The organism is Pseudomonas atacamensis, assembly GCF_017167965.1.
Classification (GTDB): domain Bacteria; phylum Pseudomonadota; class Gammaproteobacteria; order Pseudomonadales; family Pseudomonadaceae; genus Aquipseudomonas; species Aquipseudomonas atacamensis.
This window is the reverse complement of the sequence record NZ_CP070503.1, coordinates 1,332,206-1,388,805: the sequence shown is the minus strand read 5'-3', so window position 1 is coordinate 1,388,805 and position 56,600 is coordinate 1,332,206. Positions and strand designations below refer to the sequence as shown.

Below are 56,600 nucleotides of genomic sequence, written 5' to 3'. Positions count from 1 at the left end.
GCCAGCTCGACGTAATGGGCAATGGCCTTGGCGTGATCGCTGTTCATGTGCTCGACCATGCTGATTTCCGCCTTGCCGGCGAACGGGTTGGCCAAGGTCAGATCGTCGATCCAGTGGATCGCGCCAAAGCCGCCGATGTAGCGATGGCGCACCGGATCGAGCACCCAGAAATCGAAATCGTGGGCTTGGTGATAATTCTGCGAGTCGGGGAAATAGCGGTAATAGCGCTCGGCGGCAGCCTCGATCGCTGCCGGTTCTGCGAGCTTCTGCGCTTCGGCCAGATAAGTCAGCCGCCCGACCGCCTGCACATCGTCGGCCTCGCGCTCGCCCACCAGCATCGAACACTTCGGATCTTTCTGCAGGTTATGCGTGTGCTGCGCGATGCGGCTGATCAGGATCAGCGGCCGGCCCTGCTCGTCCAGGCAATACGGCACAACCGAGCCAAAGGGAAAACCCGGCATCGATTTGGAGTGGGTCGACAGCACTCCACGGTATTCCTTGAGAAGCAATTCTCGGGCATTCTTCGCCACTTCAGCGCTCAATTTGTGACTCCTTAAATGGGTTCCGTCTAGAAAACGGACAGGCGCGCAGCGAAAAGTAACCGGCGCGCATCGGGCAAATGTTCGTGTGCAACCAGGCCTGACCGGTGCCGATCGAGCGTTGCCGACAACAAAAACAACTCAGACCTGCCAGCGGGACATGCGAATGCAACTCAACGACAAAGTAATCATTATCACCGGCGGTTGCCAGGGTTTGGGCCGTTCCATGGCCGAGTATTTCGCCGGCAAGGGCGCGAAACTGGCCCTGGTCGATCTGAATCAGGAAAAACTCGACGACGCCGTGGCCGCCTGTAAAGCCAAGGGTTTCGAAGCGCGCAGCTACCTGTGCAACGTCGCCAATGAAGAACAGGTCGAGCACATGGTTGCGCAAGTGGCGGAAGACTTCGGCGCCATCCACGGCCTGATCAACAACGCTGGCATTTTGCGCGATGGTCTGCTGCTGAAGGTCAAGGACGGTGAGATGACCAAGATGAGCCTGGCGCAGTGGCAGGCGGTGATCGACGTCAACCTGACCGGCGTGTTCCTCTGCACCCGTGAAGTCGCAGCGAAGATGGTCGAGCTGAAGAACAGCGGTGCGATCATCAACATTTCGTCGATCTCCCGTGCGGGCAACGTCGGCCAGACCAACTATTCCGCAGCCAAGGCTGGCGTCGCGGCGGCGACCGTGACCTGGGCGAAGGAGCTGGCGCGTTACGGCATTCGCGTCGCGGGCATTGCGCCGGGCTTCATCGAAACCGAAATGACTTTGGGCATGAAGCCGGAAGCGCTGGAGAAGATGACGTCGGGGATTCCGCTCAAGCGCATGGGCAAGCCCGAAGAGATCGCCCATTCGGCGGCGTATATCTTCGAGAACGACTACTACACCGGGCGGATTCTGGAGATGGATGGCGGCTTGCGGATCTGACTGTCACCCTGAAACAAATGTGGGAGCGAGCCTGCTCGCGAATGCGGTGTGTCATTCAACCCATTGGTTGTCTGATCTACCGCTTTCGCGAGCAGGCTCGCTCCCACAGTTTTTTCAGCGCTGCCGATGGATCAATCGTCGCTGATGGTGATATTCGGTATCGCCGGCGTGGCCGCTTCCTGCAACACGATCCGCGCACCGACGTGGCGGGCCAGTTCCTGATAGACCATGGCAATCTGGCTGTCCGGCTCGGCGATCACGGTTGGCTTGCCGCCATCGGCCTGTTCGCGGATCAGCATCGACAGCGGCAGCGAGGCCAGCAGTTCGACGCCGTACTGGGTGGCCAGCTTCTCGCCGCCGCCTTCACCGAACAGATGTTCGGCATGCCCGCAGTTCGAGCAGATGTGCACCGCCATGTTTTCCACCACGCCCAGCACCGGAATGTTGACCTTGCGGAACATTTCCACGCCTTTGCGTGCGTCGAGCAGCGCCAGGTCCTGCGGCGTAGTGACGATCACCGCACCGGCCACCGGGACTTTCTGCGCCAGAGTCAGTTGAATGTCGCCGGTGCCTGGCGGCATGTCGATGACCAGATAATCCAGATCGCCCCACGCGGTTTGCGTAACCAACTGCAGCAGCGCCCCGGAAACCATCGGCCCGCGCCAGACCATCGGCGTGTTGTCGTCGGTCAGGAACGCCATCGACATGACTTCCACACCGTGGGCCTTGAGCGGCACGAACCACTTCTGATCCTTGACCTCAGGACGGGTGCGCTCGGGGATGCCGAACATGATGCCCTGACTCGGGCCGTAGATATCGGCGTCGAGGATGCCGACTTTGGCGCCTTCACGGGCCAGCGCCAGCGCGAGGTTGGCAGCGGTGGTGGATTTGCCCACGCCGCCCTTGCCGGACGCGACGGCGACGACGTTCTTGACGTTGGCCAGTCCCGGAATCTGCGCCTGGGCCTTGTGCGCGGCGATCACGCTGGTGACCTCGACGCGGGCGATGACCACGCCGTCGAGGTTTTCGATGGCCAGTTGCAGCAATTGCGCCCAGCCGCTCTTGAACAGTCCGGCGGCGTAGCCGATTTCCAGCTGCACATTGACGCGGTCACCGATGATCTCGATGTTTTTCACGCACCCGGCGCTGACCGGATCCTGGTTCAGGTAGGGGTCGGTGTATTGGCTGAGGACGGCTTCCACCGCTGCGCGAGTGACGGCGCTCATGGGCAACTCCGATAACAAGACTGGAAAGAATGGCGGCTATCGTACGCTGGACACCGATTTGAGGCGAACAGATTACTTGCGCTGAAAAGCCACTGTGGTGAGGGGATTTATCCCCGTTGGACTGCGCAGCCGCCCCAAAACTTCCGCCCCCGGTACGTCAGGAGCTGCGTGTGTAACGATATCCACGACTGCTGCGCAGCCGAACGGGGATAAATCCCCTCACCACACGAGCTCTCAAAGTACCCAGTGGCGCAGGGGTGAAAAATATGCGCCGGCGCTTTATAGTGGCCGACCTCCGTTTCATCAAGTAGCGAAGCCCCATGTCCGAGCCACGCAAGATCCTCGTCACCAGCGCCCTGCCCTACGCCAACGGTTCGATCCACCTTGGCCACATGCTGGAATACATCCAGACCGATATGTGGGTGCGCTTCCAGAAGCATCGCGGCAACCAATGCATCTATGTCTGCGCCGACGACGCCCACGGTTCGGCGATCATGCTGCGCGCGGAAAAGGAAGGCATCACCCCGGAACAACTGATCGCCAACGTGCAGGCTGAACACAGCGCCGACTTTGCCGACTTCCTCGTCGATTTCGACAATTTTCACTCCACTCACGCCGAAGAAAACCGTGAGCTGTCGAGCCAGATCTACCTCAAGCTGCGTGACGCCGGGCACATCGCCCAGCGCTCGATCACCCAGTATTTCGACCCGGAAAAGAAAATGTTCCTGGCCGACCGCTTCATCAAGGGCACCTGCCCGAAATGCGGCACCGAAGACCAGTACGGCGACAACTGCGAAAAATGCGGCGCGACCTACGCACCGACCGACCTGAAGGATCCGAAGTCAGCGATCTCCGGCGCCACCCCGGTGCTCAAGGATTCCCAGCACTTCTTCTTCAAACTGCCAGACTTCCAGCAAATGCTGCAGACCTGGACCCGCAGCGGCACCCTGCAGGACGCCGTGGCCAACAAGATCGCCGAATGGCTGGATGCCGGCCTGCAGCAGTGGGACATTTCCCGCGATGCGCCGTATTTCGGCTTCGAGATTCCGGGCGAACCGGGCAAGTATTTCTACGTGTGGCTGGATGCGCCGATCGGTTACATGGCCAGCTTCAAGAACCTCTGCAACCGCACGCCGGAGCTGGACTTCGACGCGTTCTGGGGCAAGGATTCGACTGCCGAGCTGTACCACTTCATCGGCAAGGACATCGTCAATTTCCACGCGCTGTTCTGGCCAGCCATGCTCGAAGGCGCCGGCTACCGCAAGCCGACCGGCATCAACGTGCACGGCTACCTGACCGTCAATGGTCAGAAAATGTCCAAGTCGCGCGGCACCTTCATCAAGGCCCGCACTTATCTGGATCATCTGTCGCCGGAATACCTGCGCTATTACTACGCAGCCAAGCTGGGCCGTGGCGTCGATGACCTCGATCTGAACCTCGAAGACTTCGTGCAGAAGGTCAACTCCGACCTGGTCGGCAAAGTGGTCAACATCGCCAGCCGTTGCGCCGGATTTATCCACAAAGGCAACGGCGGACTGCTGGTCGACAACAATGCCGCGCCGGAGCTGACCGAGGCCTTCCTCGCCGCCGCGCCGAGCATTGCCGACGCTTACGAGGCCCGCGATTTTGCCCGCGCGATGCGTGAAATCATGGCCCTGGCTGACCGCGCCAACGCGTGGATCGCCGACAAGGCGCCGTGGTCGTTGAACAAGCAGGAAGGCAAGCAGGATGAAGTCCAGGCGATCTGCGCCACCGGCATCAACCTGTTCCGTCAGTTGGTGATCTTCCTCAAACCGGTACTGCCGCTGCTGGCCGCTGATGCCGAGGCGTTCCTCAACGTCGCGCCGCTGACCTGGAATGACCACACCACCCTGCTGGCCAACCACCAGCTCAACGAATTCAAACCGTTGATGACCCGCATCGACCCGGTAAAAGTGCAAGCCATGACCGACGCCTCCAAGGAAGACCTGACCGCCAGCCAGACCGACACTGGTGCAGCCGCCCCTGCGGGCAACGGCGAACTGGCCAAGGATCCGCTGTCGCCGGAAATCGATTTCGACGCCTTTGCCGCCATCGATTTGCGCGTCGCTTTGATCGTAAAGGCCGAACACGTCGAAGGCGCGGACAAGCTGCTGCGCCTGACCCTCGACATCGGTGACGAGCAACGCAACGTGTTCTCCGGGATCAAGAGCGCGTATCCGGACCCGTCCAAACTTGACGGTCGCCTGACCATGATGATCGCCAACCTCAAGCCACGGAAAATGAAGTTCGGTATTTCCGAAGGCATGGTGATGGCAGCCGGCCCCGGCGGTGAAGAGATCTACCTGCTGAGCCCGGACAGCGGCGCCAAGCCAGGTCAGCGCATCAAGTAAGACGTTGCCGCAAAACGATCCCACCGACGTGCTCTGCATGCCGGTGGGATTTTTCATATCTGGCCCGATAGTGCCTACCCTTAAGAGACACCCGCCCGTTTCGCTGGCAGAACCATGACCGAACTCGTGTTAACGCTGATCAGTGCTGCGCTGCTCAACAATTTCGTGTTGCACTGGCCGCTGGGCGTCGCTCCGCTGCTGGCGGGCAGCCGACGCCAGGTACATGCGCTGGGATTGGCGACGTTGTGCCTGATGCTGGTAGTCAGCGTTATTGGTCAGGCGATCTGGCAGTGGATACTGCTGCCGTTGCAGCTTGAAGCGCTGCGCCTGTTCGTGTTTCTGCCGTTGAGTGTGTTGTTGATCGCGCCGCTGCTGAAACTGCTGGCGCGCGGGCTGCCGGATTGGCCGTTCGACGGATTGTGGCCGCTGCTGCTGGGCAATGCCGGCGTACTCGGGCTCGCGTTGATCAATGCGCAAAATGATCAAGGCCTGCTGCACGCGACAGCATTGAGTCTCGGCGCCGGGCTGGGTTTCTGGCTGGTGTTGAGCGTGTTCTGCGACCTGCGCGAGCGCACGGCCGACAACGATATTCCCCTGCCCTTTCGCGGCCTGCCGATCGACCTGATCAGCGCCGGACTGATCGCAGTGATTTTTCTCGGATTCAGTGGATTGATCAAAACATGAGTCTGCTTCAACGCATCGATGCCCTGCTGCCGCAGACCCAATGCGGCAAGTGCGGCCATCCCGGATGCAAACCCTATGCGCAAGGCATTATTGACGGCGAGCCGATCAACAAGTGCCCGCCGGGCGGCGGAGAAACCATCGCTGCCCTGGCCGAGCTGTTGAAAATACCGGTCCTGGAACTGGACATCAGCCGTGGCCCGGCACCGCCGCAAGTCGCCTTCATCCGCGAGGCCGAATGCATCGGCTGCACCAAGTGCATTCAGGCCTGCCCGGTCGACGCCATCGTCGGCGCGGCAAAACTCATGCACACGGTGCTGATCGACGAGTGCACCGGTTGTGATCTGTGCGTTGCGCCGTGCCCGGTCGACTGCATCGAAATGCATCCTTTGCCTGCGAATACGATCCCAGTGGTTGGCGGTCTCGCATTTGATCTCGAAGAACAGCGCGCCCGCGCGATCAAACGTGACCACGCGCGCCAGCGTTTCGAGCGCCGCAATCAGCGCCTGCTGCGTGAAGAACAGCAAAAGCAGGCCGAACGTGAAGCGCGAGCCGCGCGTGCGGCACAACCGCAAGTCTCGACCGCCGATCCGGTGCAGGCTGCACTTGAGCGGGTGCGCGCACAAAAAGCCGCGAACGCCGATGCGGCGCTGAAGAAGGCCAAGGTCGATATGGCGATGAGTCGGGCTCAGTTGCATAAATCGCTGAAAGCTTTCGGCCATCCGCCGACGTTCGAACAGCAGTCGCAACTGATCGTCCTGCAGCAACAATTCGAAGCCGCCGAGCACGCGCTGGCGAATCTGGAAAGCAGCCAACCGGTGATTCCCGCCGTCCCTGCTCCGAGCAACGACGCGGAGTTGAAACGGGCGAAGATTCAACTGGCCATGCGCCGCGCCGAGTTGAAAAAAGCCCAGGCAGCGGAGGCTGCGCCGGAGCAGATCGCAGCACTGGAGCAAGCCGTGACTGACGCCGAGCGCCAGGTGCAAGACCATGCCACCCCTTGAGGCAGCGGACGATCGCCTGCAACAGGCGATGAATACCGTGCTGCTCGCAGCGCTACCGGGGCTGCTCGCTTTGTTCTGGCTGTATGGCTGGGGCGTGTTGATCAATCTGCTGTTGGCGGTTGCCAGTGCCTTGCTCGTCGAAGCCGGGGTCGCCCACCTGCGTCGGCAAGCGGTGCAAGCGGCACTGCGTGATGGCAGCGCGCTGGTCAGTGCAATGTTGCTGGCCGTTGCGCTGCCGGCTTATTGCCCTTGGTGGCTGACCGTCACGGCGACCGTTTCAGGCTTGTTGTTCGGCAAGCACTTGTACGGCGGGGTTGGTAAAAACCCGTTCAACCCGGCAATGCTTGGCTTTGCCCTGAGCATGGTGCTGTTTCCGCAAGCGATGACGCATTGGCCCGGTCATGGCCTCGATTTCCCCTCGGCGTTGCAACAGGTTTTCAACCCGGCTCCAGCACCGGACGCCTGGGCGCAGGCCACGGCACTGGACAGTCTGCGCATCAATAAAAGCCTGACCATCGATGAGCTGTTCGCCAGCAACCCGGCCTTCGGCCGCTTCGGCGGGCGCGGTGTGGAATGGGTGAATCTGGCGTTTCTGCTCGGCGGCCTGCTGCTGTTGCAGCGGCGGATCTTCTCCTGGCACGCACCGGTGGGGATGCTCGCCAGTCTGTTAGTCATCAGCCTGTTGTGCTGGAACGGATCGGGGTCCGATTCCCATGGTTCGCCGCTGTTTCATCTGCTCAGCGGCGCGACCATGCTCGGTGCATTTTTTATCGTGACCGAACCTGTGTCCGGCGCGAAAAGCGCCCTCGCCCGCCTGCTGTTCGGCATTGGCGTCGGCTTGCTCACCTATCTGATTCGCACTTGGGGTGGTTACCCGGACGGCGTCGCGTTTGCGGTGTTGCTGATGAATCTGCTGGTGCCGACGCTGGAGCGCTTCGCCGCCAGCCGCCATCTGCCGGTGAGCACATGAACCGCTCAGCAAGTGTCGCGACCCTGGTGCTGCTGGCACTCATTGGCGCGAGCGCGACATACGTGCTGCAGCGCAGCAGTGCACCGCAGATTGCCAGCGAACAGCGCTTGCTCGAAAGCCGCCAACTGCTCGATGTCATTCCTGACGCGCTCTACGACAATCAGCCGCTGGAGCAACCGCTGACGCTCGCCGAGCCTGCTTTGCGCCATAGCACGCTGTCGGGCGGCTATCGAGCGACCCGCTCCGGTCAGACAGTCGCGGTGCTGTTGCGCAGTCGCAGCGAAGGTTACGCAGGTACTCTGGAACTGCTGATTGCCATCGATGCAAACGGCAGAGTTCTAGGCGTGAAAACCCTTGAGCAGCGCGAAACGCCAGGATTGGGTGGTCACATCGGTGAATGGCCGAATGCCTGGCTTCAGACCTTCCTCGGCAAATCTCGTACCGAGCCGACTGACGCCGGTTGGGCGCTGAAAAAGAATCAGGGGCAGTTCGATCAAATCGCTGGCGCGACCATTACCTCCCGTGCCGCCATCAACGCGATTCATGACGCACTGCGTTATTTCGATGAGCATCGGGCGTTGCTGTTAGGAACTGGCTCATGAAACGCACGGTAGGTTTATTGATGCTGGTGCCGCTATTGGGCGCCACACAAACACTCAGCGCTGCACTGGGGATAACCTTGATGCTCGGCGCGGTGCTCGGCGTTTTTGCCGTTTGCATGTCGCCGCTGCGCGAACGCCTGACGGGCACCCGTGCGTTGCTCGCCAGCCTGACGCTTGCTGCGACGCTGAACAGTTGCGCGGATATTGTGGCGCAACGCTGGTTTTTGCCATGGCAGCAAACATCTGGGCTCTACATAGGGCTGATCGCCTTGCACTGCGTCGTGCTTGAATACCACGGTGCCTTCCGCGAGCCCGTCGCTGTCAGCTTCAAACGCTGCGCCTTGTTCGGCGCGCTCATGCTGGTGGTGGGCGGGCTGCGCGAGATCATCGGTTATGGCAGCCTTGGCCGAGGTCTTTCGGAGCATTGGCAAGGTCTGGTTTTGTTCCCCGAGGGGCTGCATCTGTTTACGCTGGTTCCCGGCGCTTTCGTTTTACTGGGCCTGCTTCTCGCCGCCCGTCAGGCGTGGACACGCCGCAACTCTGTCATCAAGGAAACGCATCGCCCATGAATGCTGCAAAACGTCTTGAGATATTTCGCCGACTGCACGAAGACAATCCCGAGCCGAAAACCGAACTGGCCTACTCTTCGCCGTTCGAGCTGCTGATTGCGGTGATTCTTTCGGCGCAGTCCACCGATGTCGGCGTCAACAAGGCGACTGCCAAACTCTTTCCCGTCGCCAATACACCCGCCGCTATTCATGCGCTGGGTGTCGAGGGGCTGTCCGAGTACATTAAGACCATCGGCCTCTACAACAGCAAGGCGAAAAACGTCATCGAAACCTGCCGTCTGCTGGTTGAGCGTCATGGCGGTGAAGTCCCGCAAACCCGGGAAGAACTGGAAGCCCTGCCGGGCGTCGGACGCAAGACCGCCAACGTGGTGCTCAACACCGCTTTCCGTCAATTGACCATGGCGGTCGACACGCACATTTTCCGCGTCAGCAATCGCACCGGCATCGCGCCGGGGAAAAATGTGGTGGAAGTTGAAATGAAGTTGATGAAGTTTGTACCGAAAGAATTCCTGCTCGACTCTCATCACTGGCTGATTTTGCACGGTCGTTATGTGTGCCTGGCGCGTAAACCGCGCTGCGGCAGCTGCCGCATCGAAGACTTGTGCGAATACAAACACAAAACTTCCGACGATTGAGCGGTCATCGGTTTTTCGCATCCATCGATTGAAAAAATCTTTTTTACCCGCCGCAGTAATGTCGATATAAGGAGCGCCAAAGGCAGTCTTAGCCGGGAGTTGACTTCATGAGTACCGACACAGAGCAACTGGATGTAGAAGAAGATCTTATTGCCACCGACGCCGATGAGGTCGAACCGGTGGTTGAAGTGGCCAAGACCAACCTTAGCAAGCGTCGCACAATCGACAACCTGCTTGAGGAGCGCCGACTGCAAAGGCAATTGGCCGACTACGATTATGATCTGTGATATCTGAAGGCCTCCCGAGACGGAGGCTTTTCATTTTCTGCGACAACCGAGCTTGATCGGCCCATGACGTTCTCAGCTGTCGAATAGTTCAAACCAGGCCGTTACGCTGCGCCAGCTCGATCAGATCAACCAGAGAACGCGCATTGAGTTTCAGCAACAGACGAGTCTTGTATGTGCTCACAGTCTTGTTGCTCAAGAACATGCCATCAGCAATTTCCTTGTTGGTCTTGCCGCGCGCCAATTGCTGCAACACCATCATTTCCCGGCCGGACAGACGATCCACCATGTCTGCTTCGCTCGCATTGCCCAGACTGGTACGCACAGTGTGCAGCGCCTGATTGGGGAAATAACTGTAGCCGGACAGAACTGCCTTGATCGCACTGAGCAATTCAGTCAGATCCTGCTGTTTGCACACGTAACCCGCTGCGCCCGATTGCATGCAACGCATTGAAAAATGCCCGGGAGCCTGGGAAGTCAGCACCAGCACTTTCACCGGCATGGCAGTGGAGGTCAGGCGCGCAATAACTTCCAGTCCGTCGAGTTTGGGTATTCCAATATCCAGAATGACAAGATCCGGTATTTGTTCACGAGCAATTTGTAGTGCATCAACGCCATTATCCGTTTCTGCAATGACTTCGTAGCCATGCCGTTCCATCAGCATACGTACCGCAAGTCGAATGACGGGGTGGTCATCCACGATCAGCACTTTATTCATGGGCAAGTCCAGTTTTCGCTGTTCGAATTTTTAGAACACGCACGATATCCCAGTCACTTGCTTCAAGGGATGGCAACTTTTACACGCATTTGCATCGAGAGACATTCCCTACAGGCATTGAGGATAATTCCCACAAATAGGTCCCGTCGCATCCATCGCAATTGCTTCCCGTCCTTCAAGGCCGCAACGAATTTCCGTTTACTGCGCACACGTCCTACGCAGCTCCGAATTCCAACCGAGCCATTTGAAATTTCCTGGACCACTTCTGCCGGCTGCCGATTCGGCATATGACGTAACGAACCGCCGCTACTGCATATTCGACGCACCGGCAGCCCTTCTATAAAACTTGAAACAACAGCCTGAAACTTCAATGAAGGCTTTTGCTATATATAGAAATATTCAACCTCAAACAAACAGCATAGAACTTGAATCATGCTCAAGATAACGAACAAGATCACTAACCCAATGACAGTCATCGCGATATTCGCCATTATTTCGGAAACTTCAGCGGCGGTATCGCTGCCATTTCTCGACAACAAGGACCGGGAGATTTATGTCTGGTTTCTGATCAGCTTTCCGTTTTACTTGTTATTTCTTTTTTTTATCACGCTCAACTTCAACCACCGCTCGCTCTACTCGCCCTCGGATTTCGGCAAGGACAAAAATTTCCTGAAGGCGGCTGAACATTCGGAACGCGACAGCGAACGAAAAGTACCGTTGCGAAAAACCGATGGATCGTGCGCTTTCGAGATAACCAGCTGCGTGGTGTCCAGCAACACTGGGAGCGGCGGATTCCAGCGTCCATGCAGGATTCACAACGCGCCTGACCCACCAACCGATATTGATGGCCAAGCGAACCCCGTGGTGCAGACGATCAAACTGTCACCGCTGATAAGCGAACTGAACATCATCGACGCCCGGGACGTTGATGCGTCCAGGGAGTTCGATGCGATTCTCGACACTCTTCGGAGCGCCGGTAAAAAAAATCCGCGAGTGCTGGTTTTTCTAACGAATCATGTTTCGGACTCTCTGGCGCATACTTCGCTGCAACAGATCAAACAGGCGAAGAAAAGCTCAGGTGCAACACTGTGTGTCGTTTACAACCTGTGCACACAGACAGTTAGCCTGCTGGGGCGAACCAGCTGACAGGCGTGGCACATCCCGCAAGCGGGCAGACAAGAGAAACGGCTTGATGAACCCGATGAAAATTCCGAAAAAAAAGGCGGCCCTGAACTGGCCGCCTTTTTTATTGCGCGTGGGTCTGAGCCACTCAGAACAACTTGCGGCCCTTGTTGGCAGCAATGCGCATGCGCAGCGCGTTGAGCTTGATGAAGCCCGCCGCATCGGCCTGATTGTAAGCGCCGCCGTCTTCTTCGAAGGTGGCGATGTTGGCGTCGAACAGCGAATCATCGGACTTGCGACCGGTGACGATGACGTTGCCCTTGTACAGCTTCAGGCGCACTACGCCGTTCACGTTGACCTGCGAAGCATCGATCATCTGTTGCAGCATCAGACGCTCAGGGCTCCACCAGTAACCGGTGTAGATCAGGCTGGCGTACTTGGGCATCAGCTCGTCTTTGAGGTGAGCGACTTCGCGGTCCAGAGTGATCGATTCGATGGCGCGGTGAGCGCGCAGCATGATGGTGCCGCCCGGGGTTTCGTAGCAGCCACGGGACTTCATGCCGACATAACGGTTTTCGACGATGTCGAGACGACCGATGCCGTGCTCGCCGCCGATCTTGTTCAGCGTCGCCAGTACGGTGGCCGGGGTCATTTCGACGCCGTCCAGCGCGACGATGTCGCCGTTGCGGTAGGTCAGTTCCAGGTACTGCGGGGTGTCGGGAGCCTTCTCCGGGGAGACGGTCCAGCGCCACATGTCTTCTTCGTGCTCGGTCCAGGTGTCTTCCAGCACGCCGCCTTCATAAGAGATGTGCAGCAGGTTGGCGTCCATCGAGTATGGAGATTTTTTCTTGCCATGGCGTTCGATCGGGATCGCGTGCTTCTCGGCGTAGTCCATCAGCTTCTCGCGGGACAGCAGGTCCCACTCGCGCCAAGGGGCAATAACTTTTACGCCTGGCTTGAGCGCGTAGGCGCCCAGTTCGAAACGCACCTGGTCGTTGCCCTTGCCGGTGGCGCCATGGGAAATGGCGTCGGCGCCGGTTTCGTTGGCAATTTCGATCAGGCGCTTGGCGATCAGCGGACGGGCGATGGAAGTACCCAGCAGGTACTCGCCTTCGTAAACGGTGTTGGCGCGGAACATCGGGAACACGAAATCACGCACGAATTCTTCGCGCAGGTCATCGATGTAGATTTCTTTGACGCCCATGGCCTGAGCCTTGGCGCGGGCCGGCTCGACCTCTTCGCCTTGACCGAGATCAGCGGTGAAGGTCACCACTTCACAGTTATAAGTATCCTGCAGCCACTTGAGGATCACCGAAGTGTCCAGGCCGCCGGAATACGCCAGAACGACCTTGTTTACGTCCGCCATGCCATCACTCCACGGGGTTCTACGGAAAGCGGGGGAGTCTACCGCTCAAACGCGATAATTTACAGAGGCGCGACAGCTTAAGACGACAAAGCGACAGAATCTGTCGAGAGCGCGACGATGACCGGCGAGTCAGGAAGTCGTTGCGGCGGTGGCTGGCGTACCCGCTTGCGGCGCCGGAGCCGGGGCGGTAGTCGGTGCGACGCGCGACAATTTCACGTTGACCCGACGGTTCTTCGCACGATTGGCCTTGCTGGTGTTGGGCACGATCGGATACTGCTCGCCGTGGAAACGCACGGTGATCTGCGATTCCTGAATGCCGTTGGCCTTGAAGAAATCCACCACCGCCAGCGCGCGGCGGCGCGACAATTCGCGGTTGGTCAGACGATTGCCGCTGTTGTCGGAATGGCCGTCGAGGTCAATGTGGTTCACCGTCGGGTCGGCCTTCATGTATTCGAGCATCACTTGCAGCTTGGCCTTGGCAGCCGGGTCCAGCTCAACGCCTTCGCCGGGGAAGCCGATCTGCGACTGCTTGATCTGGTCGAAATTCTGCGGCAGCAATTTCGCCACACAGCCTTGATAGTCGTTGAACGCCTTGCTGAATTTCACCGGCAACAAACGCACTTCGGAGACGCGGCCATCGCCAGACGCACGACGTACCACCGGGCTGCGACCGTCCAGCAGACCGCTGATCAATCCCCCGGCCTGGGATTGCGAGCTGTTGAACAACACATTGCCGCTGCCCAGACGCACAGAGCCCAGATTGATGTCGCCACGCCCTGGCTGCCAAGGTGCAGCGGCAGCGAGCAAAGTCGCCGAACCGCCGCCAAGCATGGCGTTGTAGGCATTCAGGCGAAAGATCGCCTGTTCACCGGCCTTGCGCACGAACTCGCCCGAGCCGAAATCGGTAATCGGCTGGGTCAGGCGGCATTCGAACTGGTCGCCGGCGACCGTCCACTCAATGTTCTCCAGACGGGTCTGGTAAGTCAGCGCCATCGCGGGAAGGCTGGCAAACACACTGAGCAGGGCTAAATAACGCTGGCGCACGGGAGGCTCCATTGGCTTGTGAAACACAAACACCGATTCACACAATGTTTACGGCATACCTCCGGGATATCGGACGCTCGTGGCAAAACTTGATAGCGGGTGCCTGCAAGAGTCTTTTCCGGTAGCATTCGCCTCAGTTTGACCCGCCTGGAATCCCCTCATGTCCGACCGCCTGACCCTGCTGCGTCCCGACGACTGGCACATTCATCTTCGCGATGGTGCCGTGTTGACCAATACCGTTGCCGATGTGGCCCGCACCTTCGGGCGCGCGATCATCATGCCGAACCTGGTACCGCCGGTGCGCAACGCCGCTGAAGCCGACGGCTATCGTCAGCGCATTCTCGCTGCCCGCCCGGCCGGCAGTCAGTTCGAGCCGTTGATGGTGCTGTACCTCACCGACCGCACCCAACCGGAAGAAATTCGTCAGGCCAAGGCCAGCGGTTTCGTCTACGCCGCCAAGCTGTACCCGGCCGGCGCGACCACCAACTCCGATTCCGGCGTGACCAGCATCGACAAGATCTTCCCGGCGCTGGAAGCCATGGCCGAAGTCGGCATGCCGCTGTTGATCCACGGTGAGGTCACCCGTGGCGACGTCGATGTATTCGACCGCGAAAAGATTTTCATCGACGAGCACATGCGCCGCGTGGTCGAGCGTTTCCCGACGCTGAAAGTGGTGTTCGAACACATCACCACCGGCGACGCCGTGCAGTTCGTCAACGAGGCTTCGGCCAACGTTGGCGCGACCATCACCGCGCATCACCTGCTGTACAACCGCAACCACATGCTGGTCGGCGGGATTCGGCCGCACTTCTACTGCTTGCCGATTCTCAAGCGCAACACCCATCAGGAAGCCTTGCTCGACGCCGCCACCAGCGGCAGCGCCAAGTTCTTCCTCGGCACCGACTCGGCGCCCCACGCCCAGCACGCCAAGGAAGCCGCCTGCGGTTGCGCCGGTTGCTACACCGCTTACGCCGCCATCGAGATGTATGCCGAAGCGTTCGAACAGCGTAACGCGCTGGACAAGCTCGAAGCCTTCGCCAGCCTCAACGGCCCGCGTTTCTACGGCCTGCCGGCAAATACCGATCGCATCACCCTGGTCCGTGAAGAATGGACCGCCCCGACCAGTCTGCCATTTGGCGAGCTGACCGTTATCCCGCTGCGCGCCGGTGAAAAACTGCGCTGGCGCCTGCTGGAGGAACACGCGTGAGTGAAGACAATTTCGACGATGAACTGGACGGTCAAGGTGGCGGCGGCGGTTCCCGTCATCCGATGGCAGCGCGTTTTCGCGGCTACCTGCCGGTTGTCGTCGACGTAGAAACCGGTGGCTTCAACGCAGCCACCGATGCCTTGCTGGAGATTGCCGCGACCACCATCGCCATGGATGAAAAGGGTTTCGTCTACCCGGATCACACCTACTTCTTCCGCGTCGAGCCATTCGAAGGCGCCAACGTTGAAGCGGCAGCGCTGGAGTTCACCGGGATCAAGCTCGATCATCCGCTGCGCATGGCCGTCAGCGAAGAAACCGCGCTGACCGACATCTTCCGTGGGATCCGCAAGGCGTTGAAAGCCAACGGCTGCAAGCGGGCAATTCTGGTCGGGCACAACAGCAGTTTCGACCTGGGCTTCCTCAACGCCGCAGTTGCGCGCCTGGACATGAAGCGCAACCCGTTCCACCCGTTCTCCAGTTTCGACACCGCGACCCTGGCGGGTCTGGCGTATGGTCAGACCGTGCTGGCGAAAGCCTGTCAGGCGGCCGGCATCGATTTCGACGGTCGTGAAGCGCACTCGGCGCGTTACGACACCGAAAAGACCGCTGAGCTGTTCTGCGGCATCGTCAATCGCTGGAAGCAGATGGGCGGCTGGGAAGACTTCGACGACTGATCGTCGGCGAGCAAATCCCGCGCATGAAAAAACCGGCCACGTGGGCCGGTTTTTTTGTACCTCGACGTTGCGCCTTACAGGGCCGCAGCGTTCTCGGTCAGGTAAGCCGCAACGCCTTCCGGCGAAGCGTTCATGCCTTTGTCGCCTTTCTTCCAGTTGGCCGGGCAGACTTCGCCGTGCTCTTCGTGGAATTGCAGCGCGTCGACCAGACGGATCAGCTCTTCCATGTTACGGCCCAGCGGCAGGTCGTTGATGATCTGCGAGCGAACCACGCCTTTGTCGTCGATCAGGAACGCGCCACGGAAAGCCACGCCGCCTTCGGATTCAACGTCGTATGCCTTGGCGATGTCGTGCTTCATGTCGGCAGCCATGGTGTATTTCACCTGACCGATGCCGCCATTGTTCACTGGAGTGTTGCGCCAGGCGTTGTGAGTGAAGTGCGAGTCGATCGACACAGCGATCACTTCAACGTTGCGCGCCTTGAAGTCAGCCATGCGGTTGTCCAAAGCGATCAGCTCGGACGGGCAGACGAAGGTGAAGTCCAGCGGGTAGAAGAACACCAGGCCGTATTTGCCTTTGATGGCCGAGGACAGGGTGAAGCTGTCAACGATCTCGCCATTGCCGAGTACGGCCGGGACGGTGAAGTCTGGGGCTTGTTTGCCTACGAGTACGCTCATTGATATCTCCTGGTGTAGAAACTTGAAGTTCAGGGTCCGGGCCAGCCTGTCCCCCTCAGGCGACAGCCCTGTGACACGAACCCTCTTCGCAAGGGACGACCATCATACACTGCGTGTTTGGCCTGTCCGTAACGGATTTTCCCTGTTCGGTTATCCACTGCGTATTCATGGGGTCAGACGCGCATTTGGAAAATACCGTTCGTCAGTCGCCGGGAAATTGGCTGCGAAGCGTTCCGAAAGCACTTTGACAATCATTCTCGTTAACATTAAGATCCATCGCAATTGAGTCACAACCAGCGACGGTTCTTACTTATGTATGTTTGCCTCTGCACTGGCGTCACCGACGGACAGATCCGCGAAGCGATCTATGAAGGTTGCTGCAGCTACAAAGAAGTTCGCCAGGCCACCGGCGTCGCCAGCCAGTGTGGCAAATGCGCCTGCCTTGCCAAGGAAGTGGTGCGCGAAACCCTGACCAAGCTGCAAACCGCCCAGGCCGCGATCCCTTACCCGGTAGAATTTACTGCTGCGTAAATGCCCCATTTCAAAGAACCGGACTAGATGTCCGGTTTTTTTATGCCTGAAAATCAATTGCTTAGCGTCCAGACGCGGAACACAAACATTCTTATTCCGATTAATTTTCATTTATTATTCAATAACTTAGGTTTGACACTTATAACTGCCAAGCTCAAACTCCGCCTTATATACGGTTAATACAGGGCAGGACTCCGATCATGAAAGGCGACATTACAGTCATCCAGCATCTCAACAAGATCCTCGCCAATGAGCTGGTCGCGATCAATCAGTACTTCCTGCATGCGCGCATGTATGAAGATTGGGGTCTGAATAAGCTCGGCAAGCACGAATACCACGAATCCATCGACGAGATGAAACACGCGGACAAGCTGATCAAGCGCATCCTGTTCCTTGAAGGCCTGCCGAACGTTCAGGACTTGGGTAAGCTGCACATCGGCGAGCACACCCGCGAGATGCTCGAATGCGACCTGCGCATCGAAAAGACCGGCCACGCCGATCTGAAAGCCGCCATCGCCCATTGCGAAACCGTTGGCGACTTCGGCAGCCGTGAACTGCTCGAAGACATTCTCGAGTCGGAAGAAGAACACATCGACTGGCTGGAAACCCAGCTCGGCCTGATCGACAAGATCGGCCTGGAAAACTATCTGCAGTCGCAGATGGGCGAAGAGTAGGAGCTGTCGAGTGAAACGAGGCTGCGATCTTTATCGATTTCAGCCTTGATACTCAGTCAACTCGTATAACCAACAAAAAGCCCCGCCCTCTTTCGAGGTGCGGGGCTTTTTGTTGGCCGAAGATCAAAAGATCGCAGCCTCGTTTCACTCGACAGCTCCTACAGGAGACGCGTCGTCGGGCGAAACTATATGAAAGTAGAATCAGGCTTCGGACTTGTTCGCCGCTGCCGCTTCCACAGCCGCCTTGATGGTGCTTTGCAGCGAACCGTCTGCAGCCATCTCGGTCATGATGTCACTGCCGCCGACCAGCTCACCGCCGACCCACAGTTGCGGGAAAGTCGGCCAGTTGGCGTATTTTGGCAGGTTGGCGCGGATTTCCGGGTTCTGCAGGATGTCCACGTACGCGAACTTTTCACCACAGGCCATCACGGCTTGCGCAGCTTTTGCGGAGAAGCCGCACTGCGGGGCATTCGGCGAGCCTTTCATGTAAAGCAGAATGGTGTTGTTGGCAATCTGCTCTTTAATCGTTTCGATGATATCCATGGAGCACCTCGGCTGAACTTTCCGACTCAGAGGTCGGCACGGTGGCGCATTGTAACGGAATCCCGAGCGCCATGCTCGGTCTCCCCGACAGACCCACTCAGGCCGCCGCCACGGTCACCGGCACACCGTTCAACGCCGCGTTGCCCGACAGTTCGTCGAGCTGGCACTCATCGGTCAGGTCGTTGGCGCTCGATCCCGGCTGGCCGCTGGCGATCGCCATCTGCACGCCCGGGCGCGCATGGCCCCAGCCGTGCGGCAGGCTGACCACGCCTTTCATCATGTCGAGACTGGCGAGCACTTCCACCTCGATCTGCCCGACCCGCGAACTCACCCGAACCCGTTGCCCATCAGCCAGACCACGGCTGGCCAGGTCATCCGGGTGCATCAGCAACTGATGCCGTGGCTTGCCTTTCACCAGCCGATGAAAATTGTGCATCCACGAATTGTTGCTGCGTACATGGCGGCGACCGATCATCAACAATTCATCGGCTGCCGGCGCCTGCAACGCGGCAAAGCGTGCGAGGTCGGCGAGAATTTCCGGCGGTGCAGCCTGGATACGCTGATTCGGCGTTTTCAGACGTGACGCCAGATTCGGCTTCAGCGCCCCCAGATCAATACCGTGCGGATGATCGAACAGCGTCGCCAGCGACAGCTTGTGCTCGGACGCATCGCCGTAGCGGCCCATGCGCAGGCCCATGTCGATCATCTTCGCCGGCGGCATCGTCGGTTTCAGTTCTTTACCGGTTTTCTCGGCGAAGGCCTTGGCCAGCCCGACGAAGATCTCCCAATCATGCAAAGCCCCCTCGGGCTTGCCGAGGATGGCGCGATTGAAGCGGGTGACGTTACGCACCGCGAACAGATTGAACGTGGTGTCGTAGTGATCGTTTTCCAGCGCCGAGGTCGACGGCAGGATCAGATCGGCATAGCGCGTGGTTTCGTTGATGTACAGGTCGATGCTGAGCATGAAGTCGAGGCCGTCCAGCGCCTGCTCCAGCTGCCGGCCGTTGGGTGTCGACAACACCGGGTTGCCGGCCACAGTGATCAGCGCGCGGATCTGCCCCTCGCCCTCCGTGAGCATCTCTTCGGCCAGTGCCGAGACCGGCAACTCGCCGCCGTATTCAGGACGCCCGGAAACCCGGCTCTGCCATTTGTTGAAATGCCCGCCCGAGGTCGACGCCACCAGATCCACCGCCGGTTCGGTGCACAGTGCACCGCCAACGCGGTCGAGGTTGCCGGTGACCAGATTGATCAACTGCACCACCCAATGACAGAGGGTGCCGAAGGCCTGGGTCGAGACGCCCATGCGCCCGTAGCAGACCGCACTCGGTGCGGCAGCGAAGTCGCGCGCCAGTTGGCGAATCTGCTCGGCCGGCACTGCGCAGAGCGGGCTCATCGCTTCGGCGCTAAACGCAGCCACGGCGTTGCGCACCTCGTCGAGGCCATCGACCGGCAAATGGCTGTCGCGGGTCAGGCCTTCGCTGAACAGCGTATTGAGCATGCCGAACAACAGCGCCGCATCGCCGCCCGGGCGGACGAACACGTGCTGATCAGCCATCGCTGCGGTTTCGCTGCGGCGCGGATCGACTACCACCACTTTGCCGCCGCGCGCCTGAATCGCCTTCAGGCGCTTCTCGACGTCCGGCACGGTCATGATGCTGCCGTTGGACGCCAGCGGATTGCCGCCGAGGATCAGCATGAAATCGGTGTGATCGATGTCCGGAATCGGTAACAGCAAACCGTGGCCATACATCAGATAGCTGCTGAGGTGGTGTGGCAGTTGATCGACCGACGTTGCCGAGTAGCGATTGCGGGTTTTCAGCAACCCCAGGAAGTAATTGCTGTGGGTCATCAGGCCGTAGTTGTGCACGCTCGGATTGCCCTGATACACCGCAACGGCGTTCTGCCCGTGACGTTCCTGAATCGCCGCGAGTTTCTCGGCCACCAGCGCAAACGCCTCGTCCCACTCGATCGGCAGCCATTCGCTGCCGACGCGGCGCATCGGCTGACGCAGGCGATCGGGATCGTTCTGGATATCTTGCAGGGCCACGGCTTTCGGGCAGATATGGCCGCGGCTGAAAGTGTCGAGGGCATCACCCTTGATCGAGGTGATCGCGACGTTGCCATCGGTTTCCGTGGTTTCGATGGTCAGGCCGCAAATGGCTTCGCACAGGTGACATGCACGGTGGTGAAGAGTCTTGGTCATGGCCAGTCTCTGTCTTGTTCGGGAGCAGGCAATCACGCCCGCGGGAACAAAACTATGGCCCGTGCGCAGAGACGGCGCCAGCGACGTTCGTCTTGTGAATCGACGGTTATCAGGACAGCCGATAAATCGCCGCGATCAGTTCGGCGGCAACTGCGGCGGTGCCGCCAGCTGGATTTCCTGGATGGTTTCTATCTGCTCATGGGCGATGTGGACGCCGGTGAGCTCGCCGATCAAACGCCAGTGCTCATCAAGCCCGGCGCTGATGGTGGCCATGCGATCGATCATGTGTCGACCGGCGGATTTGACCACTTCGTCGTCACTGCGCAGCAACTCGAAAGACATCGAGGTGACTGACGCGGTGAGATGGGTCAGGGAGCGAGCCGTGTGGCCCAGCAGCTCCATTAACAGTTGTTCTTTCGATTCCATGCGGAGGCTTCCTGCGTCGCTCGAAACTTATTTATAACCCAGCACTTTGCTTTAGCAAATGTTTCAGTCTGAACATCCGACCAAGCGAATCCGTGGCGCAGCACTCGCAAACCGACCAGGACAGCTGCGATGCCGTCGCGGCGCATTGCCAAGCGCGGCGGGGCCAGTGTACAAAGAGGCTCGCTGCTGCACTGGACCCGGCTTCAAAATGCGTGATCGAAATGCTCGGTCCGCGCTCCGAATCCCGCTGAAAAAGTACCCTATTGGAAAAACGCGACATTTAGTGTCAATATCGCGCCTTCCCCTATTTCGTCGCCCCGTGCGGCTTACGCCGCAGGTCTCGCCCGTTGTTCCGTTAAACAAGGCTTTGAGCATCTGCGGTCTGTAGCAAAAAGGTAGTCAATGATGAGCGCAAGGCACTTTCTCTCCCTGATGGATTGCACGCCCGAAGAGCTGGTCAGCGTGATCCGTCGAGGCGTTGAGCTCAAGGACCTGCGTAACCGCGGCGTACTGTTCGAGCCTCTGAAAAACCGCGTGCTGGGGATGATTTTTGAAAAATCCTCGACCCGGACCCGGATCTCCTTCGAGGCCGGCATGATCCAGCTCGGCGGCCAGGCAATCTTCCTGTCCCCGCGCGATACCCAACTGGGCCGTGGCGAGCCCATCAGCGATTGCGCCATCGTCATGTCGAGCATGCTCGATGCGGTGATGATCCGTACCTTCGCCCATAGCACCCTGACCGAATTCGCCGCCAACTCGCGGGTGCCGGTAATCAACGGCCTGTCCGATGATCTGCACCCGTGCCAGTTGCTCGCCGACATGCAGACCTTCCTCGAACACCGTGGCTCGATCCAGGGCAAGACCGTGGCCTGGATCGGTGACGGCAACAACATGTGCAACAGCTATATAGAAGCGGCGATCCAGTTCGACTTCCAATTGCGCGTTGCCTGCCCGGAAGGCTACGAGCCGAACCCGGAGTTCGTCGCCCAGGCTGGTGATCGCGTGACCATCGTCCGCGATCCGCAAGACGCCGTGCGTGGCGCGCATCTGGTCAGCACCGACGTCTGGACTTCGATGGGTCAGGAAGAGGAAACTGCCAAGCGCCTCAAGCTGTTCGCGCCGTTTCAGGTCAACCGTGCCCTGCTCGACCTCGCTGCCGAGGACGTGCTGTTCATGCACTGCCTGCCGGCGCACCGTGGCGAAGAAATCAGTCTCGACCTGCTCGATGACCCGCGCTCAGTCGCCTGGGATCAGGCAGAAAACCGTCTCCACGCACAGAAGGCCCTGCTCGAGTTCCTCGTCGAACCGGCATATCACCACGCATGAGCCATGAATTACTGCTGAACCTGCGCAACCTCGCTTGCGGCTACCAAGATCAACGCGTGGTGCAGAACCTCAATCTGCACCTCAACGCCGGCGACATCGGCTGCCTGCTCGGCTCGTCCGGCTGCGGCAAGACCACCACCCTGCGCGCCATCGCCGGTTTCGAACCGGTGCATGAAGGCGAAATCACCCTCGGTGGCGAAACCCTCTCCAGCGCCGGTTTCACCCTGGCGCCGGAGAAACGCCGGATCGGCATGGTGTTTCAGGACTACGCGCTGTTCCCGCACCTGAGCGTGGCCGACAACATCGCCTTCGGCATCCGCAAGCACCCGAACAAGGCGCGCGTGGTCGAAGAGCTGCTGGAACTGGTCAACCTGAAAAACCTCGGCAAGCGCTTTCCGCACGAGCTGTCCGGCGGCCAGCAACAGCGCGTCGCTCTCGCCCGCGCCTTGGCGCCGGAACCGCAGCTGTTGCTGCTCGACGAGCCGTTTTCCAACCTCGATGGCGAGTTGCGCCGCAAGCTCAGCCATGAGGTGCGCGACATCCTCAAGGCCCGTGGCACCAGTGCGATTCTGGTCACCCACGATCAGGAAGAAGCCTTTGCCGTCAGCGATCACGTTGGCGTGTTCAAGGAAGGTCGGCTGGAACAGTGGGACACTCCCTACAACCTCTACCACGAACCGGCGACGCCGTATGTCGCCAGTTTCATCGGTCAGGGTTATTTCATTCGCGGCCAACTCGTCAGTCCGGAGTCGGTGCAGACCGAACTCGGTGAACTGCGCGGTAATCGTGCTTACACCTGGCCGATTGGCGGCGCGGTGGATGTGCTGTTGCGTCCGGATGACATTGTTTACGCGCCGGACAGCGCGTTGCAGGCGCAGATTGTCGGCAAGACATTCCTCGGCGCGGCGACCTTGTATCGCCTGCAACTGCCGACCGGCGCGCAGCTGGAATCGATCTTCCCCAGCCATGCCGATCATCTGGTTGGCGCGCAGGTCGGGATTCGCGTAGCGGCGGATCACCTGGTGCTGTTCCAGGCTTCGGGGAGCACTGCGGCACAGATTCCGGCGGTGGAAAACGGCGTCCGTCGATTCAGCACCAGCCTCTGATCTGCACTGGATAAAAATTGTGGGAGCGAGCCTGCTCGCGAATGCGGTGTTTCAGTCGCCGAAGATGTTGACTGAAAGAGCGCTTTCGCGAGCAGGCTCGCTCCCACAGTTGGTATTGCCTCAGCCTAAAAACAGGGTACCGCTGGCCACCAGCGTCGCATTGCCGCCAATCTTCACTCGCTCACCTTCCAGCCGACAGAACAACTCCCCGCCCCGCGCCGAGCGCTGGCACGCGGTCAGGTTCGATTTGCCCAGACGTTTGGCCCAGTACGGAATCAGGCTGCAATGGGTCGAGCCGGTCACCGGGTCTTCATTGATACCGATGGCCGGGGCGAAATAGCGCGAGACGAAGTCATGCTGGTTGCCGCGCGCAGTGACAATCGCCCCCAGCCACGGCAGTTTCGCCAGCGCCGCCATGTCCGGTTGGCAGTCGAGCACGGCCTGTTCCGAGTCCAGCACCACGAATAGCTCGTTGGAGCCGAGCACATCAACCGCCTCGACACCGAGCGCCCGCTCGACATCCAGCGTCACGCCGATTTCCGAAGGCACGATGGTCGGGAAATTCAGCCATAGCCGGCCGGCTTCGCGGCTGACACTCAGCGGCCCGGACTTGCAGGTGAAGTCGATGCGCTCGGCACTTTCCTTATAGATTTCGAACAGTACAAACGCGCTGGCCAGGGTCGCATGCCCGCACAGCGGCACTTCGGTGGTCGGGGTGAACCAGCGGATATGCCAGGCCTGGCCTTCGCGCACCAGAAACGCAGTCTCCGCCAGGTTGTGTTCGGCGGCGATCTTCTGCATCAAGTCATCGGCCAGCCAGCTGTCGAGCCGATAGACCATCGCCGGGTTGCCACTGAATGGCCGATCACTGAACGCGTCGACCTGATGAAACGCAAGCTGCATGATTTTCTCCCTGAATTGGTCGACCGAGCATGCAACGGCGGGCCGGATCACTGCCAGTGACAGAAGCGCAATTTTTTCTTCATACAGCCGGCGCGACTATTACGCCCGGCCGATATCGGCGAACTGCGCCTGGGTGTGCTCGGCCAATACTGCTGGCGCCAGCTCCACTTCAAGTCCTCGCCGCCCGGCACTCACATAGATAGTCGCAAACTCCTGAGCGGAATTGTCGATGAAGGTGCGCAGGCGTTTCTTCTGAGCGAGCGGGCTGATGCCGCCCAACAGGTAGCCGGTGGAGCGTTGCGCGGCGGCGGGATCAGCCATTTCGGCTTTTTTCACTCCAGCGGCATGGGCCAGGCCCTTGAGGTCGAGCGTTCCGACGACCGGCACCACAGCCACCAGCAGTTCGCCTTTTTCACTGGCGGCCAGCAAGGTTTTGAACACTTGCGCTGGTTCGAGCCCGAGCTTCTCCGCCGCCTCCAGCCCGTAGGACGCGGCCTTCGGATCATGTTCGTAACTGTGCACGCGATGTTCGGCACGAACTTTTTTCAACAAGTCCAACGCTGGGGTCATGGCAGCTCCGGGTTCGGCAGTCTTTGAAAAACCTGCGGCCGATTCTAGGTCATCGTTGGGCAAAAGGCTCTATTCCAGGCCGCGAATCCCGTGGCTTCGCGCTGCATTCAAGCTCATCGCCGCGCTGATCATTCACATGGCGAATAGTTTTATTGTGACCGACGGTTCACTTTCGACCTTTGACAGGTTTGTTTCTTGTCTATATTTTTTCGAATCTGAATAATGTAAGAATCATGCTCCGCGCAGTACCCAGCAGTAACCCGGGAACCGAATGGGGATTCCGACCCGGTGAAGATCGCGCCCTGCTCCGTTGGCAAGGCGCTACACAAGAAAAAGAACCGAGGTTTTCAATGACAGCTGCTTTACCGCAACCATCGCTTTCCGGCCAATGCATGGCCGAATTCCTGGGCACCGCCCTTCTGATCTTCTTCGGCACCGGTTGTGTCGCCGCGCTCAAAGTCGCGGGCGCCAGCTTCGGCCTGTGGGAAATCAGCATCATCTGGGGCGTCGGCGTGAGCATGGCGATCTACCTCACCGCCGGGGTTTCCGGCGCGCACCTGAACCCGGCCGTGAGCATCGCTCTGGCAATCTTCGCTGACTTTGAAAAGCGCAAACTGCCGTTCTACATCCTTTCGCAAATCGCCGGCGCCTTCTGCGGCGCGTTGCTGGTCTACACGCTCTACAGCAATCTGTTCTTCGATTACGAACAAACCCACCAGATGGTTCGTGGCTCGGCTGCCAGCCTGGAATTGGCCTCGGTGTTCTCGACCTACCCGAACCCGGTACTGTCGACGGCCCAGGCCTTTCTGGTCGAGATGATCATCACCGCGATCCTGATGGGCGTGATCATGGCCCTGACCGATGACAACAACGGCCTGCCACGCGGCCCGATGGCGCCGCTGCTGATCGGTTTGCTGATCGCCGTGATCGGCAGTGCGATGGGTCCGCTGACCGGTTTCGCCATGAACCCTGCGCGTGACTTCGGTCCGAAACTGATGACTTTCTTTACCGGTTGGGGTGAAATTTCCTTCACCGGTGGTCGTGATATTCCGTACTTCCTGATTCCGATTTTTGCACCGATTGTCGGTGCCTGCCTCGGCGCTGCCGGGTATCGCGGGCTGATTGCCCGTCACCTGACCGGTGCCACACCTGCTACAAAGGATGCAGAACCGGCCATTGACGGCAAACCAAGAACTTCTTGAAACAGTCGGCGCCGGCTCCTGCCCATCCGAGCCTGCGCCACGGCCCACTCTCGTTTTTTTCGTCCAAGGCAATCGACATGACCGACATTCAGAACAAGAACTACATCATTGCCCTTGATCAGGGTACGACCAGCTCGCGCGCGATCATCTTCGACCGCGACGCGAACGTGGTCTGCACCGCGCAGCGCGAATTCGTTCAGCACTATCCGCAGGCCGGTTGGGTCGAGCATGACCCGATGGAAATTTTCGCCACCCAGAGCGCGGTGATGGTTGAGGCGCTGGCCCAGGCCGGCCTGCATCACGACCAGGTCGCCGCCATCGGTATCACCAATCAGCGTGAAACCACCGTGGTCTGGGACAAGACCACCGGCCGTCCGGTCTATAACGCAATCGTCTGGCAGTGCCGCCGCAGCACCGAGATCTGCCAGCAGCTCAAGCGCGATGGTCACGAAGACTACATCCGCGACACCACCGGCCTGGTCACCGACCCGTACTTCTCCGGCACCAAACTGAAGTGGATCCTCGACAACGTCGAAGGCAGCCGCGAGCGTGCGCGCAACGGCGAGCTGCTGTTCGGCACCGTCGATAGCTGGCTGATCTGGAAATTCACCGGCGGCAAAGTGCACGTCACCGACTACACCAACGCCTCGCGCACCATGCTCTTCAACATCCACTCGCTGGAGTGGGATTCGAAGATGCTGGAGATCCTCGACATCCCGCGGGAGATGCTCCCGGAAGTCAAAGCTTCCTCGGAAATCTACGGCCGCACCAAGAGCGGCATCGCCATCGGCGGTATCGCCGGCGACCAGCAGGCAGCACTGTTCGGCCAGATGTGCGTGGAGCCGGGCCAAGCGAAAAACACTTACGGCACCGGTTGCTTCCTGCTGATGAACACCGGCGACAAAGCGGTGAAATCCCAGCACGGCATGCTCACCACCATCGCCTGCGGCCCACGCGGCGAAGTGGCTTATGCTCTGGAAGGCGCCGTGTTCAACGGCGGTTCGACCGTGCAATGGCTGCGCGATGAACTGAAAATCGTCAACGACGCCCACGACACCGAATACTTTGCCAACAAGGTCAAGGACAGCAACGGCGTGTATCTGGTGCCGGCGTTTACCGGCCTTGGCGCACCGTACTGGGACCCGTATGCCCGTGGCGCGCTGTTCGGCCTGACGCGCGGCGTACGCGTCGATCACATCATCCGCGCCGCACTGGAATCGATCGCCTACCAGACCCGCGACGTACTCGACGCCATGCAACAGGACTCCGGCGAACGCCTCAAGGCCCTGCGTGTGGACGGCGGCGCGGTGGCGAACAACTTCCTCATGCAGTTCCAGGCCGACATCCTCGGCACTCAGGTGGAGCGCCCGCAAATGCGCGAAACCACCGCACTCGGCGCTGCCTATCTGGCCGGCCTGGCCTGCGGCTTCTGGGGCAGCCTGGAAGAACTGCGCGGCAAAGCAGTGATCGAGCGCGAGTTCGAACCGAGCCTGGACGAAGTCGAGAAAGAGAAACTCTACAAAGGCTGGAAAAAAGCCGTCAGCCGCACCCGTGACTGGGCGCGCGAGGACGCTGAATAAGCCAGCCTTGAGTTACACATAGGCATCTAACTGGTCGGGAGCGGATTCCTGCGGCATCATGGGCAAATTTTGCTTGGCAGCCCAAAGGAAGCCCCATGAATCTGCCTCCCCGTCAGCAGCAAATCCTCGAGCTGGTCCGCGAACGCGGCTATGTCAGCATCGAGGAGATGGCCACACTGTTCGTTGTCACCCCGCAAACCATCCGCCGCGACATCAATCAGCTCGCGGAAGCCAATCTGCTGCGTCGCTACCACGGTGGCGCCGCGTACGATTCCAGTGTCGAAAACACCGCGTATGCGATGCGCGCCGATCAGATGCGCGACGAAAAGCAACGCATCGGCGAAGCCATCGCCGCACAGATCCCCGATCACGCCTCGCTGTTCATCAATATCGGTACCACCACCGAATCGATCGCCCGCGCCCTGCTCAATCACAGTCACCTGAAAATCATCACCAACAACCTGCACGTCGCCTCGATGCTCAGCGCCAAGGATGATTTCGATGTGCTGCTGACCGGCGGCAATGTAAGGCGGGACGGCGGTGTGGTCGGTCAGGCGAGTGTGGATTTCATCAATCAGTTCAAGGTCGATTTCGCCTTGGTCGGGATCAGCGGCATCGATGAGGACGGCAGCCTGCTCGACTTCGATTATCAGGAAGTTCGCGTTTCCCAAGCGATCATTGCCAATGCGCGGCAGGTGATTCTGGCGGCGGACTCGAGCAAGTTCGGGCGTAACGCGATGATTCGACTGGGGCCGATCAGCCTGATCGATTGCCTGGTCACCGATCAGCAGCCGGTACCGGCGCTGACGCAGTTGTTGAGTCAGCACAAGATTCGCTTGGAAGTCGTCTAGTTGCTTGTTCCCACGCTCCGCGTGGGAATGCCGCCCGGGACGCTCTGCGTCCCCTTTCAAAAGCCGACGCAGAGCGTCGGTGAATGCATTCCCACGCAGAGCATGGGAACGATCGGTTAACGCCCTCCGCGCCCCTCGCGCGCACTTCGTGTTCGAAAATTTTCCTTTCTCTGCCCTTCGATGAGTTTTTTCAATCGAACGCGACTGGCTGCGCGCGTGTTTATGGGCTACCATTTTCGCAAATGAACATTAATGTTCGATTTCCAAGACATAAAACCAAAAGAACCGAGGCCAGCCGATGTCCACCTCTACCTTGCGTACGCCCCCTCTCTCCGAGATCTATGACGTTGCCGTGATTGGCGGCGGGATCAACGGCGTAGGGATCGCAGCGGATGCCGCCGGTCGCGGTCTTTCGGTGTTCCTTTGCGAAAAAGACGACCTGGCCAGCCACACCTCGTCGGCCAGCAGCAAGCTGATCCACGGTGGCCTGCGCTATCTGGAGCATTACGAATTCCGTCTGGTGCGCGAAGCGCTGGCTGAGCGTGAAGTGCTGCTGGCGAAAGCGCCGCACATCGTCAAACCGATGCGTTTCGTCCTGCCACACCGCCCGCACCTGCGGCCGGCGTGGATGATTCGTGCCGGCCTGTTCCTTTATGACAACCTCGGCAAGCGCGAAAAACTGCCGGGTTCGAAAAGCCTGAAGTTCGGCGCCGACAGCGCGCTGAAAAGCGAAATCAAGAAAGGCTTCGAATACTCCGACTGCTGGGTCGATGACGCCCGCCTCGTGGTCCTGAACGCCATGGCCGCCCGCGAAAAAGGCGCCCACGTGCACACCCAGACCCGCTGTGTCAGTGCCCGCCGCACCAAAGGTTTGTGGCATCTGCATCTGGAGCGCGCCGACGGCAGCCTGTTTTCGATCACCGCCAAAGCCCTGGTCAACGCCGCCGGTCCGTGGGTGGCGAAGTTCATTCGTGACGACCTGAAGATGGAATCGCCGTACGGCATTCGCCTGATCCAGGGCAGCCACATCATCGTGCCGAAACTGTATGAAGGCGAACATGCGCACATTCTGCAAAACGAAGATCAACGCATCGTTTTCACCATTCCGTACCTGAACCACTTCACCCTGATCGGCACCACCGACCGCGAGTACACCGGCGACCCGGGGAAAGTGGCGATCACCGAGGGCGAAACCGATTACGTGCTGAAAGTGGTCAACGCCCACTTCAAGAAGCAGCTGAGCCGCGAAGACATTGTGCACAGCTACTCGGGCGTTCGCCCGCTGTGCAACGACGAATCCGACAACCCGTCGGCAGTGACCCGCGATTACACCTTGGCGCTGTCGGGCAGTACCGAAGAAGCGCCGCTGCTGTCGGTGTTCGGCGGCAAGCTGACTACCTATCGCAAACTTGCCGAGTCGGCGATGGCGCAATTGATGCCGTTCTTCACCCAGATGCGCCCGAGCTGGACCGCGACCGCCACCCTGCCCGGCGGCGAAGACATGACCACGCCAGAGGCGCTGAGCGCGCGAATTCGCGACAAGTTCGATTTCGTCCCGACTGAAATCGCCCGGCGCTGGGCCGTCACCTACGGCAGCCGCACCTGGCGCATGCTCGAAGGCGTGGAAAGCCTGGCCGACATGGGCGAACACATCGGCGGCGGGCTCTACACCCGCGAAGTCGATTATTTGTGCAGCGAAGAGTGGGCCACCACGGCGCACGACATCCTGTGGCGCCGTACCAAGCTAGGCTTGTTCACCACAGCGGAGGAGCAGCAGAAGCTCGCGACGTATCTGGGCAAGGTTGAGCAGAATCGGAAGATCGAAGCGGCTTGATCTCACCGTTCAAATGAAAGCCCCTGAATCGAGAGATTCAGGGGCTTTTTTGTACCTTCGGCAATACCCTGTCCATTGTGAAAGTGAGCCTGCAAGGAATTCATTCGGTTTTCCGAACGCGACTCCACGGTCGATTCGGTTAACCGGATCTCATCTTCAACAAATTACCGCCATAAAACTTTAATAACGTTATAAAACAACCGCTTAACTGACTTCGACTGCTCTGGCACGAGTCATGCTCTACACTCTCTCGACGAATGCCTGCTGTGCCGACACTTCAGGAGCCGTCAGGCATTCGAAGCACAAAAAGGGCCGACAAACTGGCTCCATAAAAAAAACAATGTCGAGGAAAATTTGATGCGCATCGTTCCCCATATCCTGGGCGCAGCCATTGCTGCCGCTCTGATCAGCACGCCAGTTTTCGCCGCCGAGCTCACCGGCACCCTGAAGAAGATCAAAGAGTCCGGTGTCATCACCCTGGGCCACCGTGACGCCTCCATTCCGTTCTCCTACATCGCTGATGCATCCGGCAAGCCGGTCGGCTACTCGCACGACATCCAGCTGGCAATCGTCGAAGCGATCAAGAAAGACCTCGACCTGCCGAACCTGCAAGTCAAATACAACCTCGTTACCTCGCAGACCCGTATCCCGCTGGTGCAGAACGGCACCGTGGACGTCGAGTGCGGTTCGACCACCAACAACGTCGAGCGTCAGCAGCAGGTCGACTTCTCCGTCGGCATCTTCGAAATCGGTACCCGTCTGCTGTCCAAGAAAGACTCCAAGTACAAGGATTTCGACGATCTGAAAGGCAAGAACGTCGTAACCACCGCCGGTACTACTTCCGAGCGCATTCTCAAGGCGATGAACGCCGACAAGCAGATGGGCATGAACGTCATCTCCGCCAAAGACCACGGCGAGTCCTTCCAGATGCTGGAATCGGGCCGTGCCGTTGCGTTCATGATGGATGACGCGCTGCTGGCCGGCGAAGCCGCCAAGGCCAAGAAAGCCGCCGATTGGGAAGTGACCGGCACGCCACAGTCGTACGAAATCTACGGCTGCATGATGCGCAAAGGCGACGAGCCGTTCAAAAAGGCTGTGGATGACGCGATCAAGGCCACCTACGCTTCGGGCGACATCAACAAGATCTACGAGAAATGGTTCATGCAGCCGATTCCGCCAAAAGGCCTGAACCTGAACTTCCCGATGAGCGACGAGCTCAAGACCCTGATCGCCAATCCGACCGACAAAGCGGCTGACGACAAGAAGTCCTGATTTTCTGACTAACCTTATCCCCTGAGGAGGCGCCTGCCTTTTCAGGGGATGGTCACTCCCTGCTGGCATTTTTCTGGAAACACTCGAACCGGTGGCTGTCGAGCCGATCGCGTGTGCCCGGTCTTTGAAAAAAGACTGGGGAGGGAACGGAGTTCCCCAGGCGGGCACTTGTACATCGATCGAATCGAGGGGAGACCCTAATGAATTACAACTGGGACTGGGGCGTGTTCTTCAAGTCCACCGGCGTGGGCAGCGAGACCTATCTCGACTGGTTCATCTCCGGTCTGGGCTGGACCATCGCCATCGCCGTCGTGGCGTGGATCATCGCCCTGCTGCTCGGCTCGCTGCTGGGCATCATGCGCACCGTGCCGAACCGCATCGTATCGGGCATCGCGACCTGCTACGTCGAGCTGTTCCGTAACGTGCCGCTGCTGGTGCAGCTGTTCATCTGGTACTTCCTGGTGCCCGATCTGCTGCCGCCGGATCTGCAGGAGTGGTACAAGCAGGACCTCAACCCGACTACTTCGGCCTATCTGAGCGTTGTCGTCTGCCTCGGTCTGTTCACCGCCGCCCGTGTCTGCGAGCAAGTGCGTACCGGTATCCAGGCGTTGCCTCGTGGCCAGGAATCCGCCGCCCGCGCGATGGGTTTCAAACTGCCGCAGATCTACTGGAACGTGCTGCTGCCCCAGGCCTACCGGATCATCATTCCGCCGCTCACCTCGGAATTTTTGAACGTGTTCAAGAACTCCTCCGTGGCGTCCCTGATCGGTTTGATGGAATTGCTGGCGCAGACCAAACAGACCGCCGAGTTCTCGGCCAACCTGTTCGAAGCGTTCACCTTGGCAACCCTGATCTATTTCACCCTCAACATGAGCCTGATGCTGCTGATGCGCCTGGTCGAGAAGAAAGTCGCGGTGCCCGGCCTGATCTCCGTGGGGGGTAAATAATGGAATTCGATTTCAGTGGCATCGTCCCGGCCATTCCCGGTTTGTGGAACGGCATGGTGATGACCCTCAAACTGATGGCCATGGGCGTGATCGGCGGGATGATTCTCGGCACGATCCTCGCGCTGTGCCGTCTGTCGCACAACAAGCTGCTGTCGAGCATCGCTGGCGCCTACGTCAACTATTTCCGCTCGATTCCGCTGCTGCTGGTGATCACCTGGTTCTACCTGGCAGTGCCGTTCGTGCTGCGCTGGATCACCGGCGAAGACACGCCGATCGGTGCGTTCACCTCGTGCGTCGTGGCGTTCATGATGTTCGAAGCAGCGTACTTCTGCGAAATCGTCCGTGCCGGTGTGCAGTCGATTTCCAAGGGCCAGATGGGTGCTGCTCAGGCACTGGGCATGAACTACGGACAGATGATGCGCCTGATCATCCTGCCGCAGGCGTTCCGCAAGATGACCCCGCTGCTGCTGCAGCAGAGCATCATCCTGTTCCAGGACACCTCGCTGGTCTACACCGTGGGCCTGGTGGACTTCCTCAACGCCTCGCGCGCCAGCGGCGACATCATCGGCCGCTCCAATGAGTTCCTGATTTTCGCCGGTCTCGTGTACTTCATCATCAGCTTCGCCGCCTCGCGGTTGGTCAAGCGTCTGCAAAAAAGGTTCGCCGTATGATCTCTATCAAAAACATCAACAAGTGGTATGGGGACTTCCAGGTGCTGACTGATTGCAGCACCGAGGTCAAGAAAGGCGAAGTGATCGTGGTCTGCGGCCCGTCGGGTTCGGGCAAGTCGACGCTGATCAAGTGCGTCAACGCCCTGGAACCGTTCCAGAAAGGCGACGTTGTGGTTGACGGCACGTCGATCGCCGATCCGAAAACCAACCTGCCGAAACTGCGTTCGCGCGTGGGCATGGTGTTCCAGCATTTCGAGCTGTTCCCGCACCTGACCATCACCGAAAACCTGACCATCGCGCAGATCAAGGTGCTTGGCCGCAGCAAGGAAGAGGCGACCAAAAAGGGTCTGCAACTGCTCGAGCGCGTAGGTTTGTCGGCGCACGCCCACAAGCATCCGGGGCAACTGTCCGGCGGTCAGCAACAGCGTGTGGCGATTGCCCGTGCGCTGGCGATGGACCCGATCGTCATGCTGTTCGACGAACCGACCTCGGCGCTCGACCCGGAAATGGTCAATGAAGTGCTCGACGTCATGGTGCAGCTGGCCCACGAAGGCATGACCATGATGTGCGTGACCCACGAAATGGGCTTCGCCCGTAAAGTGGCGGACCGGGTGATCTTCATGGACCAGGGCAAGATCATCGAAGACTGCCCGAAAGAGGAATTCTTCGGCGACATCAGCGCCCGCTCCGAACGCGCGCAGCACTTCCTCGAGAAAATCCTGCAGCACTAAAAGCAACACACCCGCACCCTGTCTGTGGGGTGCGGGCAGCCTGACAATGAGATCCCCTGTGGCGAGGGGATTTATCCCCGTCCGGCTGCGCAGCAGTCGTAAAACCTGTGCATGCGGTCTTTCAGTTAAACCGCAGTGATGGTTTTGGGGCCGCTTCGCGGCCCAACGGGGATAAATCCCCTCGCCACAGGCACAAACAAGTGTTGTGGTTGACCCAAGGCATCTGTGATGAAATGCGACCCCACTCTTTATCGCGCTGCAGAGCCACCACTTGCCGTGAAGCCCCGTCTGATCCGTCATCTGTTCCTGCCGCCACTGATCATCGCCCTGATGGTCGGGCTGGGTTTTATCGGCTTCTGGACCAGTGAACACTTCGGCATCCGCAGCCTCGGCGAGAACGGCCAGCGTCAGCTGGAACTGCACGCCCGCGCGGTCGAAAGCGAGATCAGCAAATACACCTACCTGCCCAGCCTGCTGGAACTCGAAACCAGTGTGCCGCAGTTGCTGGCCGACCCGACCCCGGAGCACCGGCAGACGGTCAACGATTACCTCGAAGGCCTGAACCGCCGCAGCCGCAGCCGGGCCATCTACGTGATGGACACCACCGGCCGGGTCATGGCCACCAGCAACTGGCGCGATGTCGACAGTTATCTGGGTGAAGACTTGTCCTTCCGCGCCTATTTCAAGGACGCCGTGCGCGGCCAGCCCGGGCGCTTCTATGGCATCGGCAGCACCAATGGTGAACCCGGTTACTACCTTGCCCACGGCCTCGAAGAGCACGGCAAGATCATCGGTGTCGCGGTGGTCAAGGTGCGTCTGGAAGCCATGGAAGAGCGTTGGCAACGGGCGCGTCTGGAAGCGTTCGTCAGCGATGAGAACGGCATCATCATTCTCTCCAGCGATCCCGCCAGGCGGCTGAAATCGGTAATTCCGCTGAGCGACGAGGTCAAGGAAAAACTCGCCCGCAGCCTGCAGTACTACTGGTTTCCACTCAACGAACTGCAACCGCTGGCCCGCGAGACACTGGCCGAAGGCGTGGAGAAACTGACCTTCCCGGCCAACAGCGAATTGCAGCCCGACGAAGACGACATCAGCTATCTGGCGCAAACCCGACTGCTGAGTGACACGCCGTGGAATTTCACCCTGCTCACGCCGCTGCAGGACCTGCGCCGCGAAGCGATCAATCAAGGCATTCTGGTGGCGGTAGCGTTCGCCCTGTTCGCCTTCCTGCTGATTGCCTGGAACGAGCGGCGCAAGGTCCTCGCCACCCGCCTCGCCGCCCGCGAAGCGTTGCAGGAAGCCAACAGCCAACTCGAACGTCGGATTACCGAACGCACCGCCGATCTGCGCGCCAGCAACGAACGCCTGAAGAGTCAGATCCGCGAGCGCCGCCAGGCCGAAGAGACGTTGCGCCGCGCTCAGGATGAACTGGTGCAGGCCGGCAAACTCGCCGCCATCGGCCAGATGTCGACCAGCATTGCCCATGAACTGAACCAGCCGCTGGCGGCGATGCGCACGCTGTCGGGCAACACCGTGCGCTTTCTCGAGCGCGGCCAGCTCGACGTCGCCAGCACCAACCTCAAGACCATCAACGACCTGATCGACCGCATGGGCCGGATCACCGCCAGCCTGCGTTCGTTTGCCCGGCGCGGCGACAACAAGGGTCAGGCCAGTCTCGGCAAAGCCGTCGACGCCGCCTTGCAAGTGCTCGGCGCGCGCGTGGAAAACACCGCGCTGCAGATTCACCGGCAGTTTGCCGATGTGCAGCTGCTGATCGATCAGACCCGCCTCGAACAGATCCTCGTCAACCTGATCGGCAACGCCCTCGACGCCATGCACGCGCAACCGCAGCCGCAGCTGTGGCTGGAGGGTGAAGAATTCAACGGCAAGTATCGCTTGCGGGTGCGTGACAATGGCCACGGCATCGACGCCGAAGCGCGCAAGCATCTGTTCGAACCGTTCTTCACCACCAAGCCCGGCGAGCAAGGCCTGGGACTGGGCCTGACCCTGTCCGCCAGCCTCGCCGCCGCCACCGGCGGGCACCTGGGCGTTGAACACCCGGCCGGCGGTGGCACTACTTTCGTCCTCAGTTTACCGTTGGTAAGCCCTCTTTCTGCCGAGCCAATATGAACCCTGAACTCAGTGTGCTGATTGTCGAAGATGACCCCCATGTGCTGCTCGGCTGCCAACAGGCGCTGACCCTCGAAGACATTCCGTGCATCGGCGTCGGCAGTGCCGAAGAAGCGCTAGCGCAGGTCGGCGACAACTTTGCCGGCATCGTCATCAGCGACATCCGCCTGCCGGGCATCGATGGCCTGGAATTGCTCACCCGCCTCAAGCAGCGTGATCGCAGCCTGCCGGTAGTGCTGATCACCGGCCACGGCGACATTTCCATGGCCGTCGGCGCGATGCAGAAAGGCGCTTACGATTTCATGGAAAAACCGTTCTCGCCGGAACGCCTGGTCGATGTCGCGCGACGGGCGCTGGAGCAACGCAGCCTCGCCCGCGAGGTTTCCTCGTTGCGTCGGCAACTGGCTGAACGCGACTCCCTTGAAGGGCGGATCATCGGTCGCTCGCCAGCAATGCAGAATCTGCGCGAACTGATCGCCAACGTCGCCGACACTTCGGCCAACGTCTTGATCGAAGGCGAGACCGGCACCGGCAAGGAGCTGGTCGCCCGTTGCCTGCACGATTTCAGTCGGCGCCACAGCAAACAGTTCGTCGCGCTGAACTGCGGCGGCCTGCCGGAAAACCTTTTTGAAAGCGAGATCTTCGGCCACGAAGCCAACGCCTTCACCGGCGCCGGCAAACGCCGCATCGGCAAGATCGAGCATGCCGACGGCGGTACGCTGTTCCTCGACGAAGTGGAAAGCATGCCGCTGCCATTGCAGATCAAGTTGCTGCGCGTATTGCAGGAACGCACCCTCGAACGGCTCGGCTCGAACCAGAGTGTGGCGGTGGATTGCCGGGTGATTGCGGCGACCAAATCCGACCTCGATGAGTCAAGCAAGGCCGGCGAGTTTCGCAGCGACTTGTACTACCGCCTCAACGTCGTGACCCTGGAATTGCCACCGCTGCGCGAACGCCGCGAAGACATCCTGCAACTGTTCGAACACTTCACCCAGCAATCGGCGCTGCGCTTCGACCGCGCGCTGCCGGAGCTGGACAACCAGACCCTGTCGAACCTGATGAGCCACGACTGGCCGGGCAACGTGCGCGAACTGCGCAACGTCGCCGAACGCTTCGCCCTCGGCCTGCCGGCCTTCAAGAAGTCCGGGGCCAGCGCCGGCCAGGGTCTGGCGTTTGCCGAAGCGGTGGAAGCGTTCGAGCGCAATCTGCTGGTCGACGCCTTGCAACGCAGCGGCGGCAACCTGACCCAGGCCAGCCAGGAACTGGGCATGGCCAAGACCACGCTGTTCGACAAAGTCAAAAAGTACGGGCTGAGCCACTGATGGATCTGATTCTCAAAGCCGCGATCGGCGCGGCAGTGGTACTGATCCTCGCGGCACTGTCCAAGACCAGAAACTACTACATCGCCGGCCTGGTGCCGCTGTTCCCGACCTTTGCCCTGATTGCCCACTACATCGTCGGCAAAGGCCGCTCGGTCGACGATCTGAAGACCACGATCGTGTTCGGCATGTGGTCGATCATTCCCTACTTCGTGTATCTGGCGACGCTGTATGTGATGGTCGACCGCATGCGCTTGGAAGCATCGCTGGCCGTCGCGGCGGTGGCGTGGCTGATGGCGGCGACGGTATTGGTGAGCGTGTGGGTCAGGCTGCATGCCTGAACCCACGCGCATCTGCCTCTAGCGACCGTAGACTCGGGCCAGTTGCGCGGACGACAAGGCATCCTCGAACGGCACCGGCACTGACTTCACCGCACCGTAGAGATTGCGGTAGCGCCAGTAGTTGCCGTTCTGCGCCAGTTGATAACCGCGCTCGACCACGCGCTGGCCGTCGAGCACGTAACGCAGGGTTTCCTGCGCGGCGGGCGGTGGCGTCGGTTGCATCAGGTCGGCGCTCAACACGCGCATGGATTCATCAATGCATTCATCCAGCACGGCGGTGACCTTGGCCAGGTCGAGGGCGCCGTCGTCGATGCATTGCTTGCCGCAACGACGAATCGGCTGACTGGCCACTTCGATGCGCATGCGGTACAGCGGCAAGCCGGCGATATCCTGCAATTGCACCTGATTGACCAGCACAAAACTGCCGCGATCGGGCGTCAGCATCAGCTTCGGTTCGATCAGCAAGCGTGCCGTCACCGCACCTGCCCCCTGCTTGAATCCGGACACCTGCGACGCCGCCTGAAAACGCTGTTGCAAGCGCTCCTGCAACGGCACGCCAGCGAGCAGGTCGGCCAGCGGCCGCGATTCGTTCAGCGCGGCTTTTTCGGCATCGCGCTGTAACGTACCGGAACCCATTTGCGTGTTGATCAGGCTGGCCACCAGAATCCCCGCCAGCCCAGCGCCCGCGCCGGAGCTCGACACCAGTGTGTAGCTGGAATTGGCCGCGTTCACTGCCGCCTTGCTGTCGATCACCGTGCTGGCGCCGACGAATTCCGCCGGCAGTTGCACGTCGACCTTGAGCCCGTGAGCCTGCACATAGCTCATCGCCGCCTGATCCTTGAAACCGGCCTCGGGTGCCGGTTTCTGCGCACAGCCAGGCAACGCCAGCAGCGAGATCACCGCAATGGTCAGCGCCAGACGTTTCATTGCGCGAACGGGGCGATCATTTGCTGCCGGCTGTTATCCATCGCCTGATAAAACGCGTTGGACAGGTTGGTGTAGGACGGCTCGTCCCACTCGCCTTGCGCGGCTTGCACAGCGGCGAATGGCTGGTACCACAAGAGTTTGTTGTCCGACAGATCAATCACCATGCCCTGGCCGCCGACCTGGGCCATCGGCACGCTGGTGGGCACGATGCTGTAGTAGCTGCGGGTGGCACCGGTGGCATAAATCGACACCAGCAGCAGACGGTCGATGCCGTGGGCGGCTTTCATCGGCGACAGGTCCTTGGTCATGTAGCCCTCGCGGAAATCGACTTCCTTGAAGGTCTTCAGATCGACCTTTTCATCAATGCGCTTGGCCTTGTAGCCCTTGGCCTGCAGCTTGGCGACGATGGCGTCGGGCAGGGTTTCCAGATCGCGCACTTGCCAGGTTTCGACGTTGGCGCTGAGCTTGCTGTTGACGCCGGCATTAATGGCGTAATCGAGGATGCCCTGATTGCCGGTCAGCGCCAGCACTGGCGACGGTACGACGGTAATGGCCACACCGATGGTCGGCTCTTTGGCATCCCAGAACTGTTTGTCCAGGGCCACGGGCGGTTGCACATGGGCGCAGCCGGTGAGAGTCAGTACGGCGAGCAGAGCCAGCGCGGCCCATTGACGTGTAGCGCGAAAAATCATGGATCAAGTCCCTATGTCTGAAAACGTTCCTGCGCCTTATCGGCAACAACGCGGCAAACAATAGTGGCACATTGATATTTTTTTGGCGACAGGATGCTGGCGCACTCTTACAGCAGATTGTTCGGCGCCGCCGGATCGACCTGCGCCCAATGCGAAGTATCCTCGCGATGCGCCTGCAGATACGGCAGCACCGCCGCCAGCAACGGTTCCTTGAACGCCTCCTGAAAGCGATGCGCCAGCCCCGGAATCAGTTTCAACTGACTGCCCTGAATGTGCGCCGCCAGATGTACGCCGTGCATCACCGGCAGCAGCGGATCGGCAGTGCCATGCACCACTAGCGTCGGCACGCGCAGTTGATTGAGCAAAGCCACGCGACTGGGTTCGGCAAGTATCGCCATGATTTGCCGTTTGACGCCTTCGGGGTTGAATGCACGGTCGTAGGACGCCGCCGCCTGTTGCAGCAAGGCCTGACGATCATCCGTCACCGCCGGGCTACCGAGTGCCGCGAGCAGATCGGCCTGTTGCTCCAGCGCCACTTCGCGGTTCGGCGCGCCCCGCCGCGAGAGCAACTGCACCAGCGCGGCACTCGGCGCCGGCAGGCCTTCAGCGCCGGAAGTGGTCATGATCAGCGTCAGGCTTTCCACCCGCTGCGGCGCCATCGCCGCCATGTGCTGGGCGATCATCCCGCCCATGCTCGCGCCGAGCACGTGGAATTGCTCAACCTTCAGCGCGGTCATCAAGCCCAGCGCATCGTCGGCCATGTCAGTCAGGCTGTAAGGGGCCGAGACCGGCAGACCGAGTTTGTAACGCAGCACTTCGAAGGTCAGATTGGCCTCGATAGGCGCCTGCCGCCAGGTCGACAGGCCGACGTCGCGGTTGTCATAACGAATCACCCGAAACCCTTGCTGACACAGCGCGACCACGACTTCGTCCGGCCAGTGGATCAACTGTCCTCCCAGGCCCATGACCAGCAACAGCGCCGGGTCTGATGCACGGCCGATACTTTGATAGGCAAGACTGACCTGCGCCAGCTCGGCGTGCTCGGTCGGCACGTTGACATCACAGCGTCCGGCTGCAAACGAGCCGGCCCCGAACAAAAGCGCGGCCAACGAGGCCGCGACTGAAAACAATCTCTTGAACATGAAAAACACCAAAACGCAGCACCCCAGTAGAGCGCGAGTCTGATGAAGTTCGTGCGAGCGCGCTGCCACAGTTGCATGACAGTTTGATGAAGAGTGCCGAGCGGTCGGCTGTCGATTGCATCGCCGGATCCTGGCCGGCACATCGACAAAGCCAACGTCATGAGACAAACTCACCTTCCCCGCATTCGTCACAAGTTTTCTTCATGGAGCCCGCCGGTGCTTGAAATCCGACATCTGAAAACCCTGCATGCCCTGCGCGAGGCCGACAGTCTGGTCGATGCCGCCGACCGTTTGCATCTGACACAGTCAGCACTGTCGCACCAATTCAAAGAACTGGAAGAGCGCATGGGCATGCAGTTGTTCGTACGCAAGACCAAACCGGTGCGCTTCACCAGCGCCGGTTTGCGCCTGCTGCAACTGGCCGACGCCACCCTGCCGCTGTTGCGCGCCGCTGAACGGGACATCGGTCGGCTGGCCGGTGGCACCGCCGGGCGTCTGCACATGGCTATCGAATGTCACAGCTGCTTTCAGTGGCTGATGCCGACCATCGACCAGTTCCGCGATGCCTGGCCGGAAGTCGAGCTGGACCTGGCTTCGGGTTTTGCTTTCGCGCCGCTGCCGGCACTGGCCCGTGGCGATCTGGATCTGGTGGTGACCTCCGATCCGCTGGAAATTGCCGGCATCACTTACGTGCCGCTGTTCACTTACGAAGCCATGCTCGCGGTGGCCAATCAGCATGCGCTGGCGAGCAAGCCGTACATCGTTCCCGAAGACTTGCTGACGGAAACGCTGATCACCTACCCGGTCGAGCGTGATCGTCTGGACATCTTCACCCGCTTCCTCGAACCGGCCGACATCGAACCGGCGCAGGTGCGCACTTCCGAGCTGACGGTGATGATGATGCAACTGGTCGCCAGCGGCCGTGGCGTCTGCGGCATGCCGCACTGGGCGCTGCATGAATACAGCTCGCGCGGTTATGTGAAGGGCAAACGGTTGGGTGAAAAGGGCTTGTTCGCGACGCTGTACGCGGCGATTCGCACCGACATGCTCGATGCGCCGTACATGCGCGATTTCCTGCTGACCGCCAAGGACACCTCGTTTTCGACCCTGGATGGTGTCAGCGCCGTACGCTGATCTGCTGTGCAGGAGATGATCGTTCCCACGCTCTGCGTGGGAATGCCTCAACGGACGCTCTGCGTTCGGCTTTGGATGGGACGCAGAGCGTCCCGGGCTGCATTCCCACGCAGAGCGTGGGAACGATCAGCAGGCGGAAATTATCGCTGGGTCAGAGCTGGCGCCACATGTGGATCTTGTCGAAGTAGTCTTCGCCCACCCGCACGGCGAGCGGTTCGAGGCCGTACTGAATGAAGCCGCAACGCTGATACAACTGAAAAGCCGCGTCATTGCCAGCAGTCACGGTGAGCTGCAGCAGTTTCAGCGCCGGATGCTTTTGCGCTTCGACCAGTGCCGCCTGCACCAGATCGAAGCCCAGCCCCTTGCGACGAAAATCCGCCGAGACATACATGCCGAACAGCGTGGCCTTGTGTCGTGCCTTCTCGCGCGGTTCGAACGCAAGGCCGACAATCCCGGCCAACGTCCCGGCATCGAATGCCCCCAGCACCACATCGAGCTTGCTGGTCAGGCGCCCTTCCCACCAACTCAACGGCATCACCGCGCGTTCGCGCACGCTGGAAGTGAAGGCCTGCGGATGCCGGTCATAGGCTTCAAGCATCAGTTCGCGGTAGGCCAGGGCGTGGCTGGCGTCCAGCCGCTCGATCCACATGTCAGGCGGCCCGGCGTTGTTCGAGCATCAGCTTTACAGCGAGGCCGCCGAGGACCATGCCCATGAAATAACGCTGCATCGCCAGCCACGTCGGGTTGCGCACAAACCACGAGGCGATGCCTGCGGCGAACAGCGCGATCAACAGATTGACGCTGAAGCTGACGCTGATCTGCGTCAGGCCGAGGATGATGCTTTGGGTGAACACCGAGCCGTGCTCAGGGCTGATGAATTGCGGAAATACCGACAGATAGAACACGGCGATTTTCGGGTTCAGCGCACTGGTGAGAAAGCCCATGGTGATCAATTTGCGCGTCGAGTCCGGCGGCAATTGCTGCGCTTCGAACGGCGAACGTGCGCCGGGTTTCAGCGCTTGCCAGGCCAGCCACAGCAGGTACAGCGCGCCGGCCCATTTCAACACTTCATAAGCCATCGGCACGGCCAGAAACACCGCCGTCAAACCCGCCGCCGCGGCGAACATATGCACGAAGAACCCGCCAACCACGCCAAGCAACGAAGTCACTCCGGCGCGGCGCCCCTGACAGATCGACCGCGAGATCAGATAGATCATGTTCGGCCCCGGCGTCAGCACCATCAGCAATGCGGCGGCGGCGAAGATCAGCAGGTCTTGCAACGGGATCATGGCAAAGTCCTTTGCGGGAATGATCAGGCGAGTGCCGTCAGTGAACGGCGATAAAACGGCAGGATGTGCTCGCGTGTCAATGGCGCCAGCTCGAGCGCCGGATCAGTGGCCGGATCGACCCAGATGACTTCCTCGATCTCCGCCGCCGGGCAGACATCAGTGTCGATGGTCAGTTGAAATATTTCCGCATGGACAATGAAGCCCGGCTCGTTGGCGGCGGGGGCGGAAAAACTGTTGAGGAAAATCGCCTGCGCCGGGTCGATCTGCAGCCCGAGTTCTTCTTCCAGCTCACGGGCCAATGCGTGCACTGGCAACTCGTGGGCTTCGATCTTGCCACCCGGTTGCATGAACGCCGTGGTGCCGCGCTTGCGCACCAGCAGAGTCTGGCCTTGCGGGTTGAGCAGCAGCGCAGCGGCGATATGAATGGTCGACATAAAGGAATCCCTTGGCGTAAAAGCGCCAAGGATCCCATGCCCGTCAGACGGAAGCCAAGCCACGAAGCTCAGGTCGCTTCCTGAAAATCCAGTTCCGGCGGCTGCCGGCGGAAACCACCGGTCAGCACGGCGAGATACACCACACCAATCGCCAGCCAGCTCAGCCCCAGCCACACCGCCAGATGATCAAGGCTGACCATCAGCCACAGGTCGGCCACCAGACCGATCAGCGGGCAGAGCAGAAAAAGCAGCAGCTCGCGCGGACCTTTTTTCTCGCCGCCGATCCAGTAATGGAAGATCACCGACAGGTTGACCAGGCTGAACGCCAGGAACGCGCCGAAGTTGATGAACGAGGTCGAGGTGGTGACGTCGAGTTTCAGCGCCAGCAACGCCACCGCCGCGCACAACAGAATGCTGTTGACCGGGGTGCCGAAGCGCGCGTGCAAGGTGCCGAAAAATGACTTCGGCAAGACGCCGTCGCGGCCCATGGCGAACAGCAGTCGCGAACCGCTGGCCTGGGCCGACAGCCCCGAGGCGAACTGGCCGACGATCAGGCCGATCAGGAAGATCGAGACGAACAGGTCGCCACCGATATTGCGCGCGATTTCATAGGCAGCCGAGTCGACGCTGTCGAACTGGAACGATGGATGAGCGATCTGCACGAAGTACGAAACGCCAACGAAGATCAGGCCACCGATCAAGGTGATCAGCATGATCGCCCGGGGGATGGTGCGGCGTGGATCGCGGGTCTCTTCGGTCAGGGTGCTGACTGCGTCAAAGCCAAGGAATGAATAGCAGGCAATCGCCGCGCCGCTCATGATCAGCGGCATCTGCATGTCGCCGTTGAAGAACGGTTTGATCGACCACAGCGGCGTGCTCGCATCGCCGCCGATGTAGTGCACGCACAGCGCAACGAAGGCGATCAACACGAGGAACTGCACCAGCATCAGCAAAGCGTTGATGCCATTGGCCAGTTTCAGCCCGACGATGTTGATCGCACTGGTGATGCCGATGAACGCCAGCACCCAGATCCACTGCGGGATCGACGGAAATGCCGAAGCCAGATAAGCGGCGCCGATCAGCCAGATCGCCATCGGCAGGAACAGGTAATCGAGCAACACCGCCCAGCCGGCAATGAAACCGAGTTTCGGGCTGATTGCCTTGCGCACGTAGCTGTAAGCCGAACCGGCGACCGGGAAAGCGGCGGCCATGCGTCCGTAACTCATGGCGGTGAAGAACATTGCCACCAGCGCGGCCAGGTAGGCGGCCGGCACCATGCCGGCGGTGGACTGGGCGAGGATGCCGAAAGTGCCGAGGACAATGATCGGCGTCATGTAGGCGATGCCGAACAGCACCACCGACCCTAGCGAAAGGGTGCGTTGCAAACGAGCCATGGGCGACTTACTCCGAATGTTATTGGATTTATGGCAGAGCCGGGTTCGGCGAAAATTCGGGTGTGGCTGATCGTTCCCACGCTCTGCGTGGGAATGCCTCAATGGACGCTCTGCGTCCGCTCTTGGGACGCGGAGCGTCCCGGGCTGCGTTCCCACGCAGAGCGTGGGAACGATCAGGTACAGCAGGTCAAGGAATCAGCAGCTCGCGCAGACCAGAAGCCTGCTCCACCACCTCCCCCGGCAACTTCAAACGCTGATCATCCAGATAGCGATAATCCTTGCGCGCAATCTCCAGTTGCGTGAAATCCAGCTCGACCCTGAACCGCCCTTCTTCGCGCCCGGCCTCGAACAGCAGCGCACCCAGCGGATCGACCAGCGCACTGCCGCCGGCAAACACCAGGCCGTCATCCCCCGCCTCGACGCGATTGACCATCAGCGCAAACGCCTGGTTTTCCTGGGCGCGGGCCATGATCGCGGTGCGGTGGGTCGGGCCGTACGGGTCCATGTTGCCGTTGGTGACGATGAGCAATTCCGCACCCAGTTGCGCCAGGGCGCGGGCGGTTTCCGGGAACTCGATGTCGTAGCAGATCAGCAGGCCCACGCGCACACCGTTCCACATACAGGTGGCGTAACGGTCGCCGGCTTCGAACACGCCGCGATCCGAAGCCCACAGATGGGTCTTGCGGTATTTCAGGGCGATGCCTTCGGGGGTGATCAGCAGCGTGGTGTTGTAGAAGCGGCCGTTGTCGTTTTCGGCCATGCCGATCACCACAGCGATGTTGCGCTCACGCGCCGCCCCGAGCACGGCGCTGACGGTCGGGCCGTCGAGCGGTTCGGCGATCTGCGCCACGGTTTCGGCGTTGGGGAAGCCCATCAGGTGGGTTTCCGGGAATACGATCATTTGCGTGTCGGCCGCGCAGGCAGCAATCGCCGCCAGTGCGCGTTGCAGGTTGTAAGCCGTGTCGTTGTCACGGCCCGCCAGTTGGGCGAGTTCGACTTTCATGGTTATCCCTTGTTATGTGGCCCGGCCCGGAAAGATTGCCCGGTGCCTGTCTGTGGGCCAGTATGCGCAGCAAGCAACCGGCCAGGGAATCACGCGGCCGGGGTAACCCGATAGGGGTAGATCGATGACACTTTCGTTGAATGACATCACTTGGCACCGCGCCGTCGGGCAATTGATCGACGCGCTCGACAAGCCCAATTTCTGGGCGCAACTGGTGCGACTGCTTGAGCAATACGTAGCGTTCGATAGCTGGGTGGTGCTGCTGTTCAGTGCCGATCAGCATCCGCAAGTCTTCGCCGAATGCCCCGGCGAGGACGGCAGCCCGGACCCGTTGTTCCAGGATTATCTGCGCGGGCTGTATCTACTCGATCCGTTCTACATCGCCTGCCGCGAGCAGTCGCGCACCGGCCTGTATCGCCTTTCGGAAGTCGCGCCGGAGCATTTCGAGCTGACCGAGTACTACCAGCGATACTTTCGTCTGAATGTAGTGGCCGACGAAATCCAGTTCAATTGCCAGCTCGAAGGCGAGCGCACGCTGTGCCTGTCGCTGGGCAGTGAAAAACGTTTCACTGGTGAACAGATCGCTTTGCTGTCTTTGATTCAACCGTGGGTGCTGGGTCTGTTGCGCCAGCGTCTGCCGTACGAGATCAACGAAACCGTGGCCCTCGCCGTCGCACCTGCGCAGGCAGACTGGCGGGTGCAACTGGAAGCCTCGGTGCAACAGCTCAAGGGCGCCCAATTGACCGCGCGGGAACTGGACGTCGGGCGTTTGATGCTCAGCGGTTGTTCCAGTAAGGAAATCGCCCGCAAGCTGGAAATCTCCGTGGAAACCGTGAAAGTCCATAAGAAACACATGTACAGCAAGCTGGGGATCAAATCCCAGTCCGAGCTGTTTTCGATTTTTCTGCAGGCGCAGAACGCCTGAAACGATGTGACTAACGCTTTTTGTGGGAGCGAGCCTGCTCGCGAAGAGGCCCTCATGGCCGACATCAAGGTTGGCTGGTCCGCCGTCTTCGCGAGCAGGCTCGCTCCCACAGAAATGCGTGCCGTTGCACAAAATTGAGTCCGAACCAAGGAAACCGTATGAGCCTGTCGCTGCTGAGCCGCTACGCCTTCTTTGCCGTCTGCGTGATTTTCACCCTCGCCAGCCTGCCCTTTCTCGAACATGACTGGCTGTGGCCGATCACCGCCGTCACCGCGGTGCTGAGCCTGCTCGGCGTGTTCGACTTGTTGCAGACGCGCCATGCAGTGCGCCGCAATTATCCTATTCTGGGCAACATCCGTTATCTGGTCGAAGGTATCCGCCCGGAGATTCGCCAGTATCTGCTCGAATCCGACAGCGACGCCCTGCCCTTCTCCCGCGCCCAGCGTTCGCTGGTGTACTCGCGAGCGAAAAACGAAACCGCTGACAAACCGTTCGGCACGCTGATCGACGTCTACCAGTCCGGCTTCGAATTTATCGGCCACTCGATGCGCCCGGCGCCGTTGAGCGACCCGAACGGTTTCCGCGTCACTGTCGGCGGGCCGCAGTGCACGCAGCCGTATTCGGCGTCGATCTTCAATATCTCGGCGATGAGCTTCGGCTCGCTAAGTGCCAACGCCATTCGCGCGTTGAACCAGGGCGCGAAACTCGGCAATTTCGCCCACGACACCGGTGAAGGCAGCATCAGCCCGTATCACCGCGAACACGGCGGCGATCTGACCTGGGAGCTGGGCAGCGGCTACTTCGGCTGCCGCACCAGCGACGGCCGTTTCGACCCGGAGCGCTTCGCCGTACAGGCACAGAATCCGCAAGTGCGCATGATTGAAATCAAGATGAGCCAGGGCGCCAAACCCGGCCACGGCGGCATCCTGCCCAAGCACAAGGTCACCAAAGAAATCGCAGAGACCCGCGGCATCCTGATGGGCGAAGACTGCGTTTCGCCGTCGCGCCACAGTGCGTTTTCCACGCCGATCGAAATGATGCAGTTCATCCAGCAACTGCGCGAACTGTCCGGTGGCAAGCCGGTGGGCTTCAAGTTCTGCCTTGGCCATCCGTGGGAATTCATGGGCATTGCCAAGGCTATGCTGGAAACCGGCATCCTTCCCGACTTCATCGTCGTCGATGGCAAGGAAGGCGGCACTGGCGCAGCGCCTGTCGAGTTCACCGACCACATCGGCGTGCCGATGCGCGAAGGCCTGTTGTTCGTGCACAACACCCTGGTCGGCCTGAACCTGCGCGACAAGATCAAACTCGGCGCCAGCGGCAAGATCGTCAGCGCCTTCGACATCGCCAGCGTGCTGGCCATCGGCGCCGACTGGGCCAACTCGGCGCGCGGCTTCATGTTCGCCATCGGCTGCATCCAGTCACAGTCGTGCCACACCAACAAATGCCCGACCGGCGTCGCCACCCAGGACGCCCTGCGCCAACGCGCTCTGGTGGTGCCGGACAAAGCCCAGCGCGTCTACAACTTCCATCGCAGCACACTCAAAGCGCTGGCGGAGATGCTCGCTGCTGCCGGGCTCGATCATCCATCGCAACTGTCGGCCAAGCATCTGGTGCGTCGCATGTCGGCAACCGAGATCAAACTGTTCTCGCAGCTGCATGTGTTTCTGAAACCGGGGGAATTGCTTACTGGCGAAGTGAATGGCGAGTTCTATTCGCGGATGTGGCAGATGGCGCGGGCGGACAGTTTTGAGCCGCAGGAAGTGGTAGCGGCGTAAGACTGGCGATCAGCTCGCGTGAACCAAAAAAGCCCCGATCTTGCGACCGGGGCTTTGTTTTTTTCAGCGGCTTGAATTTACGAAATCGAACGCACCGCGTCTTGCGAAACTTGGTTAGGCTGCAACTTGAACACGTAAAACAACACCGTCAGCAACACCAGGAACGCCGGCCCGACATACAGCGCCACGCGGGTATCCGGGAAGTACGCCATCAGGCCGACCACCAGTACCAGAAACGCCAGGGCGAAATATGAACTGACCGGGTACAGCCACATCTTGTACTTGAGGCCGGCACGTTCGCTGGCGCTCAGGCCTTTGCGGAATTTCAGCTGGGCGAGGAGGATCATCACCCAGGTCCAGATCGCACCGAAGGTGGCAATCGAGGTGACCCAGACGAAGACCTTTTCCGGTACCAGATAGTTGAGCACTACACCCAACAGCAACACCGCAATCGACAGCAACAACGCGCGGCGTGGCACGCCGTTGTTCGAGGTCTTGGCGAAACCGGCCGGGGCCTGGCCGTTCTGCGCCAGGCTGTAGAGCATGCGCCCGGTGCTGAAGATGCCGCCGTTGCACGACGACAGCGCCGCAGTAATCACCACGAAGTTGATAATACCGGCTGCGGTCTTGATGCCCAGCCGCTCGAAGGTCATCACAAACGGGCTGCCTTGGGTGCCGATTTCGTTCCACGGGTAGATCGACAGAATCACGAACAGCGCGCCGACGTAGAACAGCAGAATCCGCCAGAACACCGAGCCGATCGCGTCGGGAATGGTCTTTTGCGGATTCTTCGCTTCACCGGCGGTCAGGCCGATCATCTCGACACCGAGGTAGGCGAACATGACCATTTGCAGCGACATCAGCACACCGGTCACGCCGTTGGGCATGAAACCGCCGTGGGCCCACAGGTTGGAAATGCCCAGCGCCACGCCGTCATTGCCGAAACCGAAGGCGATGATGCCGACGCCGCCGATGACCATGGCAATGATGGTGACAATCTTGATCAGGGCGAACCAGAATTCGAATTCGCCGAAGGCTTTCACCGCGATCAGGTTGATCGAGCCCATGCTGATCAACGCCGCCAGGGCCCAGATCCAGCGCGGCACATCCGGGAACCAGATACCCATGTACACCGCCACCGCAGTGATTTCTGCGACGCAGGTCACCAGCCACAGAAACCAGTAATTCCAACCGGTGAGAAAGCCTGCCAGCGGACCGAGATAGTCCTGCGCGTAGCGGCTGAACGAACCGGCCACTGGGTTATGCACGGCCATTTCGCCGAGTGCGCGCATGATCACCAGGATCGCCAGACCGCCAAGGATGTAGGAAAGCATGATCGCCGGGCCGGCCATCTGGATGGCTTTGGCCGAACCGAGAAACAGACCGACGCCGATACAGGCACCGAGTGCCATCAGGCGGATATGCCGTTCGCCGAGTTCACGTTTGAGCGGACCGCCCGAAGCGGTGTCGCCGTGCGGCAGAGGATTGCCAACTGGCATAGGGGTACAACCTCGTCTTGTTATTGGATATGACCACCGGGTTTCGAAGCGTCGGCCGATAGGCCTTGGCTGGGCAGGAAACCGCGTCGGCTTCGTGGGCAGACGCGTCTTGCAGGGCGGGCCTGAAAGATCAGCGGGGCGTGCAGTATAAAAAGCTCAGGGCAGGATTTTTCACTCTAAAAGTCACAACATTCAGCGACAACTCTCGGCAATAGTGGGTTCCGCGGAGAGGCATTACCTGCATTACGTAGGAAAAGTCGCCACTGAAAAAGCCGCGAAGTATTGCACAGCGATGGTGCAGCGTCATGTTTCAGCCCTAGGGCATTTGATCCACTGTGTGATGTCTCGCCTCGCTTGATCACGGATAAATCGCCCGACGGATTCAGAAATTTCGCTCAACAGTTGCAGCGCCGACCGGGGCGGCCAACCACTAACCTTTGAAAAAGCCAGGAGCACATGCAAGGAAGCTCACATGCCAGTCCGTCCCAACTCCCACCGTCTGCGCCAAGGTCGTTTCTCGGAAAACGGTCGTGCCTATTTCATCACCTCGGTCATCCACGAACGCCAGCCCGTATTTGCAGATTGGCAGGCCGGCCGATTACTGGTTGCCGAACTGCGCCGGGCTCATGAGCAAGGAGTCGCGCAATCCATCGCCTGGGTTGTCATGCCTGACCACTTTCATTGGCTGATGCAATTGCAACGCGGCTCCCTTGGCGAAGTCATTGGCGGTGTAAAGGCTCGCTGTACGCATGCGGTTAACAGAAAAACCGGACGTCACGGACCGCTGTGGCAAACCGGCTACCACGACCGTGCGATCCGTGACGGCGAGGACCTGGAGCCCATCGCCCGCTATATCATCAATAATCCCTTGCGAGCCGGGCTGGTCGATAACCTCGGTGATTACCCGCTTTGGGATGCCTACTGGCTCTGAGCACAACAGTTCTATGGAATAGGTGGATTTCTTCCTCACACAGACAACATCCCGGGATGTACACAGCCTACTTGTGGCGAGGGGATTTATCCCCGCTCGGCTGCGCAGCAGGCGCAATTTGCTCACATGCGGTGTGCCTGTAGAAACTGTGGTGGCAGGTTTTGGGGCTGCTTTGCAGCCCAGCGGGGATGAATCCCCTCGCCACAGGGAGTCCCCGCTCGGCTGCGAAGCAGTCGCAACTTGCTGACACGCGGTGGGCATGTAGAAACTGTGGTGGCAGGTTTTGGGGCTGCTTTGCAGCCCAGCGGGGATGAATCCCCTCGCCACAGGGAGTCCCTGCAAGACTGATAAATCTGCTAGCCACAGGAATCCTTTCCTCAACACAGACAACATCCCGGGATGTGAACAGTATCTTTGTGGTGAGGGGATTTATCCCCGCTCGGCTGCGCAGCAGTCGCCATTTGCTCACACGCGGTGGGCCTGTAGAAACCGTGCCGCTTCGCGGCCAACGGGGATGAATCCCTTCGCCACAGTGTTTGTTCCAGTTTTATTCAGATAAAGCGCCGGCTCCGCTCTTCACATTTTTTTCACCGGCTTCAACCACCGTCTAAGCTTCAGACAAGTCCGATCAATCTGCGTGAATGGATCAGTCGACTATGGGCGCTTTGTGGCAAACCGATTCGAGTAAAACCGTGGTTCAGACTGAAAGTGTGAATGAAGCGCCTGTCCCTGAAAAACCCCGTCGCAACCGGCACGGGTGGAAGGCTTTCTGGTTGCTGTTTTTGATCATTGCGGTGGTGGTGGGACTCGCTGCGTCCAAGGAAATGCGCACCTCGCGTTTCCAGGCGCGGGAGCTGAGCCAGTACGCCGCTTCGCTTACCTACAAACTTGAACCCGGCCCCAGCGAAGCGATTCGTTATCCGGGCAACGGGCCGTTCGATCTGCGCCTGGGTTACAGCTCTCTGGACGAATTCCTGCCGCGCCTGCTCAAGCGCAATTACGTGATCACCGAGCAGACACGCTTCTCCCCTGCCCTGCTCGGTTACACCGACAAAGGCCTGTTCGTGCCGTATTCGGAAAAGATTCAGGCCGGGCTGTCGATCACCGATTGCCGAGGCGCGCCGCTGTATCGATACAACTATCCGCAGCAACTGTATGCCGACTTCGCGGCGATTCCGCCGGTAGTGGTCAGCAGTTTGCTGTTCATCGAAAACCGCTTTCTCCTCGACCCGAAACAACCGCTGGCCAACCCGGCGGTCGACTGGCCGCGCTTCGGCATGGCGGCGTGGTCGCAAGTGGCGAAACTGCTGCGCCTGCCCGGGCAATCGGCCGGCGGCAGTACCCTGGCAACGCAACTGGAAAAGTATCGCCACTCGCCCGATGGCCTGACCGTGTCGGGCGCGGAGAAGATCCGCCAGATGGTTTCCGCCAGCGTGCGCGCCTATCAGGATGGCCCAGAGACCCTCGGTTCGCGGCAGAACATCGTGCGCGACTATCTCAACAGCGTGCCGCTCTCGGCGGTACCCGGCCACGGTGAAGTGCACGGCATGGCCGAAGGTTTGCGAGTCTGGTACGGCAGTGATTTCAACAAGGCCAACGAGCAACTGAACAGCCCGAAGACCGATCCGCAGACCATGGCCGCCAAAGGCCTGGCCTTGCGTGAAATGCTCTCGCTGATGATCGCCCAGCGCCGTCCTTCGCATTACCTGACCAAGGGCCGCGAGGAATTGGCGAGCCTCACCGACAGCCACCTGCGCCTGCTCAAGCAGAACGGCGTGATCGACAGCGCTCTGGCCGACGCCGCGCTGGCAAGCACCGTGTCCTACCGCGACTGGCAGACCCAGCCAACGATGCAGCCGATTGAAACCAACAAAGGCATCAGCGTTGCCCGCAGCCGCCTGGCAAGCATGCTCAACCGGCCGCTTTACGACCTCGATCGTCTCGACCTGTCAGCCACCAGCACCCTGCAGGGCGACCTGCAAACGCAGGCCACGGCTTATCTGAAAAAACTCGCCGATCCGGTCTACGCTGCCGAAATCGGCCTGCTCGGCGAACGCCTGCTGACGCCGACCAGCACCACGCAAGTGCGCTACAGCTTCACCCTGTTCGAACTGACCCCGGACGGCTCGCGCGTACGCGTGCAGACCGACAGCACCGATCAGCCGTTCGACATCAACGAAGGCAGCAAGCTTGAACTCGGCTCCACGGCGAAAATGCGTGTGCTGACCACGTACCTGCAAATCGTCGCGGAGCTGCACGACAAATACGGCGCGATGAGCGGGCCAGAATTGAAAAAAGTCGAAGTGCCGGATCAGGATCGCCTCAGCCGCTGGGTCATCGACTACCTGATCCAGAACAAGGATCACGATCTGTCGAAGCTGCTCGGCGCCGCGCTGGATCGCAAATACTCGGCCAGCCCCGGCGAGGCGTTTTTCACCGGCGGCGGCCTGCACAGATTCAACAACTTCCGCAAAGAGGACAACGGTCGCCTGCCGACCCTGCGCGATTCGCTGCGCGAGTCGATCAACCTGCCGTTCATTCGGCTGATGCGCGACATCGTCCGTTACACCACCTACTCAGGCCCCAACGGCGAATTGCTCAAGGATGACCGCGACCCCCGCCGCCAGGAATACCTGGCCAGTTTCGCCGACCGCGAAGGCACCTCGTTCCTGCTCAAGTTCTGGAAGAAGTACAAGAACAAGGACACCCAGGCGCGCCTGGAAACTTTCCTCGACAGCATCCGCCCGACGCCGATTCGCATGGCGGCGGTGCACCGTTATCTGTTGCCGGATGCCAGCCAGGAAGACTTCAACAGCTTTGTTCGCGCCCACCTCAAAGGCGCCAAGCTCAAGGAGAAACTCACCGATGACCGCCTGATCCGCCTCTACGATTCCTATGGGCCCGGGAGTTACGATTTGCCTGATCAGGGCTTCATCGCCAAGGTGCATCCGCTGGATCTGTGGATGATGGGTTATCTGCTGCATCACCCGGAAGCGACCTTCAGCGAGATCGTCAAAGCCAGCCATTTCGAACGCCAGGAAGTCTACAGCTGGCTGTTCAAGAGCCGGCACAAAGGCGCGCGCGACAGCCGCATTCGCACCATGCTCGAGATCGAAGCGTTCCTCGACATTCATCAGCGCTGGCAGAAAGTCGGCTACCCGTTCGATCACCTGGTGCCGTCACTGGCCACCGCCATCGGCAGTTCCGGCGACCGTCCCGCCGCGCTCGCCGAGCTGATCGGCACCATTCTCAATGACGGCGTGCGCATGCCGACGTTGCGCATCGACAGCCTGCATTTCGCCGCCGACACGCCGTACGAAACCAGACTGGTCAACGACCCGCACGTGGGTAAACGAGTGATGCCGGTGGAGGTGGCCCGGGCCATGCGCGAGGCGTTGTCGCAAGTGGTCGATGCCGGTACCGCCAAGCGGCTGTCTGGCAGTTTCAAACTGCCCGACGGCACGCCGCTGGCCATGGGCGGCAAGACCGGCACCGGCGACAACCGTATTGCGGCGATCGGCTCCGGCGGGCGGATCATCAGTTCGAAGTCGATCAACCGCACGGCGACCTTCGTGTTCTACATCGGCGATCACCATTTCGGCACGCTTACCGCGTTCGTCCCGGGGCGCTCGGCGGAGAACTTCAAGTTCACCTCGGCCCTGCCCACGCAAGTGCTCAAAGGCATGGCGCCGATTCTCACGCCGTATCTGCAACCGGGCAGTGACTCGCAATGTCGTCCGGCGGAAAATCCCCCCGTGGTTACCACCGGGCCGGCGCAGTTGGCAATCCTGTCCGGATGACAGCGCATTACTGCTCTTGCTTCTGTCGCAAAGACCGCGAGGAGTCCTGCCAGGCTGGCCCCGTGCAGCCGCGCAAGACGCTGGGGCCCCGATGGAGCGTCTGAACGCAGCCAGACTCACATGGGCTGCTTGACCGGAATCGCGCTTAACCTACCTCTGAATCCCAGATCACCGTGACATTGCCCGAATAGGTGCGCGCTTCCCCTTCCCTGATCATTCTTTCCACCGCATCGCGGGCCACTTCGAAATGCAGCGTGCCCACCTTGCGGTCCAGATAAAAGCTCGGCTGAAACAACTCGGTGCCCGTGCCATCGCGCAGCAATCGCCGGCGATTGACCGCTTGTCCGGCGCCATCGGTCAGCCCGTTGGGCAGGCTGACGCTGACTTCCAGTGGTACCGCATGGCCGGTGCCCGATTCCCGTATCAAGCAGTCGTTGACGAAGAAGTACTGGCACTCGATGTTCATCTTGAAGCGGCTCGAGGCCGAGATATTGAACGTCTGGTCACGCATCAGCCGGGTCGGCTTGCGGCCCTCGTTCAGCCACGACTGCCAACCGCCCACCGGTTGCAGCGCCACGCGGTTGCCGCCGGGAGGAATATCGACCTTCATGGTGTGCGTAACCCTCAGATTGAAATTGAGGGTCAGAATCGAGTCGTTCGGGATCATCACATCGCCCATGTCGAAATCCATGTTCGGACCGACGGTGTAGGTAATGGCACCGGTGTAGTCGCCAGCATCCATTTTCAGCGGATCCGGCGTGCGCAGTTCGTAGGCAAAGACGAAATATTGATAGTTCATGCCAAGCGGTATATCGAACTGAGCTTTCTTGGCGCAGGCCCCCGCCCCTTCCGGAACTCTCCAGAAGCTGTTGTAACCATGATATCCCGCTGTATGGGTACCGACACTCAGACATGGTGGCGGAGCGTAGACCCAGCCGCCGCCTTCCCATAAGTCATCCCACCAGCCGCCTCCGGTCAGCTCGACGACCGACAACGGGAAGCCCGTCTCGTGACCAACACCGGCGATTCTCACCTCGACAACGTGGCTATCACCAGCAGCGTTGGTCACCGAAACAGTCCTCCAGTCGGACGGCACTTTGGCCATGCCGCCCTGGCGCGGATCGGCGTGGTTGGCCTTAATCGGTGCATTGGCGGCGAACGGAATTTGCGCGATCAGGCTGAACAGCCCCAAAGACTCGCACGTTGCCGGTACCTGACGGCAGAAACCCTGGGATGGGGTCTGATTCTTGAACTGATTTTTTTGCGGATTGGCAAAGTCCGGCTCGAAGGTGGCATCAATGTTGTGCACTTCGGCCAATGCCGCAGCGCTGAACAACGTCAACAGCAATCCGATCCATGGGCGGATGCCCGGGGCGCTAGAAAAAATCATGGGTGGTCTCCAGAAAATACTTCGATACCAGCATTGCGCGAGCCATCTCACTCGCCAGGCGCTCGGGCACTGAACAGCAACAGCACGTTGCCGGCGTAATCCCCGGGGCGGTAGCCGCCCTCCGGGCTGATCGGGTCGATCTGCAACAGCACCCGTGTCCCCGCAGCGGCCTCGGCCTGCGACACCACCTCGCGCGGCGCCATCTCGGCGCTCAGCTCCACCTTGTTAAAGGTCACGCGCAGACTGATATCGTCTGCCGGCCGACCGTTCGAAAGGTAGGGCGCGGATTCCAGCCGCGCTTCAATCGCACTGGTGTCATGACGCACATCAAAGTACTTGCGCACACTGCCCAGGCTTGAGGTCGAGTGATTCCAGTCGAGCCGCTGCGGTCGGTGAATCCAGTCCGGCACCGCGGGAATGATGTAGAACGAACGGTTTGGCACTTCCACTGTCACTTCGAACGTGTGTGCTTCCCGAGCCGCCCAGG

General features: G+C 60.1%; 54 protein-coding genes (2 of these 54 running past the window's edge). 32 read left to right on the top strand and 22 right to left on the bottom strand.

The window, feature by feature from the left end:
• A protein-coding gene (locus tag JWU58_RS06475) for a HugZ family pyridoxamine 5'-phosphate oxidase (RefSeq protein WP_095181796.1) crosses the window boundary here: on the bottom strand, positions 1-542 show its 5' portion. The gene continues 184 nt to the left of window position 1, outside the view; only the first 542 of its 726 coding nucleotides appear in the window; it begins with the start codon at positions 540-542; the stop codon falls past the left edge of the window.
• 163 nt (positions 543-705) lie between these two features.
• Here JWU58_RS06475 and JWU58_RS06470 point away from each other — a divergent pair, with 163 nt between their 5' ends.
• Positions 706-1,464 carry an SDR family oxidoreductase gene (locus JWU58_RS06470; RefSeq protein WP_206421637.1) on the top strand — a complete coding sequence of 253 codons (759 nt, stop codon included), beginning with the start codon at positions 706-708 and terminating at the stop codon, positions 1,462-1,464.
• A gap of 131 nt (positions 1,465-1,595) precedes the next feature.
• Here the strand turns inward: JWU58_RS06470 and apbC are convergent, their stop codons facing one another.
• Positions 1,596-2,690 carry an iron-sulfur cluster carrier protein ApbC gene (gene apbC / locus JWU58_RS06465; RefSeq protein WP_130902347.1) on the bottom strand — a complete coding sequence of 365 codons (1,095 nt, stop codon included), beginning with the start codon at positions 2,688-2,690 and terminating at the stop codon, positions 1,596-1,598.
• Between the two features lie 320 nt (positions 2,691-3,010).
• Between apbC and metG the strand changes: the two genes are divergently transcribed.
• From metG to JWU58_RS06425, 8 genes are all read left to right on the top strand, one after another.
• The gene (gene metG / locus JWU58_RS06460; RefSeq protein ID WP_160768452.1) at positions 3,011-5,062 is read left to right on the top strand and encodes a methionine--tRNA ligase; all 2,052 of its coding nucleotides are present in this window, start codon (positions 3,011-3,013) and stop codon (positions 5,060-5,062) included.
• 114 nt (positions 5,063-5,176) lie between these two features.
• The gene (locus tag JWU58_RS06455) at positions 5,177-5,746 is read left to right on the top strand and encodes an Rnf-Nqr domain containing protein (RefSeq protein WP_206421636.1); all 570 of its coding nucleotides are present in this window, start codon (positions 5,177-5,179) and stop codon (positions 5,744-5,746) included.
• Positions 5,743-6,747, top strand: a complete 1,005-nt coding sequence (rsxB, locus tag JWU58_RS06450; RefSeq protein ID WP_206421635.1) for an electron transport complex subunit RsxB — start codon at positions 5,743-5,745, stop codon at positions 6,745-6,747. Before JWU58_RS06455 ends, rsxB begins: the two co-directional genes overlap by 4 nt.
• Positions 6,734-7,717, top strand: a complete 984-nt coding sequence (locus tag JWU58_RS06445) for an RnfABCDGE type electron transport complex subunit D (RefSeq protein WP_206421634.1) — start codon at positions 6,734-6,736, stop codon at positions 7,715-7,717. Before rsxB ends, JWU58_RS06445 begins: the two co-directional genes overlap by 14 nt.
• Positions 7,714-8,319, top strand: coding sequence for an RnfABCDGE type electron transport complex subunit G (locus tag JWU58_RS06440; RefSeq protein WP_206421633.1), 606 nt, complete (start codon positions 7,714-7,716; stop codon positions 8,317-8,319). The genes JWU58_RS06445 and JWU58_RS06440 overlap by 4 nt, the downstream gene beginning before the upstream one ends.
• On the top strand, positions 8,316-8,888 hold the full coding sequence (locus tag JWU58_RS06435) for an Rnf-Nqr domain containing protein (protein ID WP_206421632.1): 573 nt from the start codon (positions 8,316-8,318) through the stop codon (positions 8,886-8,888). The genes JWU58_RS06440 and JWU58_RS06435 overlap by 4 nt, the downstream gene beginning before the upstream one ends.
• Positions 8,885-9,523, top strand: coding sequence for an endonuclease III (gene nth / locus JWU58_RS06430; protein ID WP_016773410.1), 639 nt, complete (start codon positions 8,885-8,887; stop codon positions 9,521-9,523). Before JWU58_RS06435 ends, nth begins: the two co-directional genes overlap by 4 nt.
• Before the next feature lie 107 nt (positions 9,524-9,630).
• On the top strand, positions 9,631-9,810 hold the full coding sequence (locus tag JWU58_RS06425; RefSeq protein ID WP_041479865.1) for a PA3496 family putative envelope integrity protein: 180 nt from the start codon (positions 9,631-9,633) through the stop codon (positions 9,808-9,810).
• 88 nt (positions 9,811-9,898) lie between these two features.
• On the opposite strand, the gene JWU58_RS06420 is transcribed toward JWU58_RS06425, so the two are convergent.
• Positions 9,899-10,525: a response regulator transcription factor gene (locus JWU58_RS06420; RefSeq protein ID WP_016773408.1), complete on the bottom strand. Its 627-nt coding sequence runs from the start codon at positions 10,523-10,525 to the stop codon at positions 9,899-9,901.
• A gap of 432 nt (positions 10,526-10,957) precedes the next feature.
• Between JWU58_RS06420 and JWU58_RS06415 the strand changes: the two genes are divergently transcribed.
• Positions 10,958-11,671: a hypothetical protein gene (locus JWU58_RS06415; RefSeq protein WP_206421631.1), complete on the top strand. Its 714-nt coding sequence runs from the start codon at positions 10,958-10,960 to the stop codon at positions 11,669-11,671.
• A 124-nt stretch (positions 11,672-11,795) separates the two neighbouring features.
• Here JWU58_RS06415 and JWU58_RS06410 read toward each other — a convergent pair whose 3' ends face one another.
• Together JWU58_RS06410 and JWU58_RS06405 are read right to left on the bottom strand one after the other, a co-directional pair.
• Positions 11,796-13,013, bottom strand: coding sequence for an argininosuccinate synthase (locus JWU58_RS06410; RefSeq protein WP_007953201.1), 1,218 nt, complete (start codon positions 13,011-13,013; stop codon positions 11,796-11,798).
• A gap of 129 nt (positions 13,014-13,142) precedes the next feature.
• Positions 13,143-14,057 carry a flagellar protein MotY gene (locus tag JWU58_RS06405; RefSeq protein ID WP_122507760.1) on the bottom strand — a complete coding sequence of 305 codons (915 nt, stop codon included), beginning with the start codon at positions 14,055-14,057 and terminating at the stop codon, positions 13,143-13,145.
• A 160-nt stretch (positions 14,058-14,217) separates the two neighbouring features.
• On the opposite strand from JWU58_RS06405, the gene pyrC reads away from it, so the two are divergent.
• Both pyrC and rnt read left to right on the top strand, forming a co-directional pair.
• Entirely contained in the window at positions 14,218-15,264 is a 1,047-nt protein-coding gene (pyrC, locus tag JWU58_RS06400; RefSeq protein ID WP_016773405.1) for a dihydroorotase, read from the top strand.
• Entirely contained in the window at positions 15,261-15,938 is a 678-nt protein-coding gene (gene rnt / locus JWU58_RS06395; protein WP_016773404.1) for a ribonuclease T, read from the top strand. The genes pyrC and rnt overlap by 4 nt, the downstream gene beginning before the upstream one ends.
• Before the next feature lie 74 nt (positions 15,939-16,012).
• Here the strand turns inward: rnt and JWU58_RS06390 are convergent, their stop codons facing one another.
• Positions 16,013-16,615, bottom strand: coding sequence for a peroxiredoxin (locus JWU58_RS06390; protein WP_003227723.1), 603 nt, complete (start codon positions 16,613-16,615; stop codon positions 16,013-16,015).
• 312 nt (positions 16,616-16,927) lie between these two features.
• Here JWU58_RS06390 and JWU58_RS06385 point away from each other — a divergent pair, with 312 nt between their 5' ends.
• Positions 16,928-17,146, top strand: coding sequence for a bacterioferritin-associated ferredoxin (locus tag JWU58_RS06385; protein WP_003227725.1), 219 nt, complete (start codon positions 16,928-16,930; stop codon positions 17,144-17,146).
• Between the two features lie 200 nt (positions 17,147-17,346).
• Entirely contained in the window at positions 17,347-17,820 is a 474-nt protein-coding gene (gene bfr, locus JWU58_RS06380; RefSeq protein WP_016773403.1) for a bacterioferritin, read from the top strand.
• Positions 17,821-18,021: 201 nt separating this feature from the next.
• Here the strand turns inward: bfr and grxD are convergent, their stop codons facing one another.
• The 3 genes from grxD to JWU58_RS06365 form a co-directional block, all read right to left on the bottom strand.
• Complete coding sequence (gene grxD / locus JWU58_RS06375) at positions 18,022-18,363, bottom strand: Grx4 family monothiol glutaredoxin (protein ID WP_016773402.1); 342 nt, start codon at positions 18,361-18,363, stop codon at positions 18,022-18,024.
• A 97-nt stretch (positions 18,364-18,460) separates the two neighbouring features.
• The gene (locus JWU58_RS06370; RefSeq protein ID WP_206421630.1) at positions 18,461-20,566 is read right to left on the bottom strand and encodes a molybdopterin oxidoreductase family protein; all 2,106 of its coding nucleotides are present in this window, start codon (positions 20,564-20,566) and stop codon (positions 18,461-18,463) included.
• 135 nt (positions 20,567-20,701) lie between these two features.
• The gene (locus JWU58_RS06365; RefSeq protein WP_110603264.1) at positions 20,702-20,992 is read right to left on the bottom strand and encodes a hypothetical protein; all 291 of its coding nucleotides are present in this window, start codon (positions 20,990-20,992) and stop codon (positions 20,702-20,704) included.
• A 405-nt stretch (positions 20,993-21,397) separates the two neighbouring features.
• On the opposite strand from JWU58_RS06365, the gene argF reads away from it, so the two are divergent.
• Together argF and JWU58_RS06355 are read left to right on the top strand one after the other, a co-directional pair.
• Positions 21,398-22,318, top strand: a complete 921-nt coding sequence (gene argF, locus JWU58_RS06360; RefSeq protein WP_024014160.1) for an ornithine carbamoyltransferase — start codon at positions 21,398-21,400, stop codon at positions 22,316-22,318.
• Positions 22,315-23,424, top strand: coding sequence for an ABC transporter ATP-binding protein (locus tag JWU58_RS06355; RefSeq protein ID WP_039758375.1), 1,110 nt, complete (start codon positions 22,315-22,317; stop codon positions 23,422-23,424). Before argF ends, JWU58_RS06355 begins: the two co-directional genes overlap by 4 nt.
• Before the next feature lie 120 nt (positions 23,425-23,544).
• Here JWU58_RS06355 and JWU58_RS06350 read toward each other — a convergent pair whose 3' ends face one another.
• On the bottom strand, positions 23,545-24,327 hold the full coding sequence (locus JWU58_RS06350; protein ID WP_125917685.1) for a PhzF family phenazine biosynthesis protein: 783 nt from the start codon (positions 24,325-24,327) through the stop codon (positions 23,545-23,547).
• 99 nt (positions 24,328-24,426) lie between these two features.
• On the bottom strand, positions 24,427-24,897 hold the full coding sequence (ybaK, locus tag JWU58_RS06345) for a Cys-tRNA(Pro) deacylase (protein WP_206421629.1): 471 nt from the start codon (positions 24,895-24,897) through the stop codon (positions 24,427-24,429).
• 350 nt (positions 24,898-25,247) lie between these two features.
• Here ybaK and JWU58_RS06340 point away from each other — a divergent pair, with 350 nt between their 5' ends.
• From JWU58_RS06340 to JWU58_RS06290, 11 genes are all read left to right on the top strand, one after another.
• Entirely contained in the window at positions 25,248-26,099 is an 852-nt protein-coding gene (locus JWU58_RS06340; protein WP_016773396.1) for an MIP/aquaporin family protein, read from the top strand.
• A gap of 77 nt (positions 26,100-26,176) precedes the next feature.
• Positions 26,177-27,679, top strand: a complete 1,503-nt coding sequence (glpK, locus tag JWU58_RS06335) for a glycerol kinase GlpK (RefSeq protein ID WP_042607375.1) — start codon at positions 26,177-26,179, stop codon at positions 27,677-27,679.
• Between the two features lie 95 nt (positions 27,680-27,774).
• Entirely contained in the window at positions 27,775-28,530 is a 756-nt protein-coding gene (locus JWU58_RS06330; protein WP_095181782.1) for a DeoR/GlpR family transcriptional regulator, read from the top strand.
• Positions 28,531-28,828: 298 nt separating this feature from the next.
• Positions 28,829-30,364: a glycerol-3-phosphate dehydrogenase gene (gene glpD, locus JWU58_RS06325; RefSeq protein ID WP_206421628.1), complete on the top strand. Its 1,536-nt coding sequence runs from the start codon at positions 28,829-28,831 to the stop codon at positions 30,362-30,364.
• 357 nt (positions 30,365-30,721) lie between these two features.
• The gene (locus JWU58_RS06320; RefSeq protein ID WP_206421627.1) at positions 30,722-31,636 is read left to right on the top strand and encodes a glutamate/aspartate ABC transporter substrate-binding protein; all 915 of its coding nucleotides are present in this window, start codon (positions 30,722-30,724) and stop codon (positions 31,634-31,636) included.
• A gap of 200 nt (positions 31,637-31,836) precedes the next feature.
• The gene (locus JWU58_RS06315) at positions 31,837-32,583 is read left to right on the top strand and encodes an amino acid ABC transporter permease (protein ID WP_056790046.1); all 747 of its coding nucleotides are present in this window, start codon (positions 31,837-31,839) and stop codon (positions 32,581-32,583) included.
• The gene (locus tag JWU58_RS06310) at positions 32,583-33,254 is read left to right on the top strand and encodes an amino acid ABC transporter permease (protein WP_016773391.1); all 672 of its coding nucleotides are present in this window, start codon (positions 32,583-32,585) and stop codon (positions 33,252-33,254) included. Before JWU58_RS06315 ends, JWU58_RS06310 begins: the two co-directional genes overlap by 1 nt.
• Complete coding sequence (locus JWU58_RS06305; RefSeq protein WP_016773390.1) at positions 33,251-33,985, top strand: amino acid ABC transporter ATP-binding protein; 735 nt, start codon at positions 33,251-33,253, stop codon at positions 33,983-33,985. Before JWU58_RS06310 ends, JWU58_RS06305 begins: the two co-directional genes overlap by 4 nt.
• A 228-nt stretch (positions 33,986-34,213) precedes the next feature.
• Positions 34,214-36,115 carry a two-component sensor histidine kinase AauS gene (gene aauS / locus JWU58_RS06300; RefSeq protein WP_206421626.1) on the top strand — a complete coding sequence of 634 codons (1,902 nt, stop codon included), beginning with the start codon at positions 34,214-34,216 and terminating at the stop codon, positions 36,113-36,115.
• A complete protein-coding gene (gene aauR, locus JWU58_RS06295) occupies positions 36,112-37,437 on the top strand; it encodes a two-component response regulator AauR (protein WP_024014166.1) in 1,326 nt (441 codons plus the stop codon). Before aauS ends, aauR begins: the two co-directional genes overlap by 4 nt.
• Before the next feature lie 8 nt (positions 37,438-37,445).
• Entirely contained in the window at positions 37,446-37,775 is a 330-nt protein-coding gene (locus JWU58_RS06290) for a GlpM family protein (protein ID WP_177342732.1), read from the top strand.
• Positions 37,776-37,793: 18 nt separating this feature from the next.
• Here JWU58_RS06290 and JWU58_RS06285 read toward each other — a convergent pair whose 3' ends face one another.
• The 3 genes from JWU58_RS06285 to JWU58_RS06275 all read right to left on the bottom strand — a co-directional run bounded on the left by JWU58_RS06285 (position 37,794) and on the right by JWU58_RS06275 (position 40,536).
• Positions 37,794-38,702 (bottom strand): hypothetical protein, encoded by a 909-nt coding sequence (locus JWU58_RS06285; RefSeq protein ID WP_123443743.1) that lies wholly within the window; start codon positions 38,700-38,702, stop codon positions 37,794-37,796.
• Positions 38,699-39,394, bottom strand: a complete 696-nt coding sequence (locus JWU58_RS06280) for a hypothetical protein (protein ID WP_024014168.1) — start codon at positions 39,392-39,394, stop codon at positions 38,699-38,701. Before JWU58_RS06280 ends, JWU58_RS06285 begins: the two co-directional genes overlap by 4 nt.
• Positions 39,395-39,501: 107 nt before the next feature.
• Positions 39,502-40,536 (bottom strand): alpha/beta fold hydrolase, encoded by a 1,035-nt coding sequence (locus tag JWU58_RS06275; protein WP_206421625.1) that lies wholly within the window; start codon positions 40,534-40,536, stop codon positions 39,502-39,504.
• 216 nt (positions 40,537-40,752) lie between these two features.
• Here JWU58_RS06275 and metR point away from each other — a divergent pair, with 216 nt between their 5' ends.
• On the top strand, positions 40,753-41,670 hold the full coding sequence (metR, locus tag JWU58_RS06270; protein ID WP_016773382.1) for a transcriptional regulator MetR: 918 nt from the start codon (positions 40,753-40,755) through the stop codon (positions 41,668-41,670).
• 151 nt (positions 41,671-41,821) lie between these two features.
• Here metR and JWU58_RS06265 read toward each other — a convergent pair whose 3' ends face one another.
• The 5 genes from JWU58_RS06265 to JWU58_RS06245 form a co-directional block, all read right to left on the bottom strand.
• Positions 41,822-42,319 carry a GNAT family N-acetyltransferase gene (locus tag JWU58_RS06265; RefSeq protein WP_122507768.1) on the bottom strand — a complete coding sequence of 166 codons (498 nt, stop codon included), beginning with the start codon at positions 42,317-42,319 and terminating at the stop codon, positions 41,822-41,824.
• A gap of 1 nt (position 42,320) precedes the next feature.
• Positions 42,321-42,959, bottom strand: a complete 639-nt coding sequence (locus JWU58_RS06260; RefSeq protein WP_122507769.1) for a LysE family translocator — start codon at positions 42,957-42,959, stop codon at positions 42,321-42,323.
• Between the two features lie 23 nt (positions 42,960-42,982).
• On the bottom strand, positions 42,983-43,393 hold the full coding sequence (locus JWU58_RS06255; protein ID WP_071173448.1) for an NUDIX hydrolase: 411 nt from the start codon (positions 43,391-43,393) through the stop codon (positions 42,983-42,985).
• 68 nt (positions 43,394-43,461) lie between these two features.
• The gene (locus JWU58_RS06250; protein ID WP_024014173.1) at positions 43,462-44,787 is read right to left on the bottom strand and encodes an APC family permease; all 1,326 of its coding nucleotides are present in this window, start codon (positions 44,785-44,787) and stop codon (positions 43,462-43,464) included.
• A 187-nt stretch (positions 44,788-44,974) separates the two neighbouring features.
• Positions 44,975-45,790: a carbon-nitrogen hydrolase family protein gene (locus JWU58_RS06245; RefSeq protein WP_206421624.1), complete on the bottom strand. Its 816-nt coding sequence runs from the start codon at positions 45,788-45,790 to the stop codon at positions 44,975-44,977.
• Between the two features lie 124 nt (positions 45,791-45,914).
• Between JWU58_RS06245 and JWU58_RS06240 the strand changes: the two genes are divergently transcribed.
• Together JWU58_RS06240 and JWU58_RS06235 are read left to right on the top strand one after the other, a co-directional pair.
• Entirely contained in the window at positions 45,915-46,715 is an 801-nt protein-coding gene (locus JWU58_RS06240; protein ID WP_016773377.1) for a helix-turn-helix transcriptional regulator, read from the top strand.
• A 158-nt stretch (positions 46,716-46,873) separates the two neighbouring features.
• On the top strand, positions 46,874-48,493 hold the full coding sequence (locus JWU58_RS06235) for an FMN-binding glutamate synthase family protein (protein WP_123443749.1): 1,620 nt from the start codon (positions 46,874-46,876) through the stop codon (positions 48,491-48,493).
• A gap of 77 nt (positions 48,494-48,570) precedes the next feature.
• Here JWU58_RS06235 and JWU58_RS06230 read toward each other — a convergent pair whose 3' ends face one another.
• On the bottom strand, positions 48,571-49,992 hold the full coding sequence (locus JWU58_RS06230) for an amino acid permease (RefSeq protein WP_024014178.1): 1,422 nt from the start codon (positions 49,990-49,992) through the stop codon (positions 48,571-48,573).
• A gap of 472 nt (positions 49,993-50,464) precedes the next feature.
• On the opposite strand from JWU58_RS06230, the gene JWU58_RS06225 reads away from it, so the two are divergent.
• Both JWU58_RS06225 and JWU58_RS06220 read left to right on the top strand, forming a co-directional pair.
• Positions 50,465-50,923 carry an REP-associated tyrosine transposase gene (locus tag JWU58_RS06225; protein WP_206421623.1) on the top strand — a complete coding sequence of 153 codons (459 nt, stop codon included), beginning with the start codon at positions 50,465-50,467 and terminating at the stop codon, positions 50,921-50,923.
• Between the two features lie 656 nt (positions 50,924-51,579).
• On the top strand, positions 51,580-54,723 hold the full coding sequence (locus JWU58_RS06220) for a transglycosylase domain-containing protein (RefSeq protein ID WP_206421622.1): 3,144 nt from the start codon (positions 51,580-51,582) through the stop codon (positions 54,721-54,723).
• A 145-nt stretch (positions 54,724-54,868) separates the two neighbouring features.
• Here JWU58_RS06220 and JWU58_RS06215 read toward each other — a convergent pair whose 3' ends face one another.
• The gene (locus tag JWU58_RS06215; RefSeq protein WP_123443752.1) at positions 54,869-56,113 is read right to left on the bottom strand and encodes a hypothetical protein; all 1,245 of its coding nucleotides are present in this window, start codon (positions 56,111-56,113) and stop codon (positions 54,869-54,871) included.
• Between the two features lie 47 nt (positions 56,114-56,160).
• A protein-coding gene (locus JWU58_RS06210) for a CS1 type fimbrial major subunit (RefSeq protein ID WP_206421621.1) crosses the window boundary here: on the bottom strand, positions 56,161-56,600 show its 3' portion. 61 nt of this gene lie beyond the right edge of the window; only the last 440 of its 501 coding nucleotides appear in the window; its start codon lies beyond the right edge, outside the window; its stop codon occupies positions 56,161-56,163.

Excerpts from the sequence above, each read along its gene's own strand:
- JWU58_RS06235 (WP_123443749.1), top strand. The coding sequence starts at position 46,874 with ATGAGCCTGTCGCTGCTGAGCCGCTACGCCTTCTTTGCCGTCTGCGTG.
- JWU58_RS06310 (WP_016773391.1), top strand. The coding sequence starts at position 32,583 with ATGGAATTCGATTTCAGTGGCATCGTCCCGGCCATTCCCGGTTTGTGG.
- JWU58_RS06315 (WP_056790046.1), top strand. The coding sequence starts at position 31,837 with ATGAATTACAACTGGGACTGGGGCGTGTTCTTCAAGTCCACCGGCGTG.
- JWU58_RS06225 (WP_206421623.1), top strand. The coding sequence starts at position 50,465 with ATGCCAGTCCGTCCCAACTCCCACCGTCTGCGCCAAGGTCGTTTCTCG.
- JWU58_RS06250 (WP_024014173.1), bottom strand. The coding sequence starts at position 44,787 with ATGGCTCGTTTGCAACGCACCCTTTCGCTAGGGTCGGTGGTGCTGTTC.
- glpD (WP_206421628.1), top strand. The coding sequence starts at position 28,829 with ATGTCCACCTCTACCTTGCGTACGCCCCCTCTCTCCGAGATCTATGAC.
- bfr (WP_016773403.1), top strand. The coding sequence starts at position 17,347 with ATGAAAGGCGACATTACAGTCATCCAGCATCTCAACAAGATCCTCGCC.
- JWU58_RS06410 (WP_007953201.1), bottom strand. The coding sequence starts at position 13,013 with ATGGCGGACGTAAACAAGGTCGTTCTGGCGTATTCCGGCGGCCTGGAC.
- JWU58_RS06445 (WP_206421634.1), top strand. The coding sequence starts at position 6,734 with ATGCCACCCCTTGAGGCAGCGGACGATCGCCTGCAACAGGCGATGAAT.
- JWU58_RS06215 (WP_123443752.1), bottom strand. The coding sequence starts at position 56,113 with ATGATTTTTTCTAGCGCCCCGGGCATCCGCCCATGGATCGGATTGCTG.
- JWU58_RS06260 (WP_122507769.1), bottom strand. The coding sequence starts at position 42,959 with ATGATCCCGTTGCAAGACCTGCTGATCTTCGCCGCCGCCGCATTGCTG.
- argF (WP_024014160.1), top strand. The coding sequence starts at position 21,398 with ATGAGCGCAAGGCACTTTCTCTCCCTGATGGATTGCACGCCCGAAGAG.
- pyrC (WP_016773405.1), top strand. The coding sequence starts at position 14,218 with ATGTCCGACCGCCTGACCCTGCTGCGTCCCGACGACTGGCACATTCAT.
- JWU58_RS06440 (WP_206421633.1), top strand. The coding sequence starts at position 7,714 with ATGAACCGCTCAGCAAGTGTCGCGACCCTGGTGCTGCTGGCACTCATT.
- rsxB (WP_206421635.1), top strand. The coding sequence starts at position 5,743 with ATGAGTCTGCTTCAACGCATCGATGCCCTGCTGCCGCAGACCCAATGC.
- JWU58_RS06340 (WP_016773396.1), top strand. The coding sequence starts at position 25,248 with ATGACAGCTGCTTTACCGCAACCATCGCTTTCCGGCCAATGCATGGCC.
- JWU58_RS06455 (WP_206421636.1), top strand. The coding sequence starts at position 5,177 with ATGACCGAACTCGTGTTAACGCTGATCAGTGCTGCGCTGCTCAACAAT.
- JWU58_RS06425 (WP_041479865.1), top strand. The coding sequence starts at position 9,631 with ATGAGTACCGACACAGAGCAACTGGATGTAGAAGAAGATCTTATTGCC.
- JWU58_RS06245 (WP_206421624.1), bottom strand. The coding sequence starts at position 45,790 with ATGAAAGTCGAACTCGCCCAACTGGCGGGCCGTGACAACGACACGGCT.
- JWU58_RS06265 (WP_122507768.1), bottom strand. The coding sequence starts at position 42,319 with ATGTGGATCGAGCGGCTGGACGCCAGCCACGCCCTGGCCTACCGCGAA.
- JWU58_RS06415 (WP_206421631.1), top strand. The coding sequence starts at position 10,958 with ATGCTCAAGATAACGAACAAGATCACTAACCCAATGACAGTCATCGCG.
- JWU58_RS06305 (WP_016773390.1), top strand. The coding sequence starts at position 33,251 with ATGATCTCTATCAAAAACATCAACAAGTGGTATGGGGACTTCCAGGTG.
- JWU58_RS06220 (WP_206421622.1), top strand. The coding sequence starts at position 51,580 with ATGGGCGCTTTGTGGCAAACCGATTCGAGTAAAACCGTGGTTCAGACT.
- JWU58_RS06370 (WP_206421630.1), bottom strand. The coding sequence starts at position 20,566 with ATGACCAAGACTCTTCACCACCGTGCATGTCACCTGTGCGAAGCCATT.
- JWU58_RS06470 (WP_206421637.1), top strand. The coding sequence starts at position 706 with ATGCAACTCAACGACAAAGTAATCATTATCACCGGCGGTTGCCAGGGT.
- JWU58_RS06435 (WP_206421632.1), top strand. The coding sequence starts at position 8,316 with ATGAAACGCACGGTAGGTTTATTGATGCTGGTGCCGCTATTGGGCGCC.
- nth (WP_016773410.1), top strand. The coding sequence starts at position 8,885 with ATGAATGCTGCAAAACGTCTTGAGATATTTCGCCGACTGCACGAAGAC.
- JWU58_RS06365 (WP_110603264.1), bottom strand. The coding sequence starts at position 20,992 with ATGGAATCGAAAGAACAACTGTTAATGGAGCTGCTGGGCCACACGGCT.
- JWU58_RS06350 (WP_125917685.1), bottom strand. The coding sequence starts at position 24,327 with ATGCAGCTTGCGTTTCATCAGGTCGACGCGTTCAGTGATCGGCCATTC.
- JWU58_RS06330 (WP_095181782.1), top strand. The coding sequence starts at position 27,775 with ATGAATCTGCCTCCCCGTCAGCAGCAAATCCTCGAGCTGGTCCGCGAA.
- glpK (WP_042607375.1), top strand. The coding sequence starts at position 26,177 with ATGACCGACATTCAGAACAAGAACTACATCATTGCCCTTGATCAGGGT.
- JWU58_RS06285 (WP_123443743.1), bottom strand. The coding sequence starts at position 38,702 with ATGAAACGTCTGGCGCTGACCATTGCGGTGATCTCGCTGCTGGCGTTG.
- JWU58_RS06240 (WP_016773377.1), top strand. The coding sequence starts at position 45,915 with ATGACACTTTCGTTGAATGACATCACTTGGCACCGCGCCGTCGGGCAA.
- JWU58_RS06255 (WP_071173448.1), bottom strand. The coding sequence starts at position 43,393 with ATGTCGACCATTCATATCGCCGCTGCGCTGCTGCTCAACCCGCAAGGC.
- JWU58_RS06385 (WP_003227725.1), top strand. The coding sequence starts at position 16,928 with ATGTATGTTTGCCTCTGCACTGGCGTCACCGACGGACAGATCCGCGAA.
- JWU58_RS06390 (WP_003227723.1), bottom strand. The coding sequence starts at position 16,615 with ATGAGCGTACTCGTAGGCAAACAAGCCCCAGACTTCACCGTCCCGGCC.
- JWU58_RS06420 (WP_016773408.1), bottom strand. The coding sequence starts at position 10,525 with ATGAATAAAGTGCTGATCGTGGATGACCACCCCGTCATTCGACTTGCG.
- JWU58_RS06320 (WP_206421627.1), top strand. The coding sequence starts at position 30,722 with ATGCGCATCGTTCCCCATATCCTGGGCGCAGCCATTGCTGCCGCTCTG.
- metG (WP_160768452.1), top strand. The coding sequence starts at position 3,011 with ATGTCCGAGCCACGCAAGATCCTCGTCACCAGCGCCCTGCCCTACGCC.
- aauS (WP_206421626.1), top strand. The coding sequence starts at position 34,214 with ATGAAATGCGACCCCACTCTTTATCGCGCTGCAGAGCCACCACTTGCC.
- ybaK (WP_206421629.1), bottom strand. The coding sequence starts at position 24,897 with ATGACCCCAGCGTTGGACTTGTTGAAAAAAGTTCGTGCCGAACATCGC.
- JWU58_RS06280 (WP_024014168.1), bottom strand. The coding sequence starts at position 39,394 with ATGATTTTTCGCGCTACACGTCAATGGGCCGCGCTGGCTCTGCTCGCC.
- JWU58_RS06355 (WP_039758375.1), top strand. The coding sequence starts at position 22,315 with ATGAGCCATGAATTACTGCTGAACCTGCGCAACCTCGCTTGCGGCTAC.
- apbC (WP_130902347.1), bottom strand. The coding sequence starts at position 2,690 with ATGAGCGCCGTCACTCGCGCAGCGGTGGAAGCCGTCCTCAGCCAATAC.
- grxD (WP_016773402.1), bottom strand. The coding sequence starts at position 18,363 with ATGGATATCATCGAAACGATTAAAGAGCAGATTGCCAACAACACCATT.
- JWU58_RS06230 (WP_024014178.1), bottom strand. The coding sequence starts at position 49,992 with ATGCCAGTTGGCAATCCTCTGCCGCACGGCGACACCGCTTCGGGCGGT.
- JWU58_RS06275 (WP_206421625.1), bottom strand. The coding sequence starts at position 40,536 with ATGTTCAAGAGATTGTTTTCAGTCGCGGCCTCGTTGGCCGCGCTTTTG.
- aauR (WP_024014166.1), top strand. The coding sequence starts at position 36,112 with ATGAACCCTGAACTCAGTGTGCTGATTGTCGAAGATGACCCCCATGTG.